Origin of the sequence: Dyadobacter diqingensis, assembly GCF_024220585.1 — a bacterium.
In the GTDB taxonomy this organism is placed as follows: domain Bacteria; phylum Bacteroidota; class Bacteroidia; order Cytophagales; family Spirosomataceae; genus Dyadobacter; species Dyadobacter diqingensis.
The window spans coordinates 519040-576710 of the sequence record NZ_JAMXKF010000003.1 but is presented as its reverse complement, the minus strand read 5'-3'; the positions used below and the strand labels follow the sequence as shown (position 1 = coordinate 576710).

At 41.9% G+C, this 57671-nt stretch carries 55 protein-coding genes (2 of these 55 only partly in view); 44 read left to right on the top strand and 11 right to left on the bottom strand.

The features are described 5' to 3' along the window. The 22 genes from M1L62_RS11635 to M1L62_RS11530 all read left to right on the top strand — a co-directional run. Positions 1-228, top strand: partial view of a polysaccharide biosynthesis/export family protein gene (locus tag M1L62_RS11635; RefSeq protein ID WP_254413205.1) — the end only. It extends 531 nt beyond the left edge of the window; only the last 228 of its 759 coding nucleotides appear in the window; the start codon falls outside the window, past its left edge; its stop codon occupies positions 226-228. Further along, positions 228-965, top strand: a complete 738-nt coding sequence (locus tag M1L62_RS11630; RefSeq protein WP_254413204.1) for a tyrosine-protein phosphatase — start codon at positions 228-230, stop codon at positions 963-965. The genes M1L62_RS11635 and M1L62_RS11630 overlap by 1 nt, the downstream gene beginning before the upstream one ends. A gap of 6 nt (positions 966-971) precedes the next feature. Further along, complete coding sequence (locus tag M1L62_RS11625) at positions 972-3398, top strand: GumC family protein (RefSeq protein ID WP_254413203.1); 2427 nt, start codon at positions 972-974, stop codon at positions 3396-3398. Positions 3399-3422: 24 nt separating this feature from the next. Continuing rightward, positions 3423-4316, top strand: coding sequence for an N-acetylneuraminate synthase family protein (locus M1L62_RS11620; RefSeq protein ID WP_254413202.1), 894 nt, complete (start codon positions 3423-3425; stop codon positions 4314-4316). Continuing rightward, the gene (locus tag M1L62_RS11615) at positions 4301-5029 is read left to right on the top strand and encodes an acylneuraminate cytidylyltransferase family protein (protein WP_254413201.1); all 729 of its coding nucleotides are present in this window, start codon (positions 4301-4303) and stop codon (positions 5027-5029) included. Before M1L62_RS11620 ends, M1L62_RS11615 begins: the two co-directional genes overlap by 16 nt. Further along, positions 5026-5991, top strand: coding sequence for a Gfo/Idh/MocA family protein (locus M1L62_RS11610; RefSeq protein ID WP_254413200.1), 966 nt, complete (start codon positions 5026-5028; stop codon positions 5989-5991). Before M1L62_RS11615 ends, M1L62_RS11610 begins: the two co-directional genes overlap by 4 nt. Then, positions 5957-6832 (top strand): SDR family oxidoreductase, encoded by an 876-nt coding sequence (locus M1L62_RS11605; protein WP_254413199.1) that lies wholly within the window; start codon positions 5957-5959, stop codon positions 6830-6832. Before M1L62_RS11610 ends, M1L62_RS11605 begins: the two co-directional genes overlap by 35 nt. Before the next feature lie 28 nt (positions 6833-6860). Then, positions 6861-8090, top strand: a complete 1230-nt coding sequence (locus M1L62_RS11600; protein WP_254413198.1) for a glycosyltransferase — start codon at positions 6861-6863, stop codon at positions 8088-8090. Next, positions 8083-8940 (top strand): ABC transporter permease, encoded by an 858-nt coding sequence (locus M1L62_RS11595; RefSeq protein WP_254413197.1) that lies wholly within the window; start codon positions 8083-8085, stop codon positions 8938-8940. The genes M1L62_RS11600 and M1L62_RS11595 overlap by 8 nt, the downstream gene beginning before the upstream one ends. Before the next feature lie 86 nt (positions 8941-9026). Then, complete coding sequence (locus tag M1L62_RS11590; protein WP_254413196.1) at positions 9027-10271, top strand: ABC transporter ATP-binding protein; 1245 nt, start codon at positions 9027-9029, stop codon at positions 10269-10271. A gap of 4 nt (positions 10272-10275) precedes the next feature. After that, on the top strand, positions 10276-11235 hold the full coding sequence (locus M1L62_RS11585) for a glycosyltransferase family 2 protein (protein WP_254413195.1): 960 nt from the start codon (positions 10276-10278) through the stop codon (positions 11233-11235). Between the two features lie 9 nt (positions 11236-11244). Then, positions 11245-12543: a hypothetical protein gene (locus M1L62_RS11580; RefSeq protein ID WP_254413194.1), complete on the top strand. Its 1299-nt coding sequence runs from the start codon at positions 11245-11247 to the stop codon at positions 12541-12543. Further along, complete coding sequence (locus M1L62_RS11575; protein ID WP_254413193.1) at positions 12540-13463, top strand: hypothetical protein; 924 nt, start codon at positions 12540-12542, stop codon at positions 13461-13463. Before M1L62_RS11580 ends, M1L62_RS11575 begins: the two co-directional genes overlap by 4 nt. A gap of 13 nt (positions 13464-13476) precedes the next feature. Further along, positions 13477-14532, top strand: a complete 1056-nt coding sequence (locus M1L62_RS11570) for a glycosyltransferase (RefSeq protein ID WP_254413192.1) — start codon at positions 13477-13479, stop codon at positions 14530-14532. Between the two features lie 4 nt (positions 14533-14536). Then, positions 14537-15670 (top strand): glycosyltransferase family 4 protein, encoded by a 1134-nt coding sequence (locus tag M1L62_RS11565; RefSeq protein ID WP_254413191.1) that lies wholly within the window; start codon positions 14537-14539, stop codon positions 15668-15670. Beyond that, a complete protein-coding gene (locus M1L62_RS11560; protein WP_254413190.1) occupies positions 15667-16788 on the top strand; it encodes a glycosyltransferase family protein in 1122 nt (373 codons plus the stop codon). Before M1L62_RS11565 ends, M1L62_RS11560 begins: the two co-directional genes overlap by 4 nt. A 113-nt stretch (positions 16789-16901) precedes the next feature. Continuing rightward, positions 16902-18032, top strand: coding sequence for an O-antigen ligase family protein (locus tag M1L62_RS29565; protein WP_254413189.1), 1131 nt, complete (start codon positions 16902-16904; stop codon positions 18030-18032). A gap of 313 nt (positions 18033-18345) precedes the next feature. Then, the gene (locus M1L62_RS11550; protein WP_254413188.1) at positions 18346-19104 is read left to right on the top strand and encodes a TerC family protein; all 759 of its coding nucleotides are present in this window, start codon (positions 18346-18348) and stop codon (positions 19102-19104) included. 35 nt (positions 19105-19139) lie between these two features. Then, on the top strand, positions 19140-21128 hold the full coding sequence (gene dnaG / locus M1L62_RS11545; protein WP_254413187.1) for a DNA primase: 1989 nt from the start codon (positions 19140-19142) through the stop codon (positions 21126-21128). 19 nt (positions 21129-21147) lie between these two features. Then, a complete protein-coding gene (locus tag M1L62_RS11540) occupies positions 21148-22035 on the top strand; it encodes a LysR family transcriptional regulator (RefSeq protein ID WP_254413186.1) in 888 nt (295 codons plus the stop codon). Positions 22036-22121: 86 nt separating this feature from the next. Next, a complete protein-coding gene (locus tag M1L62_RS11535) occupies positions 22122-23066 on the top strand; it encodes a YeiH family protein (RefSeq protein ID WP_254413185.1) in 945 nt (314 codons plus the stop codon). Positions 23067-23151: 85 nt separating this feature from the next. Continuing rightward, positions 23152-23694, top strand: a complete 543-nt coding sequence (locus M1L62_RS11530; RefSeq protein WP_254413184.1) for a DUF4136 domain-containing protein — start codon at positions 23152-23154, stop codon at positions 23692-23694. A 60-nt stretch (positions 23695-23754) separates the two neighbouring features. On the opposite strand, the gene M1L62_RS11525 is transcribed toward M1L62_RS11530, so the two are convergent. After that, a complete protein-coding gene (locus M1L62_RS11525) occupies positions 23755-24087 on the bottom strand; it encodes a YtxH domain-containing protein (RefSeq protein WP_254413183.1) in 333 nt (110 codons plus the stop codon). Positions 24088-24146: 59 nt separating this feature from the next. Here M1L62_RS11525 and M1L62_RS11520 point away from each other — a divergent pair, with 59 nt between their 5' ends. After that, entirely contained in the window at positions 24147-25301 is a 1155-nt protein-coding gene (locus M1L62_RS11520) for a beta propeller repeat protein (RefSeq protein WP_254413182.1), read from the top strand. A 198-nt stretch (positions 25302-25499) separates the two neighbouring features. Here the strand turns inward: M1L62_RS11520 and M1L62_RS11515 are convergent, their stop codons facing one another. Then, positions 25500-26912 carry a TlpA family protein disulfide reductase gene (locus M1L62_RS11515; RefSeq protein ID WP_254413181.1) on the bottom strand — a complete coding sequence of 471 codons (1413 nt, stop codon included), beginning with the start codon at positions 26910-26912 and terminating at the stop codon, positions 25500-25502. 810 nt (positions 26913-27722) lie between these two features. Between M1L62_RS11515 and M1L62_RS11510 the strand changes: the two genes are divergently transcribed. After that, positions 27723-28103 carry a helix-turn-helix domain-containing protein gene (locus M1L62_RS11510; protein ID WP_254413180.1) on the top strand — a complete coding sequence of 127 codons (381 nt, stop codon included), beginning with the start codon at positions 27723-27725 and terminating at the stop codon, positions 28101-28103. 66 nt (positions 28104-28169) lie between these two features. Here the strand turns inward: M1L62_RS11510 and M1L62_RS11505 are convergent, their stop codons facing one another. Then, the gene (locus tag M1L62_RS11505) at positions 28170-29177 is read right to left on the bottom strand and encodes a YpdA family putative bacillithiol disulfide reductase (protein ID WP_254413179.1); all 1008 of its coding nucleotides are present in this window, start codon (positions 29175-29177) and stop codon (positions 28170-28172) included. 207 nt (positions 29178-29384) lie between these two features. Here M1L62_RS11505 and M1L62_RS11500 point away from each other — a divergent pair, with 207 nt between their 5' ends. From M1L62_RS11500 to M1L62_RS11450, 11 genes are all read left to right on the top strand, one after another. Continuing rightward, positions 29385-30389, top strand: a complete 1005-nt coding sequence (locus M1L62_RS11500) for an aminodeoxychorismate synthase component I (protein ID WP_254413178.1) — start codon at positions 29385-29387, stop codon at positions 30387-30389. Further along, complete coding sequence (locus tag M1L62_RS11495) at positions 30367-30969, top strand: aminotransferase class IV (RefSeq protein ID WP_254413177.1); 603 nt, start codon at positions 30367-30369, stop codon at positions 30967-30969. The genes M1L62_RS11500 and M1L62_RS11495 overlap by 23 nt, the downstream gene beginning before the upstream one ends. Positions 30970-31010: 41 nt before the next feature. Beyond that, positions 31011-31238, top strand: coding sequence for a hypothetical protein (locus M1L62_RS11490; protein WP_254413176.1), 228 nt, complete (start codon positions 31011-31013; stop codon positions 31236-31238). After that, positions 31229-31528: a type II toxin-antitoxin system RelE/ParE family toxin gene (locus tag M1L62_RS11485; RefSeq protein WP_254413175.1), complete on the top strand. Its 300-nt coding sequence runs from the start codon at positions 31229-31231 to the stop codon at positions 31526-31528. Before M1L62_RS11490 ends, M1L62_RS11485 begins: the two co-directional genes overlap by 10 nt. 98 nt (positions 31529-31626) lie before the next feature. Further along, entirely contained in the window at positions 31627-34122 is a 2496-nt protein-coding gene (gene priA, locus M1L62_RS11480) for a replication restart helicase PriA (protein WP_254413174.1), read from the top strand. 30 nt (positions 34123-34152) lie between these two features. Next, positions 34153-35592 (top strand): pyruvate kinase, encoded by a 1440-nt coding sequence (gene pyk / locus M1L62_RS11475; protein WP_254413173.1) that lies wholly within the window; start codon positions 34153-34155, stop codon positions 35590-35592. A 201-nt stretch (positions 35593-35793) separates the two neighbouring features. Further along, entirely contained in the window at positions 35794-36165 is a 372-nt protein-coding gene (locus M1L62_RS11470) for a BlaI/MecI/CopY family transcriptional regulator (RefSeq protein WP_254413172.1), read from the top strand. Between the two features lie 245 nt (positions 36166-36410). Then, the gene (locus M1L62_RS11465; protein ID WP_254413171.1) at positions 36411-37973 is read left to right on the top strand and encodes a M56 family metallopeptidase; all 1563 of its coding nucleotides are present in this window, start codon (positions 36411-36413) and stop codon (positions 37971-37973) included. A gap of 3 nt (positions 37974-37976) precedes the next feature. Then, positions 37977-39908, top strand: a complete 1932-nt coding sequence (locus M1L62_RS11460) for a M56 family metallopeptidase (protein WP_254413170.1) — start codon at positions 37977-37979, stop codon at positions 39906-39908. Between the two features lie 4 nt (positions 39909-39912). Beyond that, the gene (locus M1L62_RS11455; RefSeq protein ID WP_254413169.1) at positions 39913-41778 is read left to right on the top strand and encodes a TonB family protein; all 1866 of its coding nucleotides are present in this window, start codon (positions 39913-39915) and stop codon (positions 41776-41778) included. Between the two features lie 146 nt (positions 41779-41924). Continuing rightward, the gene (locus M1L62_RS11450) at positions 41925-42956 is read left to right on the top strand and encodes a Gfo/Idh/MocA family protein (RefSeq protein ID WP_254413168.1); all 1032 of its coding nucleotides are present in this window, start codon (positions 41925-41927) and stop codon (positions 42954-42956) included. A 134-nt stretch (positions 42957-43090) separates the two neighbouring features. Here the strand turns inward: M1L62_RS11450 and M1L62_RS11445 are convergent, their stop codons facing one another. The 3 genes from M1L62_RS11445 to M1L62_RS11435 form a co-directional block, all read right to left on the bottom strand. Continuing rightward, entirely contained in the window at positions 43091-43483 is a 393-nt protein-coding gene (locus M1L62_RS11445) for an ExbD/TolR family protein (RefSeq protein ID WP_254413167.1), read from the bottom strand. 37 nt (positions 43484-43520) lie between these two features. Beyond that, the gene (locus M1L62_RS11440) at positions 43521-44201 is read right to left on the bottom strand and encodes a MotA/TolQ/ExbB proton channel family protein (RefSeq protein WP_254413166.1); all 681 of its coding nucleotides are present in this window, start codon (positions 44199-44201) and stop codon (positions 43521-43523) included. A 119-nt stretch (positions 44202-44320) separates the two neighbouring features. After that, positions 44321-44479: a hypothetical protein gene (locus tag M1L62_RS11435; RefSeq protein WP_254413165.1), complete on the bottom strand. Its 159-nt coding sequence runs from the start codon at positions 44477-44479 to the stop codon at positions 44321-44323. Between the two features lie 189 nt (positions 44480-44668). Here M1L62_RS11435 and M1L62_RS11430 point away from each other — a divergent pair, with 189 nt between their 5' ends. The 8 genes from M1L62_RS11430 (at position 44669) to M1L62_RS11395 (ending at position 52182) form a co-directional block, all read left to right on the top strand. After that, on the top strand, positions 44669-45151 hold the full coding sequence (locus M1L62_RS11430) for a hypothetical protein (RefSeq protein ID WP_254413164.1): 483 nt from the start codon (positions 44669-44671) through the stop codon (positions 45149-45151). After that, positions 45148-45798 carry a hypothetical protein gene (locus M1L62_RS11425; RefSeq protein WP_254413163.1) on the top strand — a complete coding sequence of 217 codons (651 nt, stop codon included), beginning with the start codon at positions 45148-45150 and terminating at the stop codon, positions 45796-45798. Before M1L62_RS11430 ends, M1L62_RS11425 begins: the two co-directional genes overlap by 4 nt. Before the next feature lie 105 nt (positions 45799-45903). After that, a complete protein-coding gene (locus tag M1L62_RS11420; RefSeq protein WP_254413162.1) occupies positions 45904-46293 on the top strand; it encodes a hypothetical protein in 390 nt (129 codons plus the stop codon). 93 nt (positions 46294-46386) lie between these two features. Continuing rightward, positions 46387-46773 carry a hypothetical protein gene (locus M1L62_RS11415; protein ID WP_254413161.1) on the top strand — a complete coding sequence of 129 codons (387 nt, stop codon included), beginning with the start codon at positions 46387-46389 and terminating at the stop codon, positions 46771-46773. A 139-nt stretch (positions 46774-46912) separates the two neighbouring features. Continuing rightward, entirely contained in the window at positions 46913-49249 is a 2337-nt protein-coding gene (locus tag M1L62_RS11410; protein ID WP_254413160.1) for a TonB-dependent receptor, read from the top strand. Between the two features lie 126 nt (positions 49250-49375). Continuing rightward, entirely contained in the window at positions 49376-50188 is an 813-nt protein-coding gene (locus M1L62_RS11405) for a mechanosensitive ion channel family protein (protein ID WP_254413159.1), read from the top strand. Between the two features lie 134 nt (positions 50189-50322). Next, positions 50323-51645, top strand: a complete 1323-nt coding sequence (ffh, locus tag M1L62_RS11400; protein ID WP_254413158.1) for a signal recognition particle protein — start codon at positions 50323-50325, stop codon at positions 51643-51645. A gap of 48 nt (positions 51646-51693) precedes the next feature. Next, positions 51694-52182 carry a hypothetical protein gene (locus M1L62_RS11395; RefSeq protein ID WP_254413157.1) on the top strand — a complete coding sequence of 163 codons (489 nt, stop codon included), beginning with the start codon at positions 51694-51696 and terminating at the stop codon, positions 52180-52182. A 75-nt stretch (positions 52183-52257) separates the two neighbouring features. Here M1L62_RS11395 and M1L62_RS11390 read toward each other — a convergent pair whose 3' ends face one another. Then, entirely contained in the window at positions 52258-52896 is a 639-nt protein-coding gene (locus M1L62_RS11390; RefSeq protein ID WP_254413156.1) for a hypothetical protein, read from the bottom strand. Positions 52897-53187: 291 nt separating this feature from the next. Between M1L62_RS11390 and M1L62_RS11385 the strand changes: the two genes are divergently transcribed. Further along, a complete protein-coding gene (locus tag M1L62_RS11385; RefSeq protein ID WP_254413155.1) occupies positions 53188-54501 on the top strand; it encodes an NADH-quinone oxidoreductase subunit N in 1314 nt (437 codons plus the stop codon). Positions 54502-54534: 33 nt separating this feature from the next. Here the strand turns inward: M1L62_RS11385 and M1L62_RS11380 are convergent, their stop codons facing one another. The 4 genes from M1L62_RS11380 to M1L62_RS11365 all read right to left on the bottom strand — a co-directional run. Continuing rightward, entirely contained in the window at positions 54535-54702 is a 168-nt protein-coding gene (locus M1L62_RS11380; RefSeq protein WP_254413154.1) for a hypothetical protein, read from the bottom strand. Between the two features lie 29 nt (positions 54703-54731). Further along, positions 54732-55175, bottom strand: a complete 444-nt coding sequence (locus M1L62_RS11375; RefSeq protein ID WP_254413153.1) for a DUF6934 family protein — start codon at positions 55173-55175, stop codon at positions 54732-54734. A 56-nt stretch (positions 55176-55231) separates the two neighbouring features. Continuing rightward, positions 55232-56098 (bottom strand): TraB/GumN family protein, encoded by an 867-nt coding sequence (locus M1L62_RS11370; RefSeq protein ID WP_254413152.1) that lies wholly within the window; start codon positions 56096-56098, stop codon positions 55232-55234. 99 nt (positions 56099-56197) lie between these two features. After that, positions 56198-57671, bottom strand: partial view of a M28 family peptidase gene (locus M1L62_RS11365; protein WP_254413151.1) — the 3' portion only. Its footprint extends 119 nt past the window's final position; 1474 of the gene's 1593 nt are visible here — the last part of the coding sequence; the start codon falls outside the window, past its right edge — the gene reads right to left on this strand; its stop codon occupies positions 56198-56200.

Below are 57671 nucleotides of genomic sequence, written 5' to 3'. Positions count from 1 at the left end.
CAGATTATCCGGGGCGACGGTCAGGAACAGAAAATAATTGAGTACGATTTCCAGCAACTTGGCGACCCGAGAATTATGAACCTTGCTGTGTATGACAACGATATTATTTATATCCCGCCCTCAAAAGAAGGCATGCGCTCCGTGAAATTATCCCGCAAACTGATACTTCTTCAACCCGTGCTGATTGCACTCAACCTCGCATTACTTGTGATTAATCTTACCAAATAATGATTCCCGCTATTGTAGATTCTGAGAATAATGAAATCCTGAAAACGCTTGGCTGTGACCTTCATATGCATGTGCTTCCGGGCATCGACGACGGGGCACAAAATCTGAATGACAGCCTGGCTCTTGTCGATGCACATTATCGCGCAGGAATCAGAAAGATCATTGCAACACCCCATATCCGGATGGATTTTTTCGTCAATACACAGGAATCTATCCACAATGCCTGGCTCCGGCTTACCGAGATCACCCGTGAACAATATCCTGACCTTGTCATCAAATATGCCGCTGAATATTTTGCCGACGACTATTTCCTGACATTGCTGGACAAGGATGAAATTCTCCCACTGGCAGGCAATTACGTGCTGGTTGAAACGTCGCTCCGTCACGATCTGGTTTATTTCAGAGATATTTTAAAGGAGATGATTTTGAAAGGTTATCAGCCCGTAGTGGCACATCCGGAACGATACAAAGCGTGGCATAATAACCCGGAACGTTACAACGAGATTTATGAGCTCGGTGTTATTTTCCAAATAAATTTACTCTCCATTGGCGGCGCATATGGGCCCACAGAGCAAATTATGGCGGAAAGGCTGATTCAGCAAGGCTGGATTGGCGCACTGGGAAGTGACCTTCACAGAGTTAGTCAGTATAAGTATATAAAACAGGCTGTTGAGAATCCTTATTTCGAAAGTTTAAGGGATTTCAAACTACTGAATCATACTTTACATTCTGACTGACACAGCATGAACAAAGGGAATGACAGTGCTTTTTTTGAAGAATTTCTTAATCACTCTGATTCCCTCGATTTCCAAAAGGTTTTCAAGGTGATTCGCAGCCGCTGGTACTGGCTGGCCGGATCACTATTATTTTTCGGAGTGCTGTGTTTTCTATACCTGAAACTTATCACGCCGGAATACATTGCCACCACAAACCTGAAATATTCAGAGCGGCAGTCGGAGCTGGATGAAATTTCAAGCGCCAAACCGACCTTCCTCATTAATAACGGCAGTTCCGATTATCTTACCGAAAAGTATAATATTCGATCGCAGGAGGTTGTCGAAAATGCCCTGATAAAACTTGATAATCCTTTTACTTTTTACAGGCTCAAAGATTTTCGCGAGATCGATCTGTATCCCGTTAAACCGCTGCACCTTAGAGTGCTTGATTTTGATCCGGCCACTTTCGAAAATGGCTCTTTTTTAATTGATAAAACACGCCAGATCTCCTACCAGTCTGCCCGTTTAAAAAAAGCAACAGCACTGATCCAGGGTTCCACTTTTACAGTCCCGGGTTTGTCTTTTGTTGTTGAACAAATAAATATCGCGGATGACTATGCCTTTAAGTTTGTCTTTAACAATCCATCGATGCTGGCCCGGGACTTCATCAAACACATTGAAGTAAAGGAAGTTGAAGAAGAAATGCCCGTGCTTACGCTTTCTTTCAAACATCATAACCGGCCATTTGCCAAAGATTTTTTAGAGAAACTGCTGGAATCATATCAGGAACATGATCTTAAACAAAAACAACGTTCCTCTGATTTGACGCTCAGGTTTATTGAGGAACAGGTAAAAATATATGCTACCGCTTTGAAAGAAGCCGCCCGTGCGCTGGAAGTTTTTAAGCAGAAAAATACGGTGCTGGATATCGACGCATCAGCTACTGAAATATCCGGGAAAGCCCGGGAAGCCGAGCAGCGTAAGAATGAATCCGAGATTCAGAAGGCTTATATCACCATGCTGGAAAATAATCTGGGGGCCACGTTTGAGCCTGTAAACTACCTTTCAGTTGGGTTGGACGGAACTACGGATGCTGTGCTTGTCGGGTTACTGGAACAATTCAATGTGTTAATTTCCAGACGAAAAGAACTACTGGTCAAATACAGTGCTAGCGCTCCGGCAGTTAAAAATCTGGACGAAGAACTTGGAAGATATCGCAGACAGATTCTGGACAACATATCGCTGCAAAAACAAAAAAATACTGCCGTTACTAAAATACTGGATTCCAACATCCAATCCCTGAAAAAGCGGTTTAATCAGATTCCGGCACTTGAGAAAAACTACATTTATCTCCAGAGCAACTTCGAGGTTAATAAAAATATCTATTCGTTATTGTTGAATAAAGAAATTGAATCCTCGATTGTACGGGCCGGCATGCTTCCATCTTTTAAGGTCATTACGCTTATGGAAGTAGATAAAGTTTTACCAAAACCTGCGCAGAGCATTACTTTATCTATTTTTCTGGGCGTTCTGACAGGTCTTTCCTTAATCTTTCTGGTGCGTTACTTCAATACAAAATTTGTCAGAATTGAGCTCATTGAAAAATCTGGCGTTATCAGCCTTTTAGGTCTTATTCACCATTTCGATTCAAAGGCAGACCAGGATAATATCCGGGAGTTAAGTAAATTCCTTGCCGGTAATACCATTTTCACCGAGTCAATAAGCGCAATACGTACCAAAATCAGCTTTTTAAAAACCGATGAAAACCTTCATCCTGAAAAAGGAAAACAAATTTTAATTACCTCGGAAACCTCTGGAGAAGGTAAAACTTTTGTGTCGGTTAACCTGGCTTTGTCCCTTACCAAAATCGGCAAAAGGGTTATTGTCATCAGCTGTGATTTACGGAAATCCCAATTGCATCATTTTTTTGAGGATATGAACCGGGATGGACTAAGTACGTATCTCCAAAAACCTGGGTCAGCCCTACCGGTCAAATCCTCGACCATACAAAACCTGGATTATATCGCAGCAGGACCTGCCCCATTCAATCCTGCGGAGCTTTTACAAGGAAATCAGTTTCAGGAACTGTTATCGTTTTGTCGTTCAAATTACGACTACATTATCCTGGATACCGCGCCTGTTGGATTAGTCTCAGATAACATTCCGTTGTTGACAAGCAGCCATATGGTTATATTCATTTTACGCTGGTTGTATTCCAATCAGGATTCTCATAAGCTTGCTTCCCAACTGGCAAAAGATTACGAAATCAGTAAAATACAGATGATCGTCAATGATTTTTCCCCCGACGCATTGTATGATCCGGTTACCAACGCTTCTCATCATGGTAGCGAATATGGCTATTACCGATATGATTATGCTTACATGAACGCAGATTTGAAGAAAGAAGGAACATTGGCAAAAATTAAAAACAGGCTCAGCGTAAACCATAAATAAAAATAACCATGACACACACGCACTATGAATTATGTTCAATATCAACGACCAAAAATCGTCGCGGAGATTGGCTGCAACCATATGGGAAGTATGGACACCGCCAAAGAGCTGATCAGTCTGGCAAGAGATTGTAAAGCCGATTATGTAAAATTTCAGAAAAGAAATCCGAGGGAGTTACTGACCGACGAGCAATTCAACGCACCGCATCCGGTTCTTTATCATGCGTATGGCAGCACTTATGGTGCCCATAGGGAAAGGCTTGAATTCACGATCCGGCAGCATTGGGAACTGAAACAATATGCCGAATCCATTGGAATCAGTTATGCCTGCTCGGTCTGGGACGTCACTTCCGCACAGGAAATAATAAGCCTGAATCCTGATTTTATCAAAGTCCCTGCGGCCAGCAATTGCAATTTCGACATGCTCAAACTGCTCCGTGACAGCTATCACGAGCCTGTTCATCTTTCTGTGGGCATGACTACCTGGAAAGAAATTGAGAATATCATCAACTTTTTTGAAACTGAAAATCAGGCCCGATCACGGCTGGTTTTGTACAGCTGTACCTCCGGTTATCCTGTTCCTTTCTCAGATGTCTGTTTACTGGAAATCAAAAAATTAATGAGCCATTTTGAAAACAGGGTGAAAGAAATTGGTTTTTCAGGTCATCATTTGGGTATCGCGGTAGATATAGCAGCCTTCACGCTGGGCGCAAAATGGATTGAACGTCATTTTACAAAAGACCGGAGCTGGAAAGGCACAGATCATGCGGCCTCACTGGAAGTACCCGGGCTCCAAAAACTCGTCAGAGACCTGCATCATACGTATGAGGCATTAAATTTCAAAGAAAAGGATATTCTTGACATTGAAAAGCCGCAACTGGATAAACTAAAACATCAGACACTTTGGAAGACGTTTTAGCGATTATCCCAGCCCGCGGAGGCAGCAAAGGCCTTCCCGATAAAAACATAAGATTATTGGCCGGCCACCCGCTGATTGCGTACAGCATCAAGGCGGCATTGGATTGCCCGCTTATTTCCCGCGTCATTGTCTCGACCGATTCTGAGCGGATTGCTGAAATAGCCAAAAGTTATGGCGCAGAGGTTCCCTTCATGCGTCCGACTGAATATGCGCAGGATATGAGTACGGATCTGGAAGTTTTCCGCCATGCGTTGGAATGGCTGGAAAAACATAAAAATTATATTCCCGATCTGGTGGTCCAGCTTCGGCCAACCTCTCCTGCCCGTTTTAACAATGACATTGAAAATTGTATTACAAAACTGCGCAATTCCGGTGCAGACAGTCTTCGCGTTGTTACAACCGCCTTCAATAACCCTTTTAAAATGTGGATTGTCGAGGATCAGGATCAACCTATGAAACCGTTGCTACATCTGGATGTGATTTCAGAACCGTACAATCAACCACGGCAAAATTTACCGGAGATCTATTGGCAAACCGGCACGCTGGATGTCATCAGAACCCGTGTCATTCGGGAACAAAAATCAATGTCAGGCAATACCATCCTGCCCTATCTCATCGAACAAAAATTTGCGCTGGACATTGATGACCTTGATAATTTCAACCGGGCAGAGGAAATGATAAGAAAGTATGATTGTATCAAATTTCTGCCATGATAAAAAACAACGACCCGATCATGATTATGGGAGCCGGTTCCATCGGCGAACGGCATATCCAGGTACTGCAAAATCTGGGTTACACCAACCTCTGGGTATACCGGCAAAGGAATTTGCCCCTGCGAAATGTGCCTTCGGGCTCAGTTAAAATTTTCACCAGCATTGACAAAATCCAGGAAATAAAACCAGTGGCTGCGATAATCTGTACACCCACTTCACAACATATGGAACAGGCGATATTTTGTGCTGGACAGGGTATTTATGTCTTGATAGAAAAACCCTTGTCTCATACATTGACAGGAATACAAAAATTGAAAAATGCAGTTCTAAACAATAATATCTGCGTCCAGGTCGCCTACATGCTGCGATATCATCCCCTATTTCAAACGGTAAAAACATATGTCGAAACGAGCAAAATGGGTTCTCTGCTCAGTATGCAATGTTATTGGGGAGAATATTTACCGGACTGGCATCCCTGGGAAGATTACAGAAAATCTTATGCAGCCCGAAAGGATCTCGGCGGAGGTGCTGCCCTTACATTCAGTCATGACCTTGATCTGATAAACTGGCTTTCCGGAAGCCTGGTAAAAAAATGGAATACACTTAAAAGCTATTCTTCTCCGCTGGAAATCGATGTGGAATCAGCGGCAGATATTTCGATTGTCTACGAAAATGGCATTACAGCTCACTGCCATATGAATTTTCATGAACGAATTCCACGCCGCTGGTATCGTTTCGTGTTTGAGCGGGGCTCCATGGAAGTCGATTATCTTAAATCTGAACTGGTTATCTGCCATATCGACGGTTCTATCAGCCAAAGAAAAGTCCCGGATTTCCATCGAAATCAGCTGTATGAATCACAGACGTCTGATTTCTTCAACCGCATTAACGAAGGATGTTTTCACGAAACCTCTCTGCAATATCTGAATGAATCTGAACGAATCATCACCATTTGCCAATAGTATGCAGCAGCCTTATCACACACACGCCTCGCTTTCCATTGCCGGAAAAGTAATTTTGATCACAGGTGCCTATGGCCTGATCGGGCAGACCGTTTCAATCTCGTTTCTTGATCAGGGTGCGTATATAATCCTGGCCGATATTGATACAAATAAACGTCCCGAAGTCGAAAATGTCGTTTCGGCTCGCTTTCCTGAAAAACAGTTTCTCTTCCAAACACTGGATATCACCAGCGAAATAAGTTGCGCCAATACCGTAAATGCTGCGGTACAGAAGTTTGGCCGTCTGGACGTATTGATAAACAATGCCGCTATTGACGCCAAATTTGATGCGGAACAATCCGCAGGTAAACATAACGCACGTTTTGAAAACTATCCGATTGCATCACTACGAAACTCAGTCGACGTAAACCTGATTGGGACAATACAGATAACCCAGCAGGTTTGTCGCCAAATGCTCAGACAAAATGCAGGCAACATCATCAATGTCGCCTCAACTTATTCCCTTGTAGCCCCAAATCAGACGCTCTATAATTTCGGAGACGGTCAGCAACAATTCAAACCGGTCGATTACGTAGCGTCCAAATCATTTATCCCAAATTTCACCCGCTACGTCGCCACGTTTTATGCCCGTGAAGGTATTCGTTGTAATGCCATCGTTCCCCATGCGATCTTTAATAACCATGAAACACCCTTTCTTGAAAACTTCGCACGGTTATCTCCGATGGGCAGGATGTGTGACCGGGATGAGCTAACCGGCCCATTTACTTTTCTGGCCTCCGACGCCTCCAGTTATATGACAGGCTCCCTGCTATCTGTCGACGGCGGATGGACGGCCTGGTAAAATCGCCATCATTTAATGTGTAAAAACGATGCAAAAAGTTCTCTTTATCTCGGATGGGTCTCCTTTTAGTTTTAATCATTCCGGAGCATCTTCATTTAAAACGAGTCATCTGGCTCTGTTAAATGAGATTGAAACCTTGTGTGTTTACATCGTTTGTTTCCCTTCTGCTGAATCTGCCAAAATAGAAATTCCCGATTTAGATGACAGGCGGCTCATCGTGATTCATGCTGACTTCTCACCCGTATCAACACCGGCATCGTTTTACAAATCGGTGTTGAAGGTTTTTTTCAAACCCGGAAGATTTTCCATTTACGCTTTGCTATTTCATTCCATTACCCAAAGAAACCTTTCAGCAATTCAAAACATCGTAAATGATATCAAGCCGGATATTATTTGGGCAGAACATCTTCAACCTTTTTTGTTGGTCAGTCTTTTACACCGTTTCAAAGGAAAAATAATTTACAGCCACCACGATTTCTTATGGAAACTGATCCTCATCAGAAGACAACTCCGGAAAGATCGCATCCGGGCATTTCTTTCGCAATGGATTCAAAAAGACGCGATCAAAAGAAAAGGAAATTACATCGTTGGAGGGGCAATAAATGAATTAGATGAAATGTTAACCATCAACAAAAAATCGTCCACATTATATATCCCGACCCTATACCCGATTATGCCGGTCGCATTTCCTCAAAATCCGGCTGCTAATCAACCGATAAGAATAGTTCATTTCGGCTCTCCACAGTCGACAGCAAACCGGATCGGACTTAAAAATTTGCTTATACACATTATTCCGCATCTTCAAAATAAGATCAATTTTGAATGTGTGATCGTTGGTCATCCGGATAAAAATAATCGGGAGCTGAACTGGCTGCTTGATCAACCCAATATCATTTGTACGGGTTATGTAGCTGATCTCAGTTCGGTTTTACGCCCGCTTGACATCCATATTGTACCCTATGACCAACCGACAGGAAGTCGGACCCGCTATGCTGTCGCCCTGAATCATGGACAAATACTGGTTGCACACCGAGCCTCTGTGATCGGAATTGACGGTCTGGTTCATCAGGAAAACTGTCTGCTGGAAAATTCATTCCCTGCAATTGTTGACCGGATTATAACACTTTACAATAACCCGCAAGATCAACTCAGAATCGCTGTAAACGCAAAAAAATGGTACGATAACACGCACACGACGAAACACCAGGCAGCCATCTTAAAGACCTGGTTATCCCAAAACGGTATGATCAATGAATGACGAACAGGAAAAATGGGACATGGAAATAATTTCCACGACCGGCTTATTTGAAATCAACTGGCGCGAACTATGGCAATACCGGGATCTCGTCCTCTTATTTGTCCGCCGCGATCTCACCGCCACCTACAAACAGACGATTCTGGGACCGCTATGGTTTTTTATCCAACCCATCCTGACAACCACGATGTACATCATCGTTTTTGGAAAAATTGCTAACCTGTCGACAGGAGGCTTACCGAAGATTCTGTTTTACCTTGCCGGCATTACCATCTGGAATTACTTTCAGGAATCGCTCATCAAGACTTCCGAAACATTTATCACCAATCAGAATCTTTTTGGGAAAGTATATTTCCCCAGACTCGCCGTACCCATTTCGCTCGTTATTTCCGGTCTCATCAAATTTTTTATCCAATTCGCGCTCTTTTTGCTGGTTTGGCTCTATTTTCTATTTGACGATGACAATGTATCAACCCATCCCAATAACACCCTTTTCCTATTTCCCGTATATATTCTGGTGATGTCAGGCCTTGGTTTTAGTTATGGAATCTTGATCTCCTCCCTAACGACGAAATACCGCGATCTACGCTTCTTAATCCAGTTTGGGATACAATTGCTCATGTACGCAACGCCGGTTGTGTATCCGCTGCAAATCGTCAGCGAAAAATACCAGTGGTTATTATTTTTAAATCCCGTCGCGATTATTATTGAAGCCTTCAAATACGGTTTCACCGGCCATGGCTATTTTTCCTGCTCCGTCCTGGGATATTCTGTCGTGTTTACAATGCTCAATTTATTCTTCAGTATTCTCATTTTCAACCGGGTCGAAAAGACATTTGTGGATACAGTTTGATAAAAGAAAACAGTGTCTGATGTGACGTTGGATATGCGGTAAATGTCTAATGGGTTTTCATATAAATTTCTTTAAATCATCGAAAAATGTCGCGGACCGTTATTCAAATTGAAGGAATTTCTAAATTTTACAAAACAGGTAAAACCTCAACCGGGAACCTGTCGAGAGATCTGGCTGAATGGTGGAAATCGTCTTTTCAAAAAGGATATTCGGGTCAAAATAAAACGATCCAGCCTAATCCTCCGAAATATTTCAAGGCTTTACAAGATATTTCGATGGAAGTAAAACAAGGAGAAGTTTTGGGGATTATCGGTGGCAACGGCGCGGGAAAATCTACCTTGTTGAAAATTTTGTCGCGCATCACCAAACCCACAAATGGCAGAATCAGAATAAAGGGCCGCATTGCGTCCCTGCTTGAAGTCGGGACCGGCTTTCATCCGGATCTGACAGGTCGCGAAAACATATTCCTTAACGGCGCGATTCTCGGTATGCGAAAAGATGAAATCCGCAGCAAGCTCGATGAAATCATTACCTTTTCGGCAGTAGAAAGATTTATTGACACGCCCGTTAAGCGATACTCATCGGGTATGTATGTACGGCTCGCGTTCGCCGTGGCAGCCCATCTTGAACCTGAAATATTAATTATTGATGAGGTACTGGCCGTTGGAGATTTAGAATTTCAGAAAAAATGTCTCGGAAAAATGAAGGAAGTAAGTCATAATCAAGGCCGCACCGTCATTTTTGTCAGTCACAGCATGGCTTCGGTTAAAGCGCTGTGTTCCAGAGCTATATTATTACAAAACGGCCGGGTTCATCTGGAAGGAAATTCGGCACAGGTTGTCGATTCTTATCTTAATAACCTGATGCTCCGACAAAATAAATTCTATTTTAAAATCGATAATATTCATGCGGCTTCATTACTCTCTTTAAAAATTGAGGACGCAAAAAGCCGTCCGACCTGTAATTTTTTGGTTGCCGAACCTTGGCAAATGAAGGTAGGATTTAAGGTAATGCATCCGGTGTCAAATCTGACCATATCCATAGGGATCGTAACGACTGAAAATATTCCGGTAAGAACGATTTCGTCCAATCCGGCGCATTTTGACCATGGCAATTTTGAGGCTGTCTTCTTTGAAGATGAAATTATGTATGCCGCCGGGACCTATCATGTGGTACTCTCTTTATCACAGAACGGCCATATTTTCCAGTACATTGATACGGACGCATGTATATCATTTGAAGACAGTCTTGTAAGTAAGTCTGTGATAAAAATCAAAAACACGGGTTTGATCCTTAATCCGATGAATGTTCCAATTCACAGAATAAGCTGATGAAATGATGGTCGCGACACGTTTGATATCGGTTTTAATGCCTGCCTTCAATTGTGTGGATTATGTACAAGAGGCAATCCATTCGATATTAAAACAAAGCTATGGTCATTTCGAGTTGCTGATCCTCGATGATGGCTCGACAGACCAGACGTTAGCAAAAATTGAAGAAATATCGGACATCAGGATTACAATTTACAAGCATGAAAAAAATCTCGGTTATCCGGCTGCGATGAACGCATTATTTACTGCTGCAACCGGCGCCTTTATTCTGATTCAGGATGCTGATGACATTTCCGATCCACATCGCATTGAAAAACTCGTGCATACACTTGACCAAAATCCGGATATCGATCTTGCTGGTTCTCATCTGATTAAATTTTATCCAAACGGAAAAGAGCTAAAAATAATATCAGATCTGAATATCAACAACTTAAACTATTCATTAGCGAATTACACCCGCCCCGGAATAACATTTGGCACATTACTCATGCGTAAGCATGTGACCAAAATACCTTTTCGTGATCTAAAGTTTGTAACAAGGGCACAGGATATCGACTGGCTTTTCAGGGTCTCAGAACAATATCGGTTTATGAATTGTGACGAGTACCTCTATTATTACCGTCAGCACAATGAGTCGATGTCGAATGCCATCAAAAGGGAGGGTATTTTTAACTATTTCTTTTGGGAATATATCTGTTTCATATCTCAATGTCGCCGCGAAAAAGGCATAGACCTTTTATCACCGGCTTATGAAAAACAACTTCGCGATTTCCTCAACGCATTAATTGAAACAAAGAAAAACGTCGAGCCAAATTTTCTCGAAAGACACCTTGCCTATCGCGCAAAACGAAACGGGCAATTGAAAGAAGCGCTCACATTCGCCTGGCAAATCATTATAAATAATCCGCTGAAAAGAGCCGGTTATCAATGTTTATACAAAGTGCTGTTTTTCAATTTCCGATAAAAGTAGATCATGAAAATAGGAGTTCTGGCCCAGTATCTGGATACCCGCAGCGATATTCGTGAAATCCTCGACAGATTAAGTCAGGAGCACGAAATTGTGGTGTATATCCGTGAGCCGGAAATACAAAAAGTGAGTCAGTTTGTCAATGGCAACATAACTATTGTCCCCATCGCAGTTTTTAGCCGATATCAAAAATTGCTCTGTTTATTCTGGCAATATCTGTATCTGATGTTGGGGAAAATACCTGCCAGTCATTACAATTATTACATGACCGAGCACATCAAACTACTTAATCCGACACACCAAAAATGGCAAAAAACAATTCAGTCGGCATTACTCAAAATCAGCAAAATACTACCGGGAATCATACACTATGATCATTATCTATATGGGCTGACGTTTATAAAAGCACGTAACAGAATTCATCCGGACATTGAAGTTTTTCTATGTTGTACCGAAATATATCATGACTGGCTTTTTGCCCAAATTCTTGCTCAGGATAAACCGGTTTGGACGTATGTATACAGCTGGGATCACCCGTGTAAAATGAAAACTTTTTCAAAACGGACTAATTATCTTGTTTGGCATGAAGGAATCAAAACAGATCTCATCCAACTTCAAAACATCAATCCGAACCGGATATATGTTTGGGGTGCCACACAATTTGCCTATATCCATGATTATTTTCAATCGAAACGCGAGTCCCCTTCCCTCTATGATTTTCGCTACATATACCTGGGTTGTGCGACGGGTTACGACAAATTGACAAGCCAGGAAGTTGACTATTGTGAACAAATTGCCAAAGATTTGCATGATGTCGTACCGGAATGGAAACTGGTGACCAGGCCATATCCTTTTCAAAACAACCGCACAATTTATGGTAAGTTATTGAAGTTGAACAATGTCGTCCTTGATACGAGCATTACCAAACCGAGCGATTTGGCAAATGACAAGCTCCTGAGAATCGAACATGCCGAAGCTTTCCTGCATTTTGGCACAACGCTCGGTTATGAAGCAGCTTATTTCAAAACGCCGTCCTTTCTCATTGACTTTGTTGATCCCAAAAAAGATCCGCTGTTGTACGGATTTGTCCATCAGTATCAAAACGACCGATATCTGAATGACGGGCGCGGATACAATGTAGTCAAAAGCAGAAAAGATTTGAGAGAGGTAATACACAGGCTTTCTCAGACGACAGATGCGGGATATACAAACGAGAAAATAAGTCAGGATATGCCATTGGAATCGTTTCAGACACTGACTGAAAAGCTGATAACGCTATTCACTGAAAACATCAAACGCAGATGAAACTCATCAACTCACCCCTGATTCCTCTTGTTTCTGCTGAAAATATCAGCGGTCGAATCATGCTGCGCCTGTTAAATGAAACGCGCAAATTTTTCCGGCAACGCATGAGAAAACAAGCGATGGCGCGACTTCCGGTTTATGAAATTACGGACAAACAGCAACCATCTATGCATCTGCTGGTATGCAGGCGGGACTATGAAATGGCAATTATTTCTGCCATGATTTTAAATCACCTGGGCAAAAAAGGTCACATTTTCATCTTGCATGACGATGGCTCTCTGGACAATCACATTGAAAGCCTATTTCATAAATATCTGCCCGGCTCAACGTTTATCCGAAGATCTGATGCCGATACGATCGTGACAGAAAAACTTTCGGCCTACCCCAACCTACTCAGATTGCGCAGTGAGAATATCCTGGTTTCAAAACTGACCGACATTGTGCTTTGGGCAAAAAATGATCGCATTGGTTATCTGGATGCAGATGTGCTGTTTTTCAAATATCCGTTGGAATATATGCAGGAACTGAAAACGGATTCCAAAGCAAATTTTTTCAACCGGGATATCGCCGACGCCTATGTGATAAGCCGGCATAAACTTGCGAACGAATATGGCATAAATCTCCCGGTCCGCATCAATTCGGGATTGTGGGTGATGAATAAAAATGACTTTGACTTTAATTTGATAGAATCCTGGTTAACAGATTCATTCTTAAAACCATTTTTTAATGATTACAGGCTAGAACAAACACTTTTTGCCATGCTGGCAGGTATGTCCGATGCCGGGCATTTCCCCAACGGCTATGACGTAAATTTTGAGAAAAATCCAGAAACCAGTATTTGTAAACATTACGTAGGCCGAATCCGCTACGGATATGAGCTTGAAGGACTCAGGTATTTAATCAATACGAAAATCATATAACCCGCTAAGACTTTTGGCACACACTTATCTGACAAAAATTTTGGTTTTACCGGATGCCGGTCCTAAAAATCCGTTTCAATATCAGATGATAAAATATCTGAGCACACACGGATTTGTGGTGTCTCTGGGCAGGAAAAAGCAACTATTCAGCATCTATGCCGCAGTACGGAATTCTGAACCGGACATCATTTATTTCGACTGGATTCATGGTTTTATTATTGGCAAAAATCTGCCGGGCAGTTGTGTCAAGTCACTGATTTTTTGTTTTGAAATCTGTTATCTGATTTACATAAAAAGGCTCCCTATCGTGCATACAGTACACAATATTCAAAATCACAACCAAAAGTGGCTCCTGGCCGAACGTTGGATATACCGGTTTTTCTTACGGAATTGTTGTCGGATACGGGTGTATTCGGAAGCCCTCAAGAATGAAATTACCAGTGAATTCAGTTTAGAGCCACATCGAATTTATGTTATCCGGGACATTCCGTTTCATCACCATTATACCAATCTCACCGACCAGGTCCAAAGCAGAGCAAGGCTGGGTATTGATAAGTCAGCATTTCTTTACTTGTTTTTTGGCAGGATTGAACCTTACAAAGGCCTTGAAAATCTGATTCGTTCCTTTATTTCCATAACAAAATCAGACAGTTATCTGATTTTGGCAGGAGCAAGTCTCGATCACGAATATATCTCGGAGTTACAGCAACTGACTGACAACCATGCAAGTATAATCTGGCACAACCGGTTCATAGCTGAGGAGGATGTTCAGTATTATTTCAACGCGGCCGACGTTGCAGTGCTTCCCTTTACCAGAATTGATCACTCAGGTTCTGTTGACCTTGCCCTGTCCTTCTCGAAACCCGTCATTACACTGAAAACGAAAGCAATGACAGATCTGCTTCCTCATCAGGATGCCTTGCTGTTTGAAAGACCTGAACAGTTGACAAATTGCCTATTGCTGGCACAAAAAATGAATTTATCAGCCATTGGTACCAGAAATTTTCAAACCGCTGACGCAGCAAATTATCCTGATCTTCTGAAATTATTTCAAATGTCCAAATCCTGAGAAAATGAAAATACTTTTCTGCACCAATACATTTGAAAATGTGGTAAACGGACCGGCGAAATTTGCCAGCTATTTATTGGAAATAAACCGATTAAATACCGATGCCGAAATCCGGATCCTGACGGAAGATATTTCCATTGACTCCCTGCACCCGGATCAAGATCACATATTCCGCCTGCGTTTAACATTAAACCGTTTGACCAAACCATGGGGATTTATTTATCGAATGTTCCCCTACTATCAGGCCTGCCTGAAAATCCAGCGATCGTTTCCTTTTGATCTGGTCATTTTCAATAACGCCATTACAGGAATTTGGTCTGCAATACAACTAAAAACGCCCGTTTTAGGAATGATCAATGATGACAACAGCATTCTCGTTTCAGTGCATAATTTTCAATTATCCAGGAAATGGTTTCGACATTATATCTTCCGCTTTATGGAAAACCTGGCCTGCCGATTCATGGAAGGTATCATCGTAAACTCCTGCTATTTGCAGAAATTGGTACTAAAAGAATACAAACCAGCTCCCTCTAAACTGCACCTTTTGTACAAAGGTGTGACTGTTCACGGTGCACCTGATTTTAGCCGTCTCGATTTCAAATCTTCGATCAGCGTGCTTTTTATAAAATCTGATTTCATGCGAGGCGGTTTATTCGATCTGATTACTGCACTTGGTTTGTTACCAGAATACAACTTCGAATTACAAATCGTTGGGCCGGACTTACAGTTCAAGGAAAAAATTCTCCATCACAACAAATTCTCCAACGTCAACATCCATTTGATAGGTCCTGCCTCCCAATCCATGGTCAGGAATCTGATGCAGCAAAACGACCTGTTTATTGTGCCATCACGCCAGGAGGCATTTGGAGTTGCCAATATCGAAGCACTGATCAATGGCTTGTCCGTTGTCTCAACAAATGTTGGCGGTATTCCCGAAGTCCTCAATCAGGGAAAAAACGGTTGGATGGTTAATCCTGAAAAACCCGATGAGTTGGCCAGCATCATCCGGTATGTTATTCAAAATCCGTCAGAAAGGTTAGTAAAGCAAAAAAATGGCTATGAATTCGCGGTTCAAAACTTTTCCCAGACGGCAGTCCTAAATCGTTTTCTGGCTATTGCTAAAATTTATGGCTTATGAAGATGTTATTCATTTCCAACAACTGGGCTGATGCACATCAGCAAACGAGGCTGAGGGGTCTGGCACAAGCAGGATTTGTGATCACTTGTCTCGCGGTTTATAGAAATTACTATCCCGTTCAAGCAGCTGTCACACCGATTAAGCTTGGCAAGGTTGCCCATGCTAACTACACAAAACGATTCAGAATATACTTACGGCTTTTTGTTCAATTATGGAAAAATGCACCCTACAATGACTACCTCTATGTTTACGGCTTCGACTTAGCCCTCACGATACTGATTTACAAAACAATTTCAAGGCAAAAAACTACGGTCATTTATGAGATTCCCGATATTCGTGAGATCTTTTTCTCAAATAATTTTGCCGGGAAGCTAATCAGGAAAATAGAAAAAATAATCATCCCTCATATTGACCAGCTTGTGGTCACTTCACCTGACTTTATCTCGGAATATTTTACCAGGCTCAGAAAAATATACATTAAGAATTATCTCGTTATTGAAAATAAAATCCATTCGGATCAGGTGCTCAAAGACTCCTCTACACATCCTCTAATTGACTTGAATCGTAAGATCAGGATTGGCTACTTTGGTGTTCTACGCTGTCCAAATTCACTCAGTTGCCTGATTTCACTGGCAATAAAGAATCAATTTGAAATTATTATTAGAGGCATTTTTATGCCTGAAACAAGTCATTTTGAAGAAAAAATAAGGAAGTCGGGAAACATCTTTTACCATGGACCATATCAGGTTCCGGAAAGTTTAGAAGCCATTTATAGTGAGGCAGATATTATCTGGGCTGCTTATCCTTTTTCAAAAAATGAAACCGGGAATCATCGTTACGCCCGGACCAACCGGTTTTATGAAAGTCTGTTTTTCAAAAAACCGATGATTCTTCAAAAAGGAACATCGGACGCCGATAAAGCCCGGCAGCTTGGAAACATCGCATTGGAAATTGATATGAACGATGAAGATCAGGTTATCAGCTATCTGTCATACTACCTCAGCCGGGATTACCTTGAGTCCGCCAGCACTTCAATCCGGAATGTCCCTGAAAGTCATTATCAGATCACCACCGAATATAACAATCTCGTAAGGTGTTTACAGCAAAAGAAATCGTAATTCAAAAAATCAGCAGAAATGTAACTTTTCCAATTGTCCTTTTTTCCTTTCTGACAATCGGTAATTACTCATTTTTCAGGTACACGCTACATGGCGTTGAAACAACCTCGTCAGTGCTCCGATTCATACCCAATGTCAGGTTTATTATTCCTGTCTGGATCTTTTGGTATTGCATATCCTTCAACTTAAGGCTCACATCAAAAATATTAAGAGATAATGTTGACGTTCTCGCCGTCGGTCTCAGCTGGTTGTTATCGTCGATTCTCAGTTTTGATACATCAAGTTATCTGCTCTACGGCACCTGGTCTTTCTTTTCACTTTGTGCGGTTCTGCTATTTATTTCGATAACAGCATTCATTTCTGATACCCGCGCAGAATTTATTTTAAGAATACTAAATGTATTATGGATAGGTAATTTCGTGATCATAATCCTGGATATAGCCAGCATGTTATTCCTGGCACCAGGAATAATTATGTCCAATATCTTGTTTTCCTCTAATACCTTCTGGGCTTACCCGACCCTTATCATGGGCATCATTGCCTTGATTAAAATGAGATTTACCACGGAGAGCCTCATTAAGACCGCATATTATATCTGCATTTTCGTCATTTCTCTGATCGCCGTTTATTTCTCGGCAAGGCGCAGTCCGCTTTTTGTACTTATTTTAACCTCGGTTTTACTTTTTATTCCGCCACGCATTCCTCATATCATCTTAATCAGCCTTATCGTAATCTCCTCTTTCTCATTTCTGAATTCGTCGACAGGAAAAAATCTGATTGATGCGCTTCCGGATTCTTATTCCAAATACCGGATTGAGAGAATGTTTGGCTGGGTAAAAGACCGAAAAGAAACCTCATATCTTGAACGGCAAAAAATCTGGAATACTTATCTGGATAAATTTTATAACAAACCGGTTTTAGGTGAAGGATTGTCTGCTGTTCAGCATATTTCAAAAAGTAACAAAACCAAAACAGACGGACTGTCGGCGCATAACACTTTTATAGGATTGCTGGCAGAAACGGGACTGATCGGTACCGGATTATTGATTTTTATGTTGGGAAAGAGTATTCTTCTTTTACGAAAAGCACGAAGCGTAAACTGGATAAAAATTTACATGCTCCTTTTTATACCCACGCTTTTGGTCAATTGGGTGGAATACAACCTGATTCCGGGGCAAATATTTTTTCTATATACGATAACCATCTGGCTGCTGCCCCGTGGTCTGCAATACATTAAGGAGTAATTTCAGAACCGTCTAAAAAAAACAAAGACATGAAAAAATTTTCATGCCCTGTTTCACACTATACACACACTATATTTTTAATGTCTTTTATATCAAGTCTTAATTCTTTGAATATATCTCATTTGAAAGCACAAAATAACACATTTATGTTATCAGAAAAAAACTTTCGATTATGATTTTATTTATATTACCCCGAAAACAATCAATTTATCAATTAAAAGCTTAACGAGATACAAAAATACTTTATTGCTAATAAAAAATAAACTTCAACACCTTCTTACATTCGCATAAATAAACTCACCATTTCAAATCTATGGAATCACTTTTTACAACGGACGCACTAATCAGTTTGTTAACACTTACACTATTGGAAGTGGTACTTGGAATTGATAACATCATTTTCATTACTATAGTTGCAGGAAAACTTCCTGTTTCTCAACGAAAAAAAGCTCAAAACAATGGTTTACTGATTGCATTATTGCTTAGAATCGCCCTTCTTTTTGGTATTTCATGGGTTATTGGCTTAAAAGAAGACCTTTTGACGATCTTCGGGCATGGACTTAGCGGCAGAGATATTATTTTACTTTTGGGAGGTTTGTTTCTTTTATATAGCTCTACCAAAGAAATTCACCACAAATTGGAAGGCGAAACCGAACACATTCCTTCCGCTGAAAACACTGCCACTGGTAAAGCTTCCTTAACTTTCGGCAGTGCATTGGTGCAAATCTCACTATTGAATATTATTTTTTCATTTGATTCGGTGTTAACTGCTGTCGGATTGGTCAAAGAAATCCCGATTATGATCCTTGCAGTCATTTTATCAACCTTTATTATGATTGCTTTCGCGGCTAAAATCGGCGATTTTGTAAATAATCACCCATCAATTAAAATTTTAGCGCTCTCTTTTTTGTTGATGATTGGTACGCTGTTGGTCGCCGAGGCTTTCCACTACGAAATACCGAAAGGATATGCCTATTTCGCGATGGCATTTTCGTTTATCGTTGAATTGCTGAATATGAAGCTTGACAAGAATTCGAAAAGTCCGGTGAAACTTCATGAGCGTGCCGAGTAAAACCGGCAATATTTTAAAATTTAGAATCCAAAGGAATGCGCATTAATCCCGAAACGGTCGATAGGATCAAACAAACCGCTGACATTGTGGAAGTGGTAGGGGATTTTGTGTCTCTTAAAAAGAAAGGGGCTAATTATTCAGCCTGTTGCCCTTTTCACAATGAAAAATCACCGTCGTTTAATGTCAATCCTGTTCGCCAGATCTTCAAGTGTTTTGGTTGCGGGGCGGCTGGTGATGCCATCAAATTCGTGATGGATATCGATGGTGTCGGATACGGAGAAGCACTCCGGTATCTGGCAAATAAATATCAGATAGAAATTCAGGAAGAAGAGGTTACGGACGAGGAGGCTTTACGGCAAAATACGAGGGACAGCTTATATATCATCCTGAATTTTGCCAAAAACTTTTATCAGCAGCAGCTTCACGAAACAGATGAAGGCCAATCGGTCGGTATCAGCTATTTCCGTGAAAGAGGTTTCACGAGTGATATTCAGAAAAAATTTGAACTCGGATACAGCACCGATACCTGGGACGCGCTTACCAAAGAAGCCCTCCAAAAAGGCTATACGGCTGATATTTTATCCAAAGCAGGGTTATTAATTCATAAAGAAGGTAGCCAGACGGCCGGTTATGACCGGTTCCGTGGCCGTGTAATATTCCCGATCCACAACGTCGCAGGTAAGGTAATCGCTTTTGGTGCAAGGATTTTAAAAACTGATAAATCACAACCGAAATACCTTAACTCACCGGAAACCGAAGTATATCATAAAAGCGATATCCTTTACGGGATTTACCAGGCTAAGAACGCGATCCGTCAACTCGAAGCCTGTTATCTGGTTGAAGGATATACTGATGTAGTCTCACTACATCAGGCTGGTATTGAAAACGTTGTAGCTTCTTCCGGAACATCACTGACGACCGAACAGATACGCCTGATCGGCCGATTCACACCAAATATCACCATTTTGTATGATGGGGATATGGCAGGTATCAAAGCGGCTTTACGAGGCCTGGACCTGGTGTTGGAAGAGGGCCTGAATGTCAGCATCGTTTTGTTTCCTGACGGTGAAGACCCTGACAGTTATGTAAGACGCGTTGGTGCCGAGGCCTTTAAAGAATACCTCAAAAAGGCTTCGCGTGACTTCATTACTTTCAAAACCGAGACATTATTGCAAGATGCCGGCAATGATCCGTTCCGATTGGCAGCGGTTATTGGCGAGGTAGTAAACAGCATTATCAAAATTCCGGACGCAATCAAACGTCAGGTATTTTTCCACCGTACATCTGAAATGATGAAAGTGGATGAGCAGATGCTTATTTCAGAAGGAAATAAACTGCTCAGAAAGCTTCATACGCAGCCAAAACCACAGGAAAGAGGAAACAGACCGGGCAATTTTGCACCGCAGGGACCTCAGGATATCCCATTTTCAGATGACGGTCCGCCTCCGGATTTCTTCGAATCGGAGTCACCTGCTGCGCCTGAGGAAACGGATGAGCAAACCCAGCGAACAAAACTTTACTATCAGGAAGAGGCATTTATCCGTCTTTTGGTGTTGTATGGAGCCAATGAACTGGAACCAACGATTTCGGTTTGTGCCTATGTTTTGGGAGAAATTCAGGGAATCGACTTTAAAGATCCGGTTTTTCACCACCTGCTGACGTTATTCCGCGAAAATTTTGGCCGGCAAATTGTTTTACAAACGGATTATTTCCAAAACCACCATGAGTCTGAAATTCGTGACCTGACCATCAGCTGGCTGACGAGCAAGTACGAGTTAAGCTCTTTATGGACTGAAAAGTTCGAAATCTACGTCCCGTCAGAAATTGATGTGCTTGATAAAAGCAGTTTTATTAATATCCTTCGTTTGAAAAAGGCCTTCATTGAAGAAAAGATGAAGATATGCATGGAAGACCTGAAAAAAGCGACGACGGAAGAGGACGAAAATGCGATCATGAACGAATATATTTTCTACAAAGGAATAAGCATGGCCGCTGCAAAAGAGCTTGGCAGCGTGATCGGGTAAGTAATTTTGATTTTGACATATGCTTGATTTCCGACTGAAAGTTTTTTATACCGTAGCCCAGACCCTCAATTTCAACCGAGCGGCGGAACAATTAAGTATAAGCCAGCCAGCAGTAACCAAGCATATCAAAGAACTGGAACAGCAGTACAATACGACGCTTTTTGACAGGGCAAAAAAACGGATTGTGCTTACAAGATCAGGAGAGGTACTTTTGCAACATGCTCATTTGATTTTTGAGCAATACCAAAAGCTCGATTTTGATCTTAATTTGTTACAAAATAAAACAGATGGAGAATTACATATTGGAGCCAGCACCACCATTGCGCAATATGTGATTCCCTCCTATCTCGCTCACTTCCAGCAACGATTCCCGGAAATAAAAATCGAGCTGACGATGGCCAATTCGCTGGTTATTGAACAAATGCTTGTGGATAAAAAAATCGAACTTGGTTTGGTGGAAGGCACAACCCATAATACTGATTTAAAATATTCACCCTTCGTAAAAGACGAAATTGTGCTGGTGTGTAGCCCTAAAAACCGGCTTTTAAAAAAACGGACGATTACAGCAAAGGAATTATTAAAACTACCCTTGCTGACACGTGAAAGCGGTTCCGGAACTTCTGACATTATTGAAGAATACTTGCAGACAACAGGTGTAAGCTCAAAGCAGCTGAATATCCACATACAGCTTGGCAGCACCGAAAGCATTAAAAATTATCTGTTTTGCTCAGACACCTTTGCTTTCTTATCTGTTTACAGCGTACAGCAGGACCTGACTGACGACCGGTTATGCATCATCGATGTGGATGGAATGGATATCACCCGCACATTTTCATTTGTGCACAGACAGGGCCAGCCATCACCTTTATCGAAGCTTTTCATCCGGTTTGCATCCTTAAAACGATAACTATTGGTTATTAAACCACACCTTTTTTGATTTATTAACATCATTTCCGCTGGTTACTTTTGCTTATCAATTAAGCACAGGAACTAATGGAAACGTTACATCGTCCTCTATCTCTCAAATTCCGCCAGATCTCTTTCGGCTTGTTGTTTGTTGCCTGTCTACTTCCTTTTGCAGACGCTCCGGTGGCACTGTTGCTGGGGTTTATCGCTACGCAGGCTTTTGGGCATCCTTTTGCGCAGAAAAACCATAAAATAGCCCAGTGGTTATTAAAAACTTCGGTTGTAGGGCTGGGATTCGGGATGAATTTATCACATGCGCTCGAGGCGGGAAAAGAAGGTTTTGTATTTACATTGGCGTCAATCGTGATCACTTTACTGGGCGGATTGTGGTTAGGAAAAAGATTAGGTGTTGAAATAAAAAGCTCTTTTTTAATCACATCCGGGACAGCTATTTGTGGTGGCAGTGCGATTGCGGCACTTTCTCCACTGGTCAAAGCCAATGAAAAACAGATCAGTACGGCGCTGGGCGTTGTGTTTGTCCTAAACTCGCTCGCATTATTTATTTTTCCAATTCTGGGAAATCTTTTTGAAATGACACAGCATGAATTCGGGATATGGAGCGCCATCGCAATTCACGATACCAGCTCTGTCGTCGGAGCAGCAGCCAAATATGGAGAGGAAGCATTACAAACAGCAACCACCATCAAACTGGAAAGAGCCTTGTGGATCATTCCCTTGTCGTTAATTACCATGCTGCTGAACCGCAACGGCGCGAAAATACAGTTCCCCTATTTTATCGGCTTATTCATTGTCGCTATGGTGGTCAGCAGTTATTTCACTGATTATCATTCAGTATACACCCATATTATTTTTGCATCAAAGAAATTATTAGTCCTCACCATGTTCCTGATCGGCGCAGGATTGAATATCGACAGCATTAGATCTGTGGGGGTTAAACCCTTTATTCAGGGTGTTTCGTTATGGTTTTTCATTTCTGGCTTATCACTTCTTGCCCTATTGGTACTGAGATAGTTACCACCCGACATCTTTAAATTTGATTAAGCACAGTTTAATTATTAACTTTTGGGAACGTATTTACTATTAATACCTCTCAACAATGAAAACTTCAATTCTCTTCATCCTAATTTTAATCACGCTTACAGGCTGTTCTTCAAGTTATAAAATCCTTAAACCAGAAAAAGAAAATAACTTCCGATTGGCCGACTACCCTACCTTTGGTTTTTATGATATCGAGGCAAAAGGGGATACCGTTTCTGCGACTTTTGGCAAAAACATAACAATTATAAAAGACGCCATTTCCAGAAATCTGGAAGAAAAAGGGCTAAACGAGGCGCAAGACCCCGCTTTGAAAATCAATATCGCGATCTCAGTCAAAGAAGAAATCCAGACACGGCAAACAAATTTTCAAAACGACGGCCGCCCGTTATACATGGGACAAAGACGTTATTCCTGGAAAAGCAAAGAGGTTGAGGTCGGAAGGTATAAGACCGGGACATTGCTGATTGATTTGGTAGATCCTTCTACAAACAAGCTGGTCTGGAAAGGTGGTGGCGAAGGCGTGTTGCCGGGAAAAGAGAAGGATTTCAGCAAAGAGGTAAATGAACTCATAAACCAGATCTTCAGCTCCATCGGCAATTAATAATCAGACAGAAAAAAAGCCGGCTCCTTACGGAACCGGCTTCATATATTTTGGCAGTAATTAACCATTGTTAACTACACTCCTTACTTTTTCGTTGACGTTATCAGCCACTGACTCGGCTTTGCCTTTTACAGAATTAACATTTTTCAAAAAGCCTTCTTTAAGTCTGTCAGCAAGTACAGTTAACTCTTCAAGACTTTTTTCATACGTATCTTTGGCTGTACCACCTAAATCACTTGCTTTGGTTTTAACGGTACTACCAATATCATTTGCTTTACTTTTAATCAGCTTACGTGTATCTTTCCCTTTTTTCGGAGCAACTAATAAACCAATGGCAACGCCTGTAAGCAAAGCACCTACCGTTCCGATCAGAAATTTTTGATTCTTGTTCATACCAAATTCTTATTTTGTGTGATGTAAAATAGATAGTTAACCAAATTTAGCAAAATACCGTGCCAAAGAAACTAATTAACGCCCTTTTTATTCAAATCCGTACATTTCTTCTGTATTTTATTACAGTTTCGCTTTTATCAGCAACTTCCGCGTCTGCTCAGTGGGACATTCTGGATGTGCAAACAAAAATAAATATGCGTGGCGTACATACGGTTACACCTACCATATGCTGGATCGGAGGCTCCAATGGCACTGTTTTACGGACAACAAATGGCGGAAAAAGCTGGTCTACATTTAAAATTCCCGGAGCCGATTCTCTTGATTTCCGGGATATTCATGCTTTCGGAAAAGAGACAGCTATCGCGATGAGCGCGGGACCGGCTGAACTTGGAAAAGGGAAAATTTATCGTACCGACAATGGCGGAGAAAGCTGGAATCTTGTGTACCAAACTACACAAAACGGGGTATTTCTGGATGGTATCGATTTCTGGAATAAAAGTCAGGGAATATGCCTTGGCGACCCAATAAATGGCAGATTGTTTATCCTCACGACCGAGGATGGAGGAAAAAGCTGGAAAGAATTGCCTATGGAAAACCGGCCGGAAGCACAACCGGGAGAAGCTTGTTTTGCCGCAAGCGGAACTTCCATTTTAGCCGTTGGAAAAGACAAAGCGTTCATTGGTACCGGCGGAGGAAAAATGGCGCGCGTTTTCCGGTCCGACGATTTGGGGCAGCACTGGCAAGTTTCGGAAACGCCTATGCCTGCCGGCCCGACAAGCGGTATTTTTGGCCTTCATTTCTGGTCGAAAAAGAATGGTATTGCCGTAGGCGGAGATTACAAAAACACCAGCGACTCAACCAAAAACGTATTGCTGACAGAAGATGGAGGTGTAACCTGGAAATTTGGTGCAAGCACGAAACCCCTGGGATTGAAAGAATCAGTTGCATTATATCACAAACGTTACTCAACCTGGAACGGAGATTCGCAGCTTCGTAAGGACGATTTCGCGCTGGTGGCGGTGGGACCATCCGGAAGCAGCTCCTCAACCCAGCAAGGCAAATCATGGCAGACCATCGGGAATGAGCCTTTTCATGCCGTAAGTTTTGCAGGAAATGTTGGCTATGCCGTAGGCGGTAAAGGCCTCATTGCAAAAATTGAGAAGGTATCGATGAAGAAGAAAAAACGGAAATTGGTTTTTGTGCGGGAGGAATAATCTTTCTGGTATCCATCAGCCAAACCTGTGAAAATAATATATCAACGCTTTTACTAACTCTTCTAAAGAACAAGCCTGGCTATGGTTTGTCTTTGGAAGAGCTAACGATATGGGATATATCCAAAGACCAGCCAAGGAAGTTAGAGAGTATGTATGAAAGATTTAAAATAAGAGAATTTAGGTATAATCTCAGCCAGATCAATTCGTTAAAAGAGAATCCAAATAGTTGTTGGTTAACAATCTGGAAGGACGTGCTGCATCATAATCCACTATATTTCCGTCCTTACCAATAAGGATATATCTCGGGATTCCATCAATTTTGTACAAGCTCATAATGCTGCTTGAATCAAATGGCATGTTTCCAGGAGATTGAATTCCGTGTGTTCCCTTTAAAGACAAATTTTTCGTCAGAAAATTCCTCCATAATTCCCGATTTTTATCCACAGAAACGTATAAAAACTTCAAATCCGTTCGATTAGCGTACTTTTTTGATAGTTTTATAGAATATTTAAGCTCTTCCCTACAAGGCCCGCACCATGTCGCCCATACATCAATGTATATAATATTCCCCTTCAGGCTGGAAAGCCTGAATTCCTTTCCACTGACATCATGCATGGCAAAATCCTTCATCGGCATCCCGTTTCTTAACGTGTCATGATCAGCGAGGATCTCGTGTAACTCTGGCAAGTACTTTGAGTGTGGGTAGTCATCTTCAAAAGACGCTGTCAATTCCAGTAAATCATCGTATCTAACCCCATCCCAATGCGATATATGCGTTATACTCAAAGCTAAAATCAGCTCCTGAAACCTTACTAAGTTCGGATTTCTCTTAATCACATACTTAATGTATTCATACCTGCTTGTTTTTATTTTATCTTTATTTTCATCGTAGTATTCCCAAATGTCATCAATTTTTAGACCTAGATTATGTCTTACCCAAAAAACGTAGTACGACGATTGTAGTAAATTGGGGTCTATAATAACCTCACTAAAAACATCCGACGAGATAGGATCCGGCGTAACATCATTTACTTTCAATCTCCTTTTAACCAAATACTTATCAGAATCCACACGCAAGCGCTGGGTTATTTCTGAAATAGAATTATGGCTGATTAATAACTGTTTATAATAATCGGAGAGCGATTGATCCTCCTTTATCATTTGATTTAGCTCTTCTCCGAATAATCTTATGCCGGCCAGGTAAGACTCCTTTTCTTTGTCAGAAAATTGACTGTATTTTCGACTATTGAGATCTATATAGTCACCGCTTTCTAAACTGACCTTCAATAGTTTGTAGTAGTAGGAATTCACCAACCCCAAATCTCCTTTAAATGTCAGGTCTCCGTTATGGTAAACAAGATCCAGATTCATTCCCGGCTCTATGTATAATGGTGTAGCCACTATGCCAGGATTATCTTTTTCTCCTATCCTTAAAAATACATGTAGTGTATCAGAGTTAGTTAGCTGAATATGCGCTATGCCAGACGACGCAAAGGATGCGCGATAAATTTCCTTAGGTAGATTCCGTAAGAAGTGGGTACCAGAAACGGAAATATCCATTCCCGCACATTCATAACAAGTGATCGTTATGTTACTCCTTTTTTCTTCCATCGAAAAAGAGAATATCATCAAACTAAGAAGGGAATAAAACATACTAACGGAGAAATTCATCTATCGAATTATATAACTGTTGTTAACTAATAGTTCAACGGCCATTGTTTATTGCATCTTCCTGATGTTTGAAAGTGTAGTTAGGTTCCCGCGATTGCGCATTGGTTTCTATGAAGCTTTTGCCCCACCCCAAATTGTCCTTTTCATAGCCAAACACCCACCTTCGTAAAAGTATATTTCACACAAACAAAGTACCATTGAAAAGCCGATCAATCTGCACTGAAAAACCGATCAGTTTTTGTTTGTAACCACAGGATAAATAATTTTAAAAAATTAGGAGTTTTCATAAGACGTTCAATACAAGTGCTATCCTCACACCAGCGCAGATACAAGTTTAAAACGACCGAGCCTACGGACGGGATTTGTAGACCGTGTAAATGGAAAATACAAATGGATGGCCGAAGATGTTTCCAAAATAACGCCTCGATAAACTTATATAACAACCTACCTGTCAGGTATTTGAATAATTCATCGAAAAAATATTATTATTTTTCTTCCATTAGAAGAGGGCAAATGGAATATTTTTCGCTCTTACTATGTATGGGGAAAGAAATGAATAGATAACGATTAATCTATTTGTTGTATAAAACGCAGTATTTGTTCACAAAGCTCAATTCATAATAATCAAATACTTAAATAAAACAGGTCCGTTTTAAATTGTAATCAGCTTTTAAATATTCCGATAAAACACAGAAATTTTCACACAAGCATTATTATTTGGTCTATACACGTACTACCACAACATTAGCCATGGAAATAGGAACTTTATTAAGAAAATTGCGGGATAAGAAGCATTTATCTACACGTACTGTTGCAGAAAAAACAGGTGTCGGGCTAAGCACTTACTTATCCTGGGAACATGACAAGTCATCGCCTTCTCTAATAAACTATATAAAACTGGCAGAAGCTTTTGACATTGGTCCTGTTGAATTTATGTCCTTTCTGACAGGAAAAACCGTAAATGTGACATCCGCTCGTGAAACGGAAATTGAAGAATTAAAAGAAACGGTGCATAACCTTCGGCGATACACGGTGTTATTAGGAGATGAAAAAGAAATCATCAAGGATGAATTAAAGAAAATGATGGAGCTGATCAAACAAATCCAAAATTCTCCTCAAAAAGCATTCTGAAAGGGATTGATACATGACGAATGCACTAATGTGCGTAGACACCAGTGCATTCGTAATCATTGAAATCTATATCCTGTCAATCAACTCCTTCACCTTCCTGACTTCTCTTCCCATCAGATGATCGGCTATGGCTGCGGCATGTTCACGGCCGTTTTCGATGAAGATCTTTTCAGTAAAAACACCAGCCATGACGGTACCGCATAAATACAGTCCCGGAATATTGGTTTCAAAGGTATCAGGATCAAAGGTCGGTACTTTCGTTACCGGATCAAGTGCTACGCCGCAGCGGAAAAGCAAATGTTCATCCGGTAAATAACCCACCAATAAAAACACAAAATCAGCAGGTATCCATTCGGTTTCACCTGTTTCCGTGTTTTCGATCTGGATTCGTCCTGGCTCTATCGCTTTTGTGACACTATTAAATCTTGTATGGATTTTGCCTTCCTTCACACGGTTTTTCACGTCCGGCACAAGCCAGTATTTCACCTTTGTTCTAAAATCAGCTTCCTTGTGTACGATCGTAACATGAGCATCATGCCGGTATAATTCCAGCGCTGCCTCAACGGAAGAATTAGAACCTCCTACCAAAACAACATTGGTGTAGGAATATTGAAATGGTTCGTCGTAATAATGAGAAACGTGCGGCAGATCTTCACCCGGCACATTCAACATACGCGGCACATCAAAATACCCGGTTGCCAGCACCACATTACGGGATTGAAAGACCTGCCCATCGCTGGCATATACAAAGAAAGTACCATCCTCCTGCTTTTCCGTGCGTGTTACATCCACAAAAAGTTTAAAATTCAGATCATAATATCCGGCCACTTTCCTGTAATATTGAAGCGCTTCATTCCTGTTTGCTTTTACTTCCGAAATGGCAAACGGGATGCCTCCGATTTCAATGTTTTCAGCCGTTGAGAAAAAACGCATTCTTCTCGGATACCTCCGTATGGATTCTGTTATATTTCCCTTTTCAAGGATTAAATGATCAAGGCCATTTTTAGTCGCTTCAATGGCCATTGCCAGTCCGCAAGGGCCGCCGCCGATGATGATAACGTCATGTATATGCATAATTCTTTTTAACTAAATCTGATGTTTAAGCTTCAAAAGCCTCTTGGTTATAGGGAATAGTCAAAATTAAGACACAAATTCAGTAAATACTTCACTATTTTACGTATTCTGACTGTTCAGTCTTAACTGTTAATTTAAAACATTGGTTTCTGAACTTTGTAATTTGGCTGACTGTTAAAAAGCAGTGGTCAATCATTTCATTTCCCATTGATAAACGTAAGTCAAAATTTCTCAGAATGCCTCAATGACTGGGGGAAGCGGAAAATTCCGTTTGTCTTTCTTATTGACTTTCTAGCGCAAAAACCGGTCGCCTGGCGGCTGGATCAGATAAATCCTTCTGAGATATTATTTGATTTCAACGGATTCCGTAATGCAAAATCTGACGTAGCAGCCGATACTTTGCCCGATTTTTACTTTCATAAGGATCCTGTTTCATTTGAAGTTTACCAAAAAAAATTCGCGCATGTTGTCAGGAATCTCTGCGCGGGCAATTCCTTTTTAGTAAACCTTTCAGTTCCAACACCGATTGAAACCAATCTTGGGTTAAAAGATATTTTCCGGTTCAGCAATGCACCTTATCGTTTTTGGCTGAAAGACCAGTTCGTCTGTTTTTCTCCGGAGATTTTCATAAAAATTAATGGAAAACGAATCTCATCTTTCCCGATGAAAGGCACCATCGACGCCTCTTTCCCCAATGCCGAAAAAGTAATTCTTTCGGATCCAAAAGAAGCAGCCGAGCATGCGACAATCGTCGATTTAATCAGAAACGACATCAGTATCGTAGCAGACAAGGTGTGGGTGGAACGTTATCGATATATCGAACCGGTTAAAACCAATCAAAAAACATTGTTACAGGTCAGTTCAGAAATTGCCGGAATATTACCGGATAATTTTAATGGAGAATTTGGTGATTTGTTGCTCAAATTACTCCCTGCCGGTTCCATAAGCGGTGCGCCCAAACCCAGTACCCTGCAAATCATCCGGGAAGCGGAGGGTTATGAGCGCGGATATTATACGGGCGTAATGGGTTATTTTGATGGAGAAAACTTCGAAAGCGCGGTGATGATCCGGTATATTGAAAATCAGGATGGAAAACTTGTTTTCAAAAGCGGTGGCGGGATTACAGCCAAAAGTGATGCGCAAAGTGAATATCAGGAATTAATTGACAAAGTTTATTTACCCTTCGCCCATGTCGCAGCCCCTGTGCTTTGAGACGATCTGTGTTCAGAATCGCCAGTTGCTTAATCTTTCATACCACGAAAACCGGCTGAATAAAACCCGAAGAGATTTTTACGGCTTTGGTGATGTATGGAAACTTTCAGAATTAATTACAATTCCGGATTTTGTTACGGAGCAACCTCACAAATGCCGGTTGGCCTATGCTGAGCATGTAGATAATATCAAATGGGAACCTTATCATCCCCGGACCATTTCGAAAATACAGAAGGTTTATGATGATACTGTGGATTATGCCTACAAATACAATGACCGTAGTAATCTCAATTTTCTTTATGAGCAAAGAAAGGACGCTGACGAAATTCTGATCATCAAAAACGGCATGGTGACCGATACCAATTTTTGCAACGTTGCCTTTCAGCAAAACGGCAAATGGTACACACCAATCACACCATTGCTCCCGGGAACACAAAGAGCATTTTTACTGGATTCGGGGATTATTGAAGAAACCGCTATTTCAGAAAATGATATACAGAATTTCAGCCATATCCGTTTGTTTAACGCCATGGTCAGCTGGGAGAATTCACAGGCGATTGATGTTAAATTTATTCAATAATCTTAGCTTATTCTTCATCTATTAAACGTAAATTTGATACTATGGATATTCAGGCTGAAAAAATAGAACTGGCTAAAAGGCTGCTGGATACGGAAGATAAAAACATCATTGATGCGATAAAATCTGTATTTGAAAGTTTTGACTCCGAAGAATGGGGGGACCTCCCAGACAAAGTTATTACGGATGTAAAAGAATCTGTAAAACAAATAGATATGGGGCAAGGCATCCAACATGCACAAGCGAGAGAAACCTATAAGAAATGGCTTTAGACATTTTCTGGTCGCCGAAGGCATTAGAGAACTTTCATGACGTAATTTATTATCTGCAAGAAAACTGGACGGATGCTTTCGTAAGAGATTTTATCATAAAGACGGAGAAGATCATCGATCAAATTACAAGACATCCTCATACATTCCGCAGCGTTTCTTCCGGTAGTTCAATTCGGGAAGCAGTAATTACAAAACATAACCTTCTGTTATATAAAATCCATAAAAATCAGATTGTTTTACTTGCCGTTTTTGATACACGCCAGCATCCAAGAAAAAAGAAAATTCAATAGACGAACATTAGATAGATAACGTTCAAAAGGAGCATTAAGCCAATAAAATCGTAACTTGCCCCTCTTTTTAATAAACAAAATTTTTGCCTACTCAGCCAATGACCTCCCTTTTTGAGGACGAAATCACCTTATTTGCCGATCTGATCCTGCCGGTTCCTGTTCCCAGACTCTTTACATACAGAGTCCCGAGAAATATGTCGGAAATGATTAAGGTTGGTGCGCGGGTCATTGTACAATTTGGGAAAAACCGGGTTATTACCGCTGTCGTTGCCAATCTGCACGCGAATCCACCGACACAATACCAGGCCAAATACATCCTCGAATTACTGGACGACGAGCCGATTGTCACTACCCGTCAGCTAGAACTTTTCAACTGGATATCAGAATATTATCTATGCAATATCGGCGAAGTTCTGAACGTGGCTTTACCCGCCGGTCTGAAAATCACAAGCCAGTCGCGTATTCAGCATAACCCTGAATTTGACTACGAAGAGTTACTGACCGATCAGGAGCGGTTTATTCTGGATGAAATAAAAAAACATGCTACACTTTCCTATGAGGAAGTAGCAAGGATGGTCAACCAAACCAATATTACGGCGATCATAAAGTCGCTGGTTGGTAAACGCGCTGTTATTCTTTTTGAAGAAGTTAAGGAGAAATACAAACCGAAAATTGTAAAAAAAATACGCTTAACGACTGCCTTTACTTCGGAAAGCTCGTTAATGGCGCTTACAACTTCGCTTGATAAAACACCGAAGCAACAGGATATTCTGATGCGCTATCTGAGTCATGTTCCTGTTCATAACAATGCGGAATTGAATGTAAGAGGACTTGACAAGACGATTTTTTCGCAGGACAATGGTGTTTCTGATTCTGCGCTGCAAACCCTGATCAAAAAGGGAGTCTTTGAGCAGTTTGAAATCGTCGTTTCCCGCTTTGCAGATATTCCGCTTGGACAAACTGCCGAAATTAATTTAACGGAAAGCCAGCAGACCGCCTTCCGTCAAATCCACGACTCCTTTGCAGAAAAGGAAGTGGTATTGCTCCACGGCATCACGGGAAGCGGAAAAACAGAGGTATATATCGAGCTGATCAAACAGGCTTTGGATAGCGGCTCACAGGTATTATTCCTCCTGCCTGAAATTGCGCTAACCACTCAGATCGTTGTCCGGTTACGAAAAGTATTCGGCGACCAGATGGGAATATACCACTCCAAATTTTCAGATAATGAACGGGTTGAAGTCTGGAAAGGCATTCTGGATGGAAAATTTCAATTTGTTGTAGGTGTCCGTTCTGCAATCTTTTTACCTTTTGACAATCTTGGGCTGATCATCGTAGATGAAGAACACGAAACATCCTACAAGCAGCATGACCCAGCACCGCGATACAACGCCCGCGATGTCGCAGTGATCATGGCTTATATGCACAAGGCAAAAACTTTGCTGGGGTCCGCCACACCCTCACTGGAAAGTTATTTCCATGCAAGGAGCGGAAGATATGGCCTGGTTGAAATGAACCAGCGCTTTGGAAATGCTGCCCTGCCAACTTTTCTTTTGGTTGATACAAAAAAAGAGAAAAAGCAACGCACGATGAAAAATGAATTTTCATCCGTGTTACTCCAGCATCTTGAAACCAATTTGAACAATAAGGAACAAACCATTCTGTTCCAGAACCGGCGGGGTTATTCTCCGTACATGCAATGTGAAGAATGCAGCTGGATTTCGGAGTGCGCCAATTGTGACGTGAGCCTGACTTATCATATGAAAGTCCGGGAGCTTCGCTGCCATTATTGCGGCCATAAAGAAGAGGTCCCCAGAACTTGTCCGGCTTGTGGTTCAACAAAGGTGAAAACCATTGGTTATGGTACCGAAAAAATCGAGGAAGAACTAGGTTTACTCTTGCCGGCTGCGCGGGTGCAACGCATGGATCTCGACACAACCCGTGCAAAAAATGCATATCAGCAAATTATTCAGGAATTTGAAGAAGGCGGAACAGATATACTGGTGGGTACCCAAATGGTCAGCAAAGGCCTCGATTTTGATAATGTAAGTATGGTTGGAATTTTTGATGCCGACCGCATTATCCATTTCCCCGAATTCAGGGCATCCGAACGTGCGTTTCAGATGTTAACCCAAGTTAGCGGCCGGGCTGGGAGAAGGGCAGACAAACCGGGAAAGGTATTGATTCAGACAGCAAATCCTTCACAGAAAATCCTAGAAAGAATTATACAAAACGACTATGTCGGCATGTATGAAGCAGAAATCCTGGAACGCCAACAGTTTCATTATCCACCATTTACCAGGCTGATAAAGATCACCGTCAAACACGTTGATGAAGGTACATCAAAACGTGCAGCCACAGTTTTAGCCGAAAAATTAACAGTCAATTTAGGCAAAAGCCGGGTTCTCGGACCAGAGCCTCCGCTGGTGGAAAGAGTAAGAAATCAGTTTTTGTTCGACATTCTCATTAAACTTGAACGAGAAAAGATTAATTTTAAGGCGGCAAAGTCGTTTATACAAGAAAAAGTCATCGATATTCTAACCGATAAAACCATAAAAGGCGTCCATGTCGTGATAGACGTGGATTGTGTTTAAGTAAATTCATATCATACTGCAATTAACTCTATGTCTTCCAAGAAAACCAAAATCGTTGCTACCGTAGGCCCAACATCAGAAACAAAAGAAATGCTTCATTCCCTGGCAGTTGCCGGCGTTAACGTATTTCGTCTTAATTTTTCTCATGGTACGCACGCAGACCACCTGGCCAGGCTTACTACCATTCGTGAAATCAATGAAGAATTCGGATTGAACCTTGCTATTTTACAGGATTTACAAGGACCAAAAATCCGTATCGGGCTCGTAGCTGAAAAAGATGGTGTGTTGATCGAGGCTGGAAACAAGCTTATTCTTTCTAATACAGAAGTATTGGGAACGGCTGAAAAAGTAAGTACTCCTTATGACGGAATGTATAATGACGTTAAAATCGGAGACCGCATTTTGATGGATGATGGAAAACTTGAAGTGCTGGTAACAGGAATTGACGGAAGCGACGTAATCACACAAGTGGTTTACGGCGGTTTGCTGAAATCTAAAAAAGGTGTGAACCTTCCGAATACCCGCGTTTCTATGCCTTCTGTAACACAAAAAGATTACGAAGATTTAGATTTCGGACTGGAACATGATGTGGAATGGGTAGCGCTTTCATTTGTGCGTACCGCGTCTGAAGTGTTGAAAGTAAAGGAATATATCGCCAACAAAGGCAAATTCGCCCGTTTGGTAGCTAAAATTGAAAAACCTGAGGCAATCGCAAACATCGACGAAATCATCGAAGCTGCTGATGCTATCATGGTTGCCCGTGGTGATTTGGGTGTTGAACTTCCGGCAGAAGAAGTTCCGATGATCCAGAAAATGATCGTTGAGAAATGTAACAAAGCAGGCAAACCGGTTATCGTTGCAACGCAGATGTTGGAAAGTATGATCGAAAGCCCACGTGCAACACGCGCAGAGCTTAATGATGTTGCGAACTCGGTTCTTGATGGTGCTGATGCCGTGATGTTAAGTGCTGAAACAGCTTCCGGAAAATATCCATTGCTGGCGGTTGAAAGCATGAGCCGTACGATTGAAAAGGTTGAAGAAAATACAAACAACGTATATTTCAAATACCACGCATTTGTAAACGAAAAACCAGGTCAGGATAAATTGAATGACAATGTTGTGATGAGCGCATGTCGTTTGGCACGTGATACCAATGCAACGGCTATTATCGGTATCACACGTTCTGGATATACTTCTTTCCGTTTGTCTCACCACCGTCCAAAAGCGAACTTATTGATTTTCACATCTAATAAGGTGTTGATGAATACATTGGCGCTATATTGGGGAACAAAAGTATTCTATTACGATAAAGATCAGGGTGTGTCAACAGATGATCTTATCGAAGACATCAAACTTTTCCTTATCGAAAAAGGCGAATTGAAAAAAGGCGATGTGTTTATCAATACATTGAGCATGCCGGTTTCAAAACAACGCAAAACAAATACAGTGAAGTTGAGCGTAGTAGAATAAGCTATTTTCATCCGTATTAATGGAAGCGGCAGGGAAACTCCCCTGCCGCTTTTTTGTTGGTTAAGCCAGCTTTATTCTGTTTATTTAAAAATATCTTACGTTTTTTTTGTTATAACTAATAAAATAGTTGTAAAACTAATTGAATAGTATTAACTTTGAACATCATCATTTAAACTCCTATAAATACAACAATATATTCCTATGGAAATTCGGACACTAACCCGCGCAGAAGAAGAGATCATGCGAATACTCTGGCAATTAAAAAAGGCCTTTGTAAAAGACATACTGGCAGAAATGCCTGAGCCAAAACCGGCATACAATACGGTATCAACCATTATCCGTATTCTGGAAAAGAAAGAAGTGGTGGGTTATACGGCTTACGGAAAAACACATGAATACTACCCGCTGATTACGGAGGAAGAGTATAAACGTTACGAAATGCAGCAGCTGATGACCAATTATTTTGATAACTCGCTGCCAAATCTGGTTTCATTTTTCGTGAAAGACAATGACCTGAAAACGAAAGACCTGGATGAGATCATGAAACTGATCAACGATCACAAAAACGAATAACAGCGTGCTATTAGCCATGGAAATGCTGAATTGAAATAATAGTAAACCTTCCTGTAAGATTTTGCCCATAAACCGGGACGCTTACACAATACCCCCTTGTCTTTAAAAGAGATACTTTCTTTTCTCTTTACCCGATTTTTTGCTTTTGCCAAACACCCGATACAGATCAACAAAATTCAATAAAAAATTGAAAATGAATTGATTAGCAAAATGTAAAACCTAACCTTAAAAACCATCCGTTAGCCATGGAACTCCTGATCTATATCGGAAAAGTAAGTTTATATTGGACGCTTTTCTACGCTTGTTATTGGTTATTTCTTCGTCAGCATACTTTTTTTACATGGAACCGGTTTTACCTGATGGGTGCATTGCTCTTATCGTTAGCCCTCCCCTTTCTGATTTACCCGGCATCTGCGCCTAAAATTCCGGTCATTTATGAAATCAGTGCAGAAACGTTTACCGTATCCGGAAATCAGACTGAACAATATGATCTTTTTACCTGGATACACCTGCTGTGGCTGATTTATGCCTGCGGCGCTTCCCTGATGTTGTTCCGGTTGTTTAAAAACATCCGACAATTAAACGTTTTTTTACAAAACGGCGAGGAAATTGAACTGGAAGATTGCACCGTTATCCTCATCGATTCAAACCAAATAGGTTCTTTCTCCTTCCTGCATTGGATCGTTGTTAACCGTAATGATTATGAAAATCATTTTGACGCGATCCTGCGGCACGAAATGGTGCACATGCAGCAGCGGCACAGCCTCGATATACTGCTGGTTGAGCTCATGAAAGTTGTTTTCTGGTTCAATCCGATCTTAACGATTTATAAAAAATCATTGCAGGAAATCCACGAATTTTTGGCGGATGCGGAAGCTCCGAACAGAGAAAACTATGCCACTTTCCTGGTGTCCTATGCACTCAATGCACCCGTGGCTTCTCTTACCAATCATTTTTTTAAACCATCTCAAATTAAAACCAGAATTCAGATGATCTATAAAAATCGCACTTCGAAATGGATGCTTGGCTCCTACCTGTTTGCTTTTGCTACGATTAGTATGGTCGCATTATTTGTGGCTGGCTGTGATCAAAAAAATAATGACTTGTCTGAGACGGTAGACAAGCTGTCTGGACAACAAAAGACAGAGAAAAAGCCGGTGGATTTGACAGGAAAGAAAATTTACACGGTTGTTGAGGAGCAACCCAACTTCCCGGGTGGTGTTAAGGCGATGTATAAATTTCTTGGGGATCATATTGAATATCCCAAAGCTGCCGCAGACGCCAATGTTCAGGGACGGGTTTTTCTTTCTTTTGTGGTAACAGAAACCGGCGAAATGACAGACATAACCGTATTAAAGGGAATCGGATTCGGATGTGATGCGGAAGCGGTGCGCGTGTTATCTGCCTTCCCAAAATGGGAGCCTGCCAAACAGAATGGCGTCCCTGTGAATGCGAGGTATAACCTGCCGATAAACTTCCAACTTGAAGAATCTGAGCCGGAAAATAGCAATAAAACCTCTCTGATCGACCGACAGTTCAAAAATCAGGATGGCTCTAAAACGACACTGACAACCAGAGGAACGATTGTAGAAGAATCCTCGGAAAACAGTAAGCCATCCGTTCGCATTACCGGCACCCATCCTTTGTATGTAATCGACGGAAAAATTGAAAAAGATCCGGATATCTTAAAGAAAATAAACCCTGAAAACATTCTTTCTGTCAATATATTAAAGGATCAAAAGGCGATTGAGGCCTATGGCGAAGACGGACGCAGCGGTGTAATTTCTGTGACTACTAAAAAAATCTGATTTATGGAGACACTGATTTACCTTGGAAAAGTAAATGTTTACTGGATATTATTTTACGCCTGCTACTGGCTGCTGTTTCGTAAACATACCTTTTTCGTCTGGAACCGTTTTTACCTTTTGGGCTCATTGCTTCTTTCTTTTGCATTGCCATTAATCCATTTTCCGGATAACGCCCGTGTCTTGCCAACAGCTGTATATGCCGTTTCTGCTATCCCGATTTATGTGTCCACACCGGAATCAACAAAACTTGCGCTGCACTGGACACAGTTTGTATGGGCAGTTCAGATTATAGGTGCCGCGCTGATGCTGGTCAAATTGCTGGAAGGTTTCAGAGATTTATTCAGACTGATCGGGCAGGGAGACACAATTCCGATGGAAGATCATACGCTGGTGTTGCTGCCTCATAACGAAATCGGCTCATTTTCTTTTTTGAAATGGCTGGTGATTAACCGGGCAGATTACGAAAAACATTTCGACCCGATTCTCCGCCACGAGGCCGTGCATATCCGTCAGTTACACAGTCTGGATATCCTGTTTGCTGAATTCCTGAAAATATTTTTCTGGTTCAATCCGGTGATCTGGCTTTACAAACATTCGTTGCAGGAAGTTCATGAATTCCTGGCCGACGAAGAAGCCCCAAACCGTGACCATTATGCCAATTTCCTGGTTTCCTATGCACTTTCAGCTCCTATTGCTTCTTTGACCAACCACTTTTTCAATTCGTCGATGTTAAAAAAACGCATTATCATGATCTATAAAAACCGCAATTCCGACTGGGCCCTTGGCAAATATCTTTTGATTCTCCCGTTGATCGGACTGGTCGTGATGTTAACAGGCGCGCGTGAACGGTTATTGAATGCAATTGAAAGAAAAGATTATAAAATCGTTTCTGCTAGAAATATTCCTGTTGAAGGAACCGTCAGCGACGAAAACGGGAAGGCAGTCAAAGGTGCTTCGGTGGTTGTAAAAGGTACTACAAAAGGTACCTCAACAGACCAGAATGGCAAATTTAAGTTTTCCGATGTTGCCATTGGAAGTATGTTGATCATTTCACACATTAACTTTGAAACTTTTGCTATTGAAGTCAATGGCAGTGCTTCGCTGGATGAGATCGTGTTGCGTAAAAAAGACAATATGCTCTCGGAAGTTACCGTTCAGGGTTATGTTCGCAAAAAAGCTACGCCCGAAACGGAAAGTCAAAACGGAAAATTTACCGTGGTGGAGCAGGAACCGCAATTTCCCGGAGGGATTGAAGGCCTGGGTAAATTCCTCTCGTCAACGATCGTTTATCCGTCAGAAGCAGCCAAGGATAATGTGCAGGGAAAAGTATTCGTTTCTTTCACCGTTAATGAAAGTGGTTTTGTCCGTGATCCGCATATCATCAAAGGCATAGGTGCCGGTCTTGATGAAGAAGCATTGAGAGTGGTTTTGAAAATGCCGCGTTGGGAGCCGGGAAAACAGGGAGGAGAGGCAGTGGCGGTGCAATATAGTTTGCCAATCAATTTTCAGATGACATCCGATACCGAAAAAACACCTGCAAAGTTTTACAATTATTCTACCCCTGCAAACAATCAAGGATTTAACCAGACACAGGACTTTAAACCCGGTCAGGGAAAAGCCGTTGGTTTGGGTGCAGAAACCATTTCCAGTGGAGGACAATATGCGTCGTCCTACAAAGCACCTCCTATGGGTGACGCTCAAAGTTTACAGTCTGTTGCCGGAACAAAGATTTCAATCAGAAGAACTGAAAACCTGACCGCTTTCAATAAGCCATTGGTGGTGTTAGACGGCAAAATCGACGAAAATGTCAGTCTTGATAAAATAGATGCCGACAAGATCGAATCAATCGATGTTTTAAAAGGAGCCGCAGCTACATCGATTTATGGCCTAAAAGGTACAAACGGCGTGATCATCATTAAATCCAAAAAGAAATAACGATATGGAAGCGCTGTTATATCTTGGAAAAGTGAACGTTTGCTGGATATTATTTTACGCCTGTTACTGGCTGCTTTTCCGTAAACATACATTTTTCGTTTGGAACCGCGCATACCTTATCGGCACACTACTTATTTCGTTTGTTTTGCCATGGGTTCATATGCCGGAATCCGAGCAGATCCTCCCTTCGACTGTTTTATATTCAGTCGAAATGAACGCAACAATTCCCTCGATAATCATTCCGATGCAATCGGAGCAGCAAATTTTTGACTGGATCTTGTTACTATGGTTAATCCCTGCGTTTGGAGCAATCTATATGCTAAAACGGCTTACGAATAGTTTTACAGATTTGTTAAAAATTATCAGACAAGGAGAAGCTGTTGCACTTCCGGATTGCACATTGATATTACTTCCTCACGACAAAATCGGATCTTTCTCCTTTTTGAAATGGCTGGTCATTAACAATTCTGACTATCAGCGCCATCCCGACCCGATTATCCGCCATGAGATGGTTCATATCCGTCAGTGGCATTCGCTGGATATTTTACTGATTGAAGTGCTAAAAGTGGCGTTTTGGTTTAATCCTGTTTTATGGTTTTACAAACACTCGATGCAGGAAATACACGAATTCCTGGCCGATGAACAAGCCCCCGACCGGGATCATTATGCACGGTTTCTGGTTACGTATTCCTTATCTGCCCCGGTTGCCGCACTCACCAATCATTTTTTCAATTCATCCATTCTTAAAAACCGAATCAAGATGATCTATAAAAACCGTAATTCGAAGTGGTCGCTGGGAAAATATCTGGTGATTGCCCCGGTAGTTTTTTTAGCGCTGACACTCACCGCAGCCCGGGAAAAAATATTTGAAGAATCAGAAAATGCAAAGATCCCAGCGGTCAAAACCAATGCTCGGGATACAGAAAACAAGAAACCTTTTCTCGCTACCGAAACGGTTCCGGTCATTCAGAATCAGGACATGATCACTATTGAAGGCGATGTAACCCGCGAGTCGGGAGCAGGAATTTCCGGTGCCAATGTTTTTATCAACGAAACCACTACCGGCACCACAACGGACCCGGTAGGCCATTTCAAACTGGCAGATATCCCTGTGGGAAGCATACTCACAGTACGGTATGTGGGTTATGATACACAAACTTTTGCCGTTGAAATAGGCAAGAAAAATTACGCAGTCAAACTTAAAAAAGCGGTCAATGAATTAAGCGGACCGACTTTTACGGCTTATCAGGACATAGAAAAAATTAAGGAACAGCGGGAAAAGCAAAAGGAAACTTCACAGGCACTGGCAACAATTCCCGAACGGCAGCCGGAATTCCCGGGCGGACATGAAGAAATGCTGAAATACATCCAGAGTAATATCAAATATCCAGAGGAAGCCATGGGTGTAACAGTAGATGGAATCGCGCTGGTATCCTTTACGGTCAACAGCAACGGTAACATTCGTCAGCCCAAAGTCGTGAAAGAAATCGGTTACGGTATCGATGAAGAAGCGATTCGTGTTGTGCTGAATATGCCCCGGTGGGAACCTGCCAGGCAAAATGGCAAAGCGGTATCCATGGAGTATACTTTATCGATTCATTTCAAAATTGAAAAGGATAAGGGAAAACGGCAGGGTTATAATTACAACAAAGCAGAAATGGACAAAGCAATTGAGCTTAAAAAGAAAGGTTCGATTGCCAGCATGAAGGAAGTCGGCAAATTTTTCTCAAATCAAACAGATTTTTCAGAAGAAGATAAACCAAAGCTGACACAGCCGCGTTACGGTTTAGTGAGCTATCGTTATAGTATTGGCAGAAAACAAACAAAGTTGTACCACTTCCTTTCTGGCAAAGACGGGAACATTAAATAGAAAAATTCAAAATATCCTGCATGTGTAAGTTTTGATGGATGTTATACCAAATGCCGCGGAAAATTTCCTCGCGGCATTTTTTATTCACTTCCGACACAAATCATTTCATTTGAATACTTTTGCAGACAATCTTAAACCATCACTCCATGTCACTCCTTAAAGCCGCTATCATAGGCGGTGGTCACATTGCCGATGACAATCATATTCCGGCTTTAAAAAAATTAGCAGATCAGGTTGAAATTATTGCCGTTTGCGGCCGGGATCTTAGCAAGGCTCGTGCGCTGGCCGACAAACACGCCATTGAATATGCTTTTGACAATACAGAGACCTTGTATCAGTCCTGCCAGCCGGACATTATCGTAAACTGCACGCCCAACAATCTGCATTACGACTATACCATGCAGGCCCTGAAAAATGGCTGCCACGTGTTCTGCGAAAAACCACCGGCCATGACTGCCGCAGAAGCCCGCGAAATGGCTGATCTGGCAAAAGAAAAAGGTAAAATTCTTGCCTATAACTTTCAGCGCCGGCAATCTTCCGAGTATCTGCTTCTGAAAAAATGTTTCGAAGAAGGCCAGCTAGGAGAAGTTTATCATATCAAGGCTAACTACCTGCGCCGGAGAGGAATACCTGGATGGGGAAATTTCACCAATAAAACGATTCAGGGCGGTGGCGCGCTGATAGACCTGGGTGTGCATATCCTCGATCTGGCGCTTGGGATCATGGACTACCAGACACCGGATAAGATCGTAGCCAACACCCATGATTTCATAGGAAAAACCGGTGGCAAAGGTTTAAAAGGTAGCTGGGATGCATCGAAATTTGATGTGGAAGACGGATGTTTTGCTTACTTATCATTTCCGGGCAATAAAAGCATTTCGCTTTCCTGTTCGTTTGCCTTGAATCAAAAAGAAGAAGAAATTATTAATCTGGAAGTTTTCGGGAGCAAGGCAGGAGCTGTTTTAAACCCGTTTTCGCTTCACACAGAAATCGCAGGCGAGCTGGCCGACATCAAGTTTCCTTTTTTAGACGAAACCGATACACAGCTTAAAAACACGACCGCCTTTATCGACGCCATCCTCGGAAGAGAAAGCAATATTTCAACCGCTGAGCAGGGAGCCGTTTTACAGGAAATTATCGAAAAAATATATCAAAGCGCTACAAGCGACAATCAGTGACAGCAACCGATATAACAAAACACCAATAAAAAGTGCCCTGTGAAAATGATGTTCACAGGGCACTTTTCATAAAAGACAAATGATTAAGTCCAGACTTCCGATAGGGGCAATCCCTTCGCCCAAACCTCTCTGCCCTACTTAGCCGTAGCCATCACCATTTTAATATCCTGTTTCGCACCTAATTCAAGGACGTCAACAAGATCCTGTACGGCAAGTTCTTTATCCACCCGTAGCACGATAGTACGCTCTTCCACACCGGCAAAAAGCTCCTGGAGTTTCATTTCCAATTGCTCAAAAGGGACAGGTTCTTTATCGATGTAATAAACCTTTTTGTCATCAACAGACAACGTGATTTGCTTCTTATACATCTGCTGGGTAGCCGACGCCTTGGGCAGCATCAGTTTAATCACGTTCGGATTTGACATCGTGGAGATGATCAAAAAGAACAGCAGAAGAAAAAACATAATATCGTTGAGCGAGCTCGTAAAAACCTCTGGGGCAAACCGACTCTTTCGACGTATTTTCATTGAAATAAATTTAAAAAGTAAGACTAAAAGTGACTGATTACTTCGAAGAAACTGGTTTCTGAAGAACGTCCAGAAAGTCTGAAGCTGCCATCTGAAGTCTCAAAGCAAAACGGTCAATTTTCATATTCAGGATGTGATAACCTGCATAGGCGATCAAACCGATGATCAAACCGGAACCCGAAGTGATCATTTTTTCATACATACCACCCGCAATCGTACTGATGTTAAAGTCGTTAGACAAAGAAATATCGTAGAAAATCTTGATAATACCGGAAATCGTACCTACGAAACCAAGCATCGGCGCAATACCTGCGATCACCCCAAGATATGGCAGGTTACCTTCCATACGCTGAATCTCGATCTGGCTTGCGTTCTCAATGCTTGTTTCAATATCTTTGATCGGGTAACCGATACGGCCAATAGCACGCTCAAAAATACGTCCCGCTGCGTTATGCTGATTGCGGCAAAGCGACTCGGCTGATTTCAGATTACCCTGCTGAATAAAATCTTTAACATTATCCACAAACTGGCTTTCAATTTTCCCGTTTGATCCAATTCCCAGCCAGCGCTCAATAATCAGAAACAAAGTTGCCAAAAATAGTATCCCAAGCGGGAACATTACCCATCCCCCTTTTGCAAGAAGGTCAATAACAGAGAGCCCTTGAGCAGCGGCAGGTGCGGCCAAAGTAGAGTCAGTAAGTGCTTGTAGAAGCATCATATTAATGGTAAAAAGTGAATGTTTAAGCTTTTGTATTTGAGGTCAGGTCGGTAAAAAACAACCTTGACAATAAACGGAGCAAATAGCACCTTATTGTTTAAAGGGCAAAGATAGAAAAATTACTCTTCGGGAGTAGTCCATCCTTCGTTTACATTGTCAGTTCCATCGTATAAATCCGACAATTGTAAAATAGCGTCGATCGAACGGATTTTTTCTTTGATCCGGTTACGATTTGGCGTAGCCCCTGCTATCATGAAAATTCCCCCGAAAATATTCACTTTTATAATCAGCCTTAACCTCCATCTGAAGATATTTCTCTTCCGAATAAGTAGTTTGCGCAACAGCTGACATTCTTAGAGATATTGTTTTAACAAAAATAGCAAAATCTGTATGGAATCATAAAAACGGGGACAACCATTTCAGCAATTCTGTTGTCCTTTGGAAAGTAAGTACTTAACGACCCTACGATGAAAAACCCTTTACCTCTATTATTACTGATTTTGATTTTATATGGGTGTCTCGACTGCGGCCCGCAAAAAGAACTGACTGTTGGTATAAACTTCAACAGGGGAAAGGATACGCTCCAATTGAAGAAGATAGAGGCTATTGGTGCGCAGGATCAGCAAATTTTCAAAAAACAGGTTGAGGATTTCAATACCTCCAAACCGTTTCCCGACCTTAGTTTGCCAATCTCATTGAATGCAGATAGCACGACCTACGTTTTCGAATTTGATAACCGCGTTGATACCCTTACCCTTTTCTACCAGCGGGACTTTCACTACAAAAACAACTGCGGGTTTGTCACGGACACGAAACGTCCTTTACGGCCATATCCAAGCAAGTCAACCTTTCAGGAGGTTGACGTCAATTATGAATCCTACATCAAGTACAAGGTGACGCTTACCGGCGGTTATGGCGGTGGTGGAATCACAGTACATATAACGCCATGAAACGCCTGATCTTGCTTGTTGTCATGAACCTGGTATGGGTCCGTGGTAACGCCCAGAAAATATACTCGACTCCGGTTTACCTGGGACTGGATGTGGTAAAAGGGATTCCTTCCTATGTTTTTCCTGATAAATATTTTATCAGGAATACGATGATTATTGAGCCCTATGTCCGGTTCAATACCCAAAAGCCACGAAGAAGTATACTGATCGGCGCGGGTTACGCCAGTGGCTACTCAAAGGCGGATACTTCAAGGCAAATCAGCAACCAGAAATTTAGTGGTGTTTATTTTAAAGTTGGTTTCGAGAAAAAGAATATAAGAATGCCCATGAGCATCGGCATTGGCCCAATTCTTTCCATCGCCGGTTTCAAAGCAAATTATCAGTTTAAAGGCCCGACTTTCGGCGATTACAAAGCGACCTTTCGTGATAATAAAAACCTGGCTATTGGTGCAGAGGGTTATATGACGTATGATCTGCCACTCAGTGAAAAGTTTTCGCTCCGTTTTTTGGGAAGGGCTGTGGTTGCGGCGCGCACCGGCGGCACAATATCGCCGGATTATTATCCTGGTATTGGATACACAAGGGATTTACAGAAATTTTTGTTTTCCGGTGGTTTCACGACGCAATTGTTTTTCAGGTGTAAATAACAGCCTGGCTATAAATTTTAGTTTAAAAATCACTTTCTGGATACTGCTAACTACCTTTGCACCAAAATACATTCAACGGATGTTCGCAGAGCATCGTGATCAATTGTGAAAGGTCCTAAGAAACAATGGATATCGCTTGGCTTGTTGGGCCTCATGCTTATAAAAGTGTGGGTGATACCGCTATTGTATCTGGACTTTGAAATTCGCCGGGACTACATCGTTAAAAATCTTTGCGTAAACCGCAACCGTCCGCAAATGCATTGCGACGGGAAATGTTATCTGGCCAAGAAAATGGCTGCGCTGGAAGAACAGGAAAAGCGCCAGGCAGAACGCGATTATATGTCTCAAATACTGGATCACGTACTGGACTTTCAGGTGCAAGTCGCGATACCACCGCAAATTTCTTATAAAGTACACTCCCCTCTTTCTTTCAATTACGTTTCTCCCCCTTCTGCGCGTGTTTCCGCAGACGATATTTTCCATCCTCCGGCATAAGCCCTCTCTTTATTTCACCGTATCAAGAAGCGCATTCTGACTGCATTTTACGCAGACAGGCGACTACTGTTCATGCTGTTTTCAATTTTATCCATGCGTTCGTTTATAACATCCATCTTGTTATTTGCAATCATGCTACCCACCATCAGTCCGTGGGGAACGATCGCCTATTTCCATTTGAACCGGGACTATATCGCCCGCGTCTTATGCGAAAACCGGGATAAACCACAGCTGCACTGCGACGGAAAATGTTATCTGGCAAAACAATTAAAACAGCAACAGGACAAACAGGATAAGGAAACCACAGCACGGGTGCAGAATTCTCCTGTATTGCAGCTCTTCACCCAGCCTGTATTTACTTTTGATTTTCTGCAATCGGGATCACTTTCTGGCGACGATCAGAAGATCGATTTCTATTATAATCTGCTTCAATACACGGCCCCATGTTTGGGTATCTTGCAGCCTCCCAAAATATACTGAGTTAGTTATTCATCATTTTTTTATACAAAAACAGCGGGTCTATTACCCATGTTTTATCATGATATGTCAGGGATAGCCTTCACTGCAAGCGCATCACCGACGTATCCAACCTGACTAATTCGTATTAAATTCCCCGGGAATGAAACAGAAATTATTTTCACTCATCATATTTTTCTTCGTTACGCTAAACGCTTTTGCCCAAACCATTCACGGAAAAGTGTTTGATGCACAAACCAAAGAGCCGGTCATTGGCGCCACTATTTTAACGGCCGCTGGCGGAACAACAACCGATAATACCGGAAACTTCTCAGTACGGAACACAGACAAAAACGGCTCGGTCAAAATATCGAGTATTGGTTATACTACCCTGGAAGTGATGCCGAAGGAAAACGGGTCGCTGCGCATTGCACTGGAACCTGCTATTGAAAACCTGCAATCGCTGATTGTAACGGGTAATCGTGAAGCAAGTTTACGGACGGAATCACCCATCGCGATTTCAAAACTTTCGCCGCGGATGATTGAGGAAGCCAAGGCAACGGCCATGGTCGAACTGATCAACAAAGTACCCGGTGTCATGATGGTTAACCTGGGCAATGAGCAACATTCCATGGCCATCCGCCAGCCGTTTACCACCAACGCTTATTTTCTTTACATGGAAGATGGCATCCCGATCCGTCCTATGGGCGTTTTTAATCATAACTCGATTCTGGAATTCAACCAGTTTGCGATCAGTTCCATCGAAGTTGTGAAGGGCCCGGTTTCTTCTATTTATGGACCGGAAGCAGTGGGTGGCGCAATAAATTACATCACCCAGCGCCCCACTTCGGTGCCCACGGCCAAAATCGGGATACAGGCCGATCAGTGGGGTTATAAAAGATTACAATATGGAGCCGGAGGCACAGTCGGTAAATTTGGAGTGTATGTTGGTGGGTTTACATCGAAACAAACCAATAGCTGGATGAAAAACTCTGACTATGACAAAAATTCGCTGAATGCCCGGCTGGAATACCAGTTCACACCGTCAACCCGGTTGATTTATACATTTGCTTACAGCCATTACGATTCACAGACCGGCGGAAGCGTGGATAGTACAGCGTTTTTTTCACGCCAATATGTAAGCACAACGGATTTCACCTACCGGAAATCAAATTCCCTGCGGACCCGGTTAACGTTTGAAAAAGACTGGAATAATGGTTCTCAATCATTTATTACGGCTTTTGCAAGAAAAAATGAGCACGGTCAAAATCCAAGTTACGGTATCAAATGGACAACCGGCCAGGAAACAGCCAAGGGTGAAATCAATTCAAGCAATTTTAAAAGTATCGGGTTAATAGCGCAGCATAGCCAGCGTTTTAATTTCCTCAACGCCAAACTTATTGCAGGAACCGTGCTGGATTTTTCTCCTTCCACCTACTGGTCCTATCAGATCGACCTGGCAGCGCAATTGCGGGCAGACAAAAAATCGGTTGAAAAATATACCATTGTAAAAGAGCGTCCGGATATCAGAAATTCGGATTATGAGGCCGACATTAAAAACTCGGCACTTTATGCACAGTATGATTTCGAGCCGATACCAAAATTGAGGATCTCAGCCGGCATCCGTTACGACCGTATGGCCTTTGACTATACCAACTATCTCGATAATACTTCCGGCAACAAATCTTACAGTCAGTTTACGCCGAAAATCGGGGCTACATATGACCTGGGCAAAGGAAAAGGTATTTATGCCAATTACTCCCGTGGATTTTCACCGCCCGGCCTGACTTCCATTTTCCGCAAACGGACCACGCCGCTTCCAAACGGAGACTTGTTTTACTATAACCTCCAGCCGGCTCAGTTCAACAACGCCGAAATTGGTGGCTGGATGTCCATGTTAGAAAACAAGGTGTATCTGGACCTGGCATTTTATCAGATGAACGGACGCAATGAATTGCTGAATGTTCGTTTGCCCGACAATTCCTATGACTATCAATCTGCCGGAAAAACACTTCACCGCGGTGTTGAATTTGGTCTTACCTATAAGCCGACAAAGGAATTTTTCTTCCGTTTTGGCGGCACAACGGCCATTCACCGCTATGAAGAATTTACTTTGAGCAACCGTGAGGCTGATGCAGTAAAAAATGTAAACGGCAATGATATGCCCTCGTCTCCGCGATGGCTGTGGAACTCCGAGTTCAGTTACTACCCTGACTGGTTCAAAAACTTCCGTACTTCCATTGAGTGGCAGCATGTAGCCGGTTATTATCAAAATCAGGTAAATACCGTCCGTGCCGATGGCTACAATGTCCTCAATTTCCGTGTGGGTTATCAGTGGAAAGGCATTGAGTTGTTTACCAATATTCTCAATCTGACGGATGTTTTGTATGCTACCAACGCAACCAGAGGCAATAACAGCACCGATCGCACAACTTACAATGCAGCCGCTCCAAGGACTTTTGTGATGGGCATCCAGTATAATTTTAACGGAAAAAGATAATACTTATCAAATCAGTTACCGGCTCGGGCGGTAAATTTATTTTTTGAGGACACCAGTGACTTATTAATGCACTATTTGTCTAAATTTAGAAAGTCAACTCATTATACGTTCACTAATCTCAAAATTATGAATTACGACCTTATCAAAGCTCAAATCATTGCCACGGCATCAGAGTACGGCGGAAAAATTTTGCTTGCGATTCTCGTGCTTATTATCGGTAGAATAGTCATCGGAAAAATCACTTCGATGGTTAGTTCCTTGATGGACAGACGGCACGTAGACCGTGATGTTCAGCCGTTTTTGAATTCGCTGCTGAGCGTCATGCTCAATGTAATGCTCCTGTTGAGTATTGCAGGAATTTTGGGTATCCAGACAACCTCTTTCGTGGCTGTTTTGGGTGCCGCCAGTTTAGCCGTTGGTTTTGCTTTGCAGGGCAGTCTTGCCAATTTTGCAGGTGGTGTGTTGATTCTTATTTTTAAACCTTACCGTGTCGGTGATCTGATCAGTGCGCAGGGATTCACCGGCGTTGTGGAAGCTATCCAGATTTTCAATACAATTCTGGTAACGGTGGATAACAAAACGATTATCTTACCAAACGGCGCACTTTCTACCGCACCGATTACCAATATTTCAGGTAAAGGAAAAATTCGTGTGGATATGGTGTTTGCAGCCGGCAGCCAGAATGGTGTTGACGCGATCCGTGCCTCCATCAGAAAAGTAACAGATGCTTGTCCGACTGCTTTGAAAGATGTTGAACATGACATCCTGGTTACAAAATTGACTGAAAACGCAATTTTCTTTGATGTGCGTGTATGGACACTCAGTGAAAATTTCTGGGATACTTATTATTACGTAAATGAAGGCATCAGCAAACAATATGCGCTCGACGGAATTAGTGCTCCTAAGCCGGCTGAGCTAAGTGTTGCCCTGAAACAGTAATATTTTCATCAAATACATCGTTAAAAATCGAATAAAATGAAGGAGTATGGGAATCAACTTTCCTGTACTCCTTATTTTATTTATACCTTTGTGCATTATTTCAATTCAAGTTCCGATCTCATCCATACCAATTTATGTTTGAAAACTTACAGGATAAGCTAAACAATGCCTTTCGTACTTTAAAAGGGAAGGATCGCATTTCCGATATAAACGTTGCCGCTACTACAAAAGAGGTTCGTAAAGCGTTGGTTGACGCCGACGTAAACTTTAAAGTTGCCAAAGAAATTACAGACCGGATCAGGGAAAAAGCACTTGACCGTAAAATATTAATATCTGTTGAACCGGGGCAGATGTTCGTCAAAATTGTTCAGGAAGAATTAACTGAACTGATGGGCGGCCAGGCCGAAGGAATCAATATCAAGGGAGACCCTGCGGTTATTCTGATTGCCGGTTTACAGGGTTCGGGTAAAACTACCTTTTCGGGTAAGTTATCCCAGTTGTTGAAAAAACAAGGCAGACAAGTTCTTCTGGTAGCCTGCGACGTTTACCGTCCGGCTGCGATTGACCAGCTGAAAGTGCTTGGAGAGCAGGTTGGTGTTGAAGTTTATTCAGAACCTGAAAATAAAAGTGCTGTTGCCATCGCTACCAACGCGGTTGCACATGCAAGAAAAGTAGGTAAAAAGATCGTCATCGTCGATACCGCCGGTCGTTTGGCTGTGGATGAAGTGATGATGCAGGAGGTTGAGGATATCAAATCCGCTGTAAAACCTTCTGAAATCCTTTTCGTTGTGGACTCCATGACCGGGCAGGATGCTGTGAATACGGCAAAAACCTTCAACGAGCGCTTGAATTTTGATGGCGTTGTACTTACCAAATTAGATGGTGATGCCCGTGGTGGAGCTGCCCTTTCAATCCGCCAGATTGTTGATAAGCCTATCAAGTACATCAGTACAGGGGAAAAAATGGAAGCACTTGACTCCTTCTATCCTGACCGTATGGCGAGCAGGATTCTTGGGATGGGTGATGTTATTTCTTTGGTCGAACGTGCACAGCAGGCCTTTGACGAGGACGAAGCCAAAAGAATTAACGCTAAAATGCGTCAGAACAAGTTTGATTTTGACGACTTTTTGGGCCAGCTTCAGCAAATCAAAAAAATGGGTAATGTGAAAGATCTGATCGGTATGATCCCGGGTATGGGAAGTGCCATGAAAGATGTGAACATTGACAACGAGTCTTTCAAACCGATCGAGGCGATCATCCAGTCGATGACCAAGAAAGAACGTGAAAACCCGGATATTATCGACGGAAGCCGTAAAAAGCGTATTGCTACGGGTAGCGGAACTTCGATTTTGCAGGTGAATAACCTTCTTAAGCAATTTGATGAAATGCGTAAGATGATGAAGAAAATGAACACAATGCAGGCAGCAGGAAAAATGAGCAAGGCACTACGCCGCTAGTTTCATTCAATTGTGTAAAGCATACTATTTTCAACATCAGACTTATCCATGAAACGACTTATAATCCTCATTGTGTTTTTTTTAATTTGCGGCCGTGAAGGATTGATGGCGCAGGGATCCGTAGGTTATTATCCATGGAGCAATTTATTGACCATAAGTACCAATCCAAGAAAGGTTTTCTGGGTTGACAGCCGTTTCCAGACAAATTCACTTTTCAGCAGCCTGAGTGTGGATATCCTTCCGATGATCAATTTCAAAAGAGGAGAAATTACACAATGGTATATTGGCGGTGGTGTAAGGCTGAATCCGTTGTACCGTATCGCTGACTCAAAGGCTGATCTGGTTACTGTGGACGGTTATTCTGTTAATGTTGGCGTAAGGATCAAACCTTTGCCGCAAAACCGGAATATTCAGCTGGCGCTGGAATTAAATCCTTATGTAAAGGATAAGTTTGACAGCGGTGTGTTAAAAAGTCATTTCGGCGTAGTCTACGTTTTTACCAAAAAGAAGAAAAAGGTAGAAGACTTAGCCCAATAGTTATATTATCACCAAAAAGCCTGAATGGAATTTATTTTCCGTTCAGGCTTTTTGTTTTAGGTACCAGGAGTTTTGCTAGTTTCCTCCCCTGCCCGCTTTGTATGCATCATATTCGGCCAGTAATTTTGCCACATCATCGGCTCCGTCAAAATCAAGATTTTCTTCCTTGATAACGTAATTCATTTTATTTTTTTCATCCGAAAGGATTTTCAGAAAACTATTTCGGTCTTTCAGCTGGATAGGCGAAAGTTTGTCCCCTTTAAGGATGTACAAACTCTCCTGTGTAGCTGCGGAACCCGATTTTTTATAGTGTTTCAGCAACTTGGTGTTTCCATCGTAAAGGACACGGTAAAAACTCCTGGCAGTCAATCCATCGGAAGTAGCCGGAAATCCGCTTTTAAAAGTAAATAATTCAGTTCCGGTCGGGATATTAAACTCGGTTATTTCCGGCCCCAGAATGTACGCGCTGGAATCGTTTTTATAAACAACTTCGTCTTTTGTCAGATCATAATTCAGCAGCACCCCGTCATATGGTTTTCCTGCATTGTCCCTTGCCAGTCCGCGGAACCATTCTTTTGTAAGAAATGGCGAGTTGTCATCCGTATACTGAGCCAGCTTTAACGGAGTACCTTTAAGGCCTGTCGAATCCTGAGCTATTGCCTCCGCACCAAAAAGTAAAATGGCGGCGAACAAAATCCTGTGAAATTTTTTCATGATTTGATTTAGTTTATAAAGTAAATTCGGGTGTCGGATAGATAGCTATTTAGAAAAAATCTAATTGGAATATCAAACATTCCTTTTGATCTTATAGATTCCCTACCATCTTTGTGTACTTTTGCCAAAAAAATTGTACCCGCGCTTTTGAACTTAAACGAACAACTCATCCATATACGCCAAAGCTTGGGAGGAATTGCTCCTGAGATTTTCCTGGCAGTGTTTTTCTGTTTTTTTCTTTTTTCAGAATTGGTTCTGTTTAAACAATTCGAGAAAAAGAAAGCTTCGTCCTTGCTCCACAGTATCGCATTGGCGGGCAGTGTCATCGCATTGGTTCTGGTGTTAGGTCAGTGGAATGATAAGCCGTCGTTTCGTTTTTATCCGTTGTTGTTTCTGGATCATCAGGCCGTGTTTTTCAAGGTTATGATAATCGTTGCCTGGATTTTCGCTCTGATTCATGTCAAGGTTCTAAAGTACGATTTTCCTCCCGAGTTTAATGCCATCCTGATCGCGACTGTCGCCGGGCTTAACCTGCTGACGATGTCAACACATTTGCTGACCATATATTTGTGTCTGGAACTGATCTCCATCAGCAGTTACCTGCTGGTTGCCATTTCGCCTTATAAAAAAGCGGCAGAGGGCGGTCTGAAATACTTGCTGTTCGGAGCTGCAAGTTCCGCAGTGATGCTTTATGGGATATCCTTCATTTATGGCCTTACCGGCACGTTGGACATCACCAACGAAGCCATGACCGCAGGTTTGCTCAATAACTCAAACCTTGTCATTACTGTTACCATTTTACTGACCCTGGCCGGACTGCTTTTCAAGTTATCGCTTGTTCCATTCCATGTTTGGACGCCTGATGTTTACGAAGCAGCGCCTACACCTCTGGTATCGTTTTTGTCGGTTGCTCCCAAAGCGGCGGTTATCCTTGTACTGATGCGGCTTGCTTCGGTTTTGCCTTCGCAATATTTTCCGGTTCTGGGAGGTGTTGCACTGATCAGCATTACCATAGGGAATGTTGGCGCATTATGGCAATCGAATGCCCGGAGACTGCTTGCCTATTCATCGATTGCACAGGCGGGTTATCTTGTCGTTGGTATCGCAGCTTACAGTCGTTTTGGTTTTGAAACTGCTGTATTTTATACCGCTGCTTATCTGGTGATCAATATGGCCGCTTTCTTTTTGATTGATCTTTTGCAGCCTAAAGCTACTACTGAATTATCTGCTTTCGAAGGATTGGGAAAAAACAACATCTGGATTTCAGGTGTACTGACCGTCATTATGGTTGCTTTGGCAGGACTTCCGCCAACAGTGGGTTTTACTTCAAAATGGCTGATCTTCTCGGCACTCTGGGATAGCTACCACGACCAGGGTTTTCCGTGGATGCTTTGGTTGTTGATAGGCGGGATTTTAAACGCAGCAGTCGCACTGGCTTATTATTTAAGACTGCCTTACCTGCTATTTTTCAAAAACACAAATCAGGCAACGTTACCTTCTCATGATGGTTTCAGTGGAAAAGTTATTGCCGGATTTTTCCTGGCTGCAATCATTTTATTGTTCTTCAACCCGGAATGGATTATGAAGTGGATTTCGGCATTTTGATTCAAGCAGCTACTTATTTTAGCCATTCGAAAACTATTTTTTCAAAGGCAGCATATTTTTGGGAGCCGGATGTTGTTTTAAAAACGCCGCTGCTTTTTGTTTTTTTAGCAAAAAAACGGGATCATTCGATACATCCGGGATTGTGTCACTAACCTGGATCTCAGGCAAGACAATAGTTCCTCTTTTGGCTATATCTCTCATAATCAAAGTATTTAAGTCGTTAAATTTAGCTATTTATTAGATAACAAGAAAGCTTCGTAGTTTACTCCCTCGGTGAATAACTCCCACTCCATATCTACGTAACCCATTATTTTATACGAATCCGTTATTTCTTTCAAAAATAAAGAAACCCCAATCTGATAAACACGAGTTCTAACCTTTGTACTCCCTTGCGCGAAAATAACTGCATCAGGATGGTTGCGCATAAAATCCATAACTGCGAATGCTACCGTCGCGAGAACCTTTTGTTTATCGCGGTTATTCGAAACTACCAGGTCATCTATCCGTTGGGTTAGGTCATCCCAGTCTCCAAAGGCAAGATTGTATAGATTGGCCTCAATATCAATAATTTGAAATTGGATAATCTTTTTTATCAATCCATTAGGGCCTTCGCTGAAAAATTGATAAATCGAAGGATCATAATCCTTGGTTAAAACGTACCTGGAAGAATTCATAGTGTGTATTTAGAGAATAATGCCTTTAAAAATACTCACTTTTCAGAAATTCACAGCTACCTCGAAACCGCCCGAACTTTATACCCTTCCTTTCTCAACAGTGCAATAACACCCTTGTCGCCACCCAAATGTGCCGCACCAACCGCTATGAAAGTTGGCTTTTCATGCACGATTTTATCGATACGGGTAATCCAGTTTTGGTTGCGTTTAAAGAGCATCACTTCATCCTGTCCATCCAACCCAAATTCACTTTGAAGGGTCAGGTTATAGAGTCCTTGTAAATCCTGGTTCTTGTATAATTCCACCAGCCCTTTAAACTCCTTTTTCGTTTCGGGTAATTTATCAATCATCGTAACCAGCATAGCCGCCTGACGCTCATACGGTATGGTATCGAAAATCGCCATCTGCTCTTCAATACTTTCCAGGCCGATTATTTCTGATTTTTGTTTCCCGGCAAGCCCCATCAAGGAGATTTCGTAAGACTGCGGCTCACAGCCGAGAATCCGGCCAAAAAGCGGTCCCATCATCATGAACGGTTTTGCCCTGCCAAAAGCTGCAATATCCATTTTGAGCGAATCTTTATAAAACTGGTTCAAATGCGCATAATCCTTTTCTGACAAAATTTCCGTCAGCTTTTTATCACCGCTCATGAACATCGTTTTGGTCATCGCCGCCATAAGTCCGGGATCATCCATATCAATTTCCAGCGCAATCTGCTCGGTTTTGGCAATAGCCTCCTTCAATGAATCACTCAAAGCGAAATCAGCCGGGCAGATGAGGTGGATCGTACCAAAAAGATAGGAAGATTTTGTAAGTCCCTTCCCCGAAATCTCCCACAACAACGACTTTTCAACCGGTGTATTTTGGGCAAAAATGGTTCCGGCAGAAGCAAGAATACCAAGGACTAACGAAAGAATTTTCATATACGATTTTGGTTAACGCATTTACATTTCAGCTAAAAAACAAAGAGACGCAAAGTTTTGATTATTCTTTGCGTCTCCCGGTATTATAATTTAAATTTTCTATTCTTTGTGGCTATCCACCTTGATCCGGTCCTCGCGATTAACCAGTTCCCAGGCCGTATGGAAAACAAGTTTTACGATAGGAGCCTGTTTGTCAAACATAATTTTCTCGACATCGTCGCCCGGACGGTGATAATCTTCATGAACACCCGTGAAATAGAAAATCACCGGTACGTTTTTCTTCGCGAAATTGTAATGATCTGAACGGTAATAAAAACGGTTCGGGTCTTTTGGATCGTTGAAGGTATAATCCAGCTTATAGTTTACATACTTCTTATTCGCCTCTTCACTAATCGCATGTAATTCCGACGATAGCTTATCAGCTCCGATCACGTAAACATATTTTGGCTCATTTTTATGTGCATCATCAACGCGGCCGATCATGTCAATATTCAAATCAGCAACCGTGTTAGCCAAAGGAAGCAACGGGTTTTCTGAATAATATTCAGATCCAAAAAGGCCTTTTTCTTCACCTGTTACATTCAGGAAAAGAATGCTTCTTCTCGGGCCTTTCCCTTCTGCTTTTGCTTTGCTGAATGCTTCGGCAATTTCAAGCAAAGAAACGGTTCCTGAGCCATCGTCATCCGCCCCATTGTTGATTTCCCCGTTTGGCGAAATCCCGATATGATCAAGGTGCGCCGAAATTACCAAAACTTCATCCTTTTTATCCGAACCTTCCATCAAGCCGGCAACATTCTCAGTATTGATAATTTCGCTTACACGCTCAACCCTGAAAGTGATTGAACCTGTGGCCGATTTTGTCAATGGCTTTCCTGTTTTATCAATATCAGCTTTGATCTTGTTTAATTTCTGCGCAGAAGTTTTCAATAATGATCCCGCCATATCAGGGGTCAGCACAAAGGAAGCAATGCCATTTGGAGATTCCTGAACCGGTTTTAAGGTCGGTGAACTGAAACGTCTTGCCATGACAGAACGCTGACGGATTTCCTTATCAAGATCTTCGCCACTTTTATCTGTAACGATAAAGATATACTTGGCCCCTTTTGACAAAGCCAGTTTTGCTTTTTGCTGCCACGAAACCGGTCCGCTCCATTTGGTTTTCTCGCCGGTTCCGCTTAAAAGATATTTACCATCTCCTGATTTCGGCTCTCCTTCAAAGATCAGAACCGATTTATCTTTCACATCCAGATTAGCGTAATCGTTATAGGTTCCTTCCTGAATACCATATCCGGCCAAAACCACGGGCGTTTCTGTTTCATCCGGCACATTCAGTAATCCATTGAGATAGAAATCTTTATTGAACTCATACTTCTTTCCATCAATCTTCACATATACATCACCAAAGCTGCGTTTGTATAACTTGTACTTTTGAAGGTAGGATTTCGCACCATCGCCATTGTCCGCGATTGGCTGTAATCCATAAGCCTTAAAATATTTTGAAACATATTCCGCAGCTTTTTTTTGTCCTGGCGAACCAGTGTCCCGTCCTTCGAGACTATCCGAAGCGATAATG

What these genes read in the sequence shown, in the direction of transcription:
- M1L62_RS11505 (WP_254413179.1), bottom strand. Translation starts at nt 29,177, where the DNA reads ATGCATATACATGACGTTATCATCATCGGCGGCGGCCCTTGCGGACTG.
- M1L62_RS11375 (WP_254413153.1), bottom strand. Translation starts at nt 55,175, where the DNA reads ATGAATTCTTCCAGGTACGTTTTAACCAAGGATTATGATCCTTCGATT.
- M1L62_RS11605 (WP_254413199.1), top strand. Translation starts at nt 5,957, where the DNA reads ATGAATCTGAACGAATCATCACCATTTGCCAATAGTATGCAGCAGCCT.
- M1L62_RS11390 (WP_254413156.1), bottom strand. Translation starts at nt 52,896, where the DNA reads ATGAAAAAATTTCACAGGATTTTGTTCGCCGCCATTTTACTTTTTGGT.
- M1L62_RS11610 (WP_254413200.1), top strand. Translation starts at nt 5,026, where the DNA reads ATGATAAAAAACAACGACCCGATCATGATTATGGGAGCCGGTTCCATC.
- ffh (WP_254413158.1), top strand. Translation starts at nt 50,323, where the DNA reads ATGTTTGAAAACTTACAGGATAAGCTAAACAATGCCTTTCGTACTTTA.
- M1L62_RS11585 (WP_254413195.1), top strand. Translation starts at nt 10,276, where the DNA reads ATGATGGTCGCGACACGTTTGATATCGGTTTTAATGCCTGCCTTCAAT.
- M1L62_RS11620 (WP_254413202.1), top strand. Translation starts at nt 3,423, where the DNA reads ATGAATTATGTTCAATATCAACGACCAAAAATCGTCGCGGAGATTGGC.
- M1L62_RS11560 (WP_254413190.1), top strand. Translation starts at nt 15,667, where the DNA reads ATGAAGATGTTATTCATTTCCAACAACTGGGCTGATGCACATCAGCAA.
- M1L62_RS11630 (WP_254413204.1), top strand. Translation starts at nt 228, where the DNA reads ATGATTCCCGCTATTGTAGATTCTGAGAATAATGAAATCCTGAAAACG.
- M1L62_RS11600 (WP_254413198.1), top strand. Translation starts at nt 6,861, where the DNA reads ATGCAAAAAGTTCTCTTTATCTCGGATGGGTCTCCTTTTAGTTTTAAT.
- M1L62_RS11580 (WP_254413194.1), top strand. Translation starts at nt 11,245, where the DNA reads ATGAAAATAGGAGTTCTGGCCCAGTATCTGGATACCCGCAGCGATATT.
- pyk (WP_254413173.1), top strand. Translation starts at nt 34,153, where the DNA reads ATGTCTTCCAAGAAAACCAAAATCGTTGCTACCGTAGGCCCAACATCA.
- M1L62_RS11490 (WP_254413176.1), top strand. Translation starts at nt 31,011, where the DNA reads ATGGATATTCAGGCTGAAAAAATAGAACTGGCTAAAAGGCTGCTGGAT.
- M1L62_RS11455 (WP_254413169.1), top strand. Translation starts at nt 39,913, where the DNA reads ATGGAAGCGCTGTTATATCTTGGAAAAGTGAACGTTTGCTGGATATTA.
- M1L62_RS11540 (WP_254413186.1), top strand. Translation starts at nt 21,148, where the DNA reads ATGCTTGATTTCCGACTGAAAGTTTTTTATACCGTAGCCCAGACCCTC.
- M1L62_RS11450 (WP_254413168.1), top strand. Translation starts at nt 41,925, where the DNA reads ATGTCACTCCTTAAAGCCGCTATCATAGGCGGTGGTCACATTGCCGAT.
- M1L62_RS11425 (WP_254413163.1), top strand. Translation starts at nt 45,148, where the DNA reads ATGAAACGCCTGATCTTGCTTGTTGTCATGAACCTGGTATGGGTCCGT.
- M1L62_RS11495 (WP_254413177.1), top strand. Translation starts at nt 30,367, where the DNA reads ATGTCGCAGCCCCTGTGCTTTGAGACGATCTGTGTTCAGAATCGCCAG.
- M1L62_RS11525 (WP_254413183.1), bottom strand. Translation starts at nt 24,087, where the DNA reads ATGAACAAGAATCAAAAATTTCTGATCGGAACGGTAGGTGCTTTGCTT.
- M1L62_RS11590 (WP_254413196.1), top strand. Translation starts at nt 9,027, where the DNA reads ATGTCGCGGACCGTTATTCAAATTGAAGGAATTTCTAAATTTTACAAA.
- priA (WP_254413174.1), top strand. Translation starts at nt 31,627, where the DNA reads ATGACCTCCCTTTTTGAGGACGAAATCACCTTATTTGCCGATCTGATC.
- M1L62_RS11465 (WP_254413171.1), top strand. Translation starts at nt 36,411, where the DNA reads ATGGAACTCCTGATCTATATCGGAAAAGTAAGTTTATATTGGACGCTT.
- M1L62_RS11550 (WP_254413188.1), top strand. Translation starts at nt 18,346, where the DNA reads ATGGAATCACTTTTTACAACGGACGCACTAATCAGTTTGTTAACACTT.
- M1L62_RS11515 (WP_254413181.1), bottom strand. Translation starts at nt 26,912, where the DNA reads ATGGAAGAAAAAAGGAGTAACATAACGATCACTTGTTATGAATGTGCG.
- M1L62_RS11405 (WP_254413159.1), top strand. Translation starts at nt 49,376, where the DNA reads ATGAATTACGACCTTATCAAAGCTCAAATCATTGCCACGGCATCAGAG.
- M1L62_RS11565 (WP_254413191.1), top strand. Translation starts at nt 14,537, where the DNA reads ATGAAAATACTTTTCTGCACCAATACATTTGAAAATGTGGTAAACGGA.
- M1L62_RS11415 (WP_254413161.1), top strand. Translation starts at nt 46,387, where the DNA reads ATGCGTTCGTTTATAACATCCATCTTGTTATTTGCAATCATGCTACCC.
- M1L62_RS11530 (WP_254413184.1), top strand. Translation starts at nt 23,152, where the DNA reads ATGAAAACTTCAATTCTCTTCATCCTAATTTTAATCACGCTTACAGGC.
- M1L62_RS11380 (WP_254413154.1), bottom strand. Translation starts at nt 54,702, where the DNA reads ATGAGAGATATAGCCAAAAGAGGAACTATTGTCTTGCCTGAGATCCAG.
- M1L62_RS11595 (WP_254413197.1), top strand. Translation starts at nt 8,083, where the DNA reads ATGAATGACGAACAGGAAAAATGGGACATGGAAATAATTTCCACGACC.
- M1L62_RS11395 (WP_254413157.1), top strand. Translation starts at nt 51,694, where the DNA reads ATGAAACGACTTATAATCCTCATTGTGTTTTTTTTAATTTGCGGCCGT.
- M1L62_RS11410 (WP_254413160.1), top strand. Translation starts at nt 46,913, where the DNA reads ATGAAACAGAAATTATTTTCACTCATCATATTTTTCTTCGTTACGCTA.
- M1L62_RS11445 (WP_254413167.1), bottom strand. Translation starts at nt 43,483, where the DNA reads ATGAAAATACGTCGAAAGAGTCGGTTTGCCCCAGAGGTTTTTACGAGC.
- M1L62_RS11370 (WP_254413152.1), bottom strand. Translation starts at nt 56,098, where the DNA reads ATGAAAATTCTTTCGTTAGTCCTTGGTATTCTTGCTTCTGCCGGAACC.
- M1L62_RS11440 (WP_254413166.1), bottom strand. Translation starts at nt 44,201, where the DNA reads ATGATGCTTCTACAAGCACTTACTGACTCTACTTTGGCCGCACCTGCC.
- M1L62_RS11535 (WP_254413185.1), top strand. Translation starts at nt 22,122, where the DNA reads ATGGAAACGTTACATCGTCCTCTATCTCTCAAATTCCGCCAGATCTCT.
- M1L62_RS11460 (WP_254413170.1), top strand. Translation starts at nt 37,977, where the DNA reads ATGGAGACACTGATTTACCTTGGAAAAGTAAATGTTTACTGGATATTA.
- M1L62_RS11485 (WP_254413175.1), top strand. Translation starts at nt 31,229, where the DNA reads ATGGCTTTAGACATTTTCTGGTCGCCGAAGGCATTAGAGAACTTTCAT.
- M1L62_RS11625 (WP_254413203.1), top strand. Translation starts at nt 972, where the DNA reads ATGAACAAAGGGAATGACAGTGCTTTTTTTGAAGAATTTCTTAATCAC.
- M1L62_RS11575 (WP_254413193.1), top strand. Translation starts at nt 12,540, where the DNA reads ATGAAACTCATCAACTCACCCCTGATTCCTCTTGTTTCTGCTGAAAAT.
- M1L62_RS11470 (WP_254413172.1), top strand. Translation starts at nt 35,794, where the DNA reads ATGGAAATTCGGACACTAACCCGCGCAGAAGAAGAGATCATGCGAATA.
- M1L62_RS11430 (WP_254413164.1), top strand. Translation starts at nt 44,669, where the DNA reads ATGAAAAACCCTTTACCTCTATTATTACTGATTTTGATTTTATATGGG.
- M1L62_RS11510 (WP_254413180.1), top strand. Translation starts at nt 27,723, where the DNA reads ATGGAAATAGGAACTTTATTAAGAAAATTGCGGGATAAGAAGCATTTA.
- dnaG (WP_254413187.1), top strand. Translation starts at nt 19,140, where the DNA reads ATGCGCATTAATCCCGAAACGGTCGATAGGATCAAACAAACCGCTGAC.